At 70.5% G+C, this 55,524-nt stretch carries 59 protein-coding genes and 2 rRNA genes (2 of these 61 only partly in view); 26 read left to right on the top strand and 35 right to left on the bottom strand.

Annotated features, from left to right (window positions below):
- Positions 1-269: the 5' portion of an asparaginase gene (locus RI578_RS21800; protein ID WP_310872624.1), read on the bottom strand. Its footprint begins 748 nt before the window's first position; the window shows 269 of its 1,017 coding nt (coding positions 1-269); its start codon is at positions 267-269; the stop codon falls past the left edge of the window.
- 90 nt (positions 270-359) lie between these two features.
- Positions 360-980: an aerial mycelium formation protein gene (locus tag RI578_RS21795; RefSeq protein ID WP_310872623.1), complete on the bottom strand. Its 621-nt coding sequence runs from the start codon at positions 978-980 to the stop codon at positions 360-362.
- Between the two features lie 184 nt (positions 981-1,164).
- Between RI578_RS21795 and dtd the strand changes: the two genes are divergently transcribed.
- The gene (gene dtd / locus RI578_RS21790; protein WP_310872622.1) at positions 1,165-1,590 is read left to right on the top strand and encodes a D-aminoacyl-tRNA deacylase; all 426 of its coding nucleotides are present in this window, start codon (positions 1,165-1,167) and stop codon (positions 1,588-1,590) included.
- A 31-nt stretch (positions 1,591-1,621) separates the two neighbouring features.
- On the opposite strand, the gene RI578_RS21785 is transcribed toward dtd, so the two are convergent.
- The 5 genes from RI578_RS21785 to RI578_RS21765 form a co-directional block, all read right to left on the bottom strand.
- Positions 1,622-2,587 carry a folate-binding protein gene (locus RI578_RS21785; RefSeq protein WP_310872621.1) on the bottom strand — a complete coding sequence of 322 codons (966 nt, stop codon included), beginning with the start codon at positions 2,585-2,587 and terminating at the stop codon, positions 1,622-1,624.
- Positions 2,588-2,596: 9 nt separating this feature from the next.
- Entirely contained in the window at positions 2,597-3,034 is a 438-nt protein-coding gene (locus tag RI578_RS21780) for a Fur family transcriptional regulator (protein WP_121747840.1), read from the bottom strand.
- 32 nt (positions 3,035-3,066) lie between these two features.
- Complete coding sequence (locus tag RI578_RS21775) at positions 3,067-3,642, bottom strand: FABP family protein (protein WP_310872620.1); 576 nt, start codon at positions 3,640-3,642, stop codon at positions 3,067-3,069.
- Between the two features lie 168 nt (positions 3,643-3,810).
- Positions 3,811-4,023, bottom strand: a complete 213-nt coding sequence (locus tag RI578_RS21770) for a DUF397 domain-containing protein (RefSeq protein WP_310872619.1) — start codon at positions 4,021-4,023, stop codon at positions 3,811-3,813.
- Complete coding sequence (locus RI578_RS21765) at positions 4,005-4,844, bottom strand: helix-turn-helix transcriptional regulator (protein WP_310872618.1); 840 nt, start codon at positions 4,842-4,844, stop codon at positions 4,005-4,007. Before RI578_RS21765 ends, RI578_RS21770 begins: the two co-directional genes overlap by 19 nt.
- A gap of 172 nt (positions 4,845-5,016) precedes the next feature.
- Here RI578_RS21765 and RI578_RS21760 point away from each other — a divergent pair, with 172 nt between their 5' ends.
- Genes RI578_RS21760 through RI578_RS21750 form a run of 3 tightly spaced genes read left to right on the top strand, consistent with a single transcriptional unit; the run spans position 5,017 to position 6,045 of the window.
- Positions 5,017-5,409: a hypothetical protein gene (locus RI578_RS21760; RefSeq protein ID WP_310872617.1), complete on the top strand. Its 393-nt coding sequence runs from the start codon at positions 5,017-5,019 to the stop codon at positions 5,407-5,409.
- On the top strand, positions 5,406-5,654 hold the full coding sequence (locus RI578_RS21755; RefSeq protein WP_310872616.1) for a hypothetical protein: 249 nt from the start codon (positions 5,406-5,408) through the stop codon (positions 5,652-5,654). The genes RI578_RS21760 and RI578_RS21755 overlap by 4 nt, the downstream gene beginning before the upstream one ends.
- Before the next feature lie 28 nt (positions 5,655-5,682).
- On the top strand, positions 5,683-6,045 hold the full coding sequence (locus RI578_RS21750; protein WP_310872615.1) for a DsrE family protein: 363 nt from the start codon (positions 5,683-5,685) through the stop codon (positions 6,043-6,045).
- Between the two features lie 80 nt (positions 6,046-6,125).
- Here the strand turns inward: RI578_RS21750 and RI578_RS21745 are convergent, their stop codons facing one another.
- From RI578_RS21745 to RI578_RS21700, 11 genes are all read right to left on the bottom strand, one after another.
- Complete coding sequence (locus tag RI578_RS21745) at positions 6,126-7,016, bottom strand: hypothetical protein (protein WP_310872614.1); 891 nt, start codon at positions 7,014-7,016, stop codon at positions 6,126-6,128.
- Positions 7,013-7,774 (bottom strand): hypothetical protein, encoded by a 762-nt coding sequence (locus RI578_RS21740; protein ID WP_310872613.1) that lies wholly within the window; start codon positions 7,772-7,774, stop codon positions 7,013-7,015. Before RI578_RS21740 ends, RI578_RS21745 begins: the two co-directional genes overlap by 4 nt.
- The gene (locus RI578_RS21735; protein ID WP_310872612.1) at positions 7,771-8,598 is read right to left on the bottom strand and encodes a hypothetical protein; all 828 of its coding nucleotides are present in this window, start codon (positions 8,596-8,598) and stop codon (positions 7,771-7,773) included. Before RI578_RS21735 ends, RI578_RS21740 begins: the two co-directional genes overlap by 4 nt.
- 153 nt (positions 8,599-8,751) lie before the next feature.
- Positions 8,752-9,018 (bottom strand): DUF3099 domain-containing protein, encoded by a 267-nt coding sequence (locus RI578_RS21730; protein WP_310872611.1) that lies wholly within the window; start codon positions 9,016-9,018, stop codon positions 8,752-8,754.
- Positions 9,019-9,125: 107 nt separating this feature from the next.
- Positions 9,126-9,413 carry a DUF1416 domain-containing protein gene (locus RI578_RS21725; RefSeq protein WP_310872610.1) on the bottom strand — a complete coding sequence of 96 codons (288 nt, stop codon included), beginning with the start codon at positions 9,411-9,413 and terminating at the stop codon, positions 9,126-9,128.
- 31 nt (positions 9,414-9,444) lie between these two features.
- Positions 9,445-10,290 (bottom strand): sulfurtransferase, encoded by an 846-nt coding sequence (locus RI578_RS21720; RefSeq protein ID WP_310872609.1) that lies wholly within the window; start codon positions 10,288-10,290, stop codon positions 9,445-9,447.
- Between the two features lie 129 nt (positions 10,291-10,419).
- Positions 10,420-10,500: a putative leader peptide gene (locus RI578_RS42720; protein WP_350310325.1), complete on the bottom strand. Its 81-nt coding sequence runs from the start codon at positions 10,498-10,500 to the stop codon at positions 10,420-10,422.
- Positions 10,501-10,676: 176 nt separating this feature from the next.
- Complete coding sequence (locus RI578_RS21715; RefSeq protein WP_310872608.1) at positions 10,677-11,414, bottom strand: DUF2993 domain-containing protein; 738 nt, start codon at positions 11,412-11,414, stop codon at positions 10,677-10,679.
- A gap of 135 nt (positions 11,415-11,549) precedes the next feature.
- Entirely contained in the window at positions 11,550-12,878 is a 1,329-nt protein-coding gene (locus RI578_RS21710) for a hypothetical protein (protein ID WP_310872607.1), read from the bottom strand.
- 3 nt (positions 12,879-12,881) lie between these two features.
- Positions 12,882-13,136: a MoaD/ThiS family protein gene (locus RI578_RS21705; protein ID WP_121747765.1), complete on the bottom strand. Its 255-nt coding sequence runs from the start codon at positions 13,134-13,136 to the stop codon at positions 12,882-12,884.
- Positions 13,137-13,198: 62 nt separating this feature from the next.
- The gene (locus tag RI578_RS21700) at positions 13,199-14,062 is read right to left on the bottom strand and encodes an alpha/beta fold hydrolase (RefSeq protein WP_310872606.1); all 864 of its coding nucleotides are present in this window, start codon (positions 14,060-14,062) and stop codon (positions 13,199-13,201) included.
- 235 nt (positions 14,063-14,297) lie between these two features.
- On the opposite strand from RI578_RS21700, the gene RI578_RS21695 reads away from it, so the two are divergent.
- From RI578_RS21695 to RI578_RS21675, 5 genes are all read left to right on the top strand, one after another.
- A complete protein-coding gene (locus tag RI578_RS21695; protein WP_310872605.1) occupies positions 14,298-15,071 on the top strand; it encodes a response regulator transcription factor in 774 nt (257 codons plus the stop codon).
- 42 nt (positions 15,072-15,113) lie between these two features.
- Positions 15,114-16,136 (top strand): LacI family DNA-binding transcriptional regulator, encoded by a 1,023-nt coding sequence (locus tag RI578_RS21690; protein WP_310872604.1) that lies wholly within the window; start codon positions 15,114-15,116, stop codon positions 16,134-16,136.
- Positions 16,137-16,270: 134 nt separating this feature from the next.
- Positions 16,271-17,329, top strand: a complete 1,059-nt coding sequence (locus RI578_RS21685) for a trypsin-like peptidase domain-containing protein (protein WP_310872603.1) — start codon at positions 16,271-16,273, stop codon at positions 17,327-17,329.
- Between the two features lie 115 nt (positions 17,330-17,444).
- Entirely contained in the window at positions 17,445-18,185 is a 741-nt protein-coding gene (locus tag RI578_RS21680; protein WP_310872602.1) for a response regulator transcription factor, read from the top strand.
- Entirely contained in the window at positions 18,182-19,630 is a 1,449-nt protein-coding gene (locus RI578_RS21675) for a HAMP domain-containing sensor histidine kinase (RefSeq protein ID WP_310872601.1), read from the top strand. Before RI578_RS21680 ends, RI578_RS21675 begins: the two co-directional genes overlap by 4 nt.
- Here the strand turns inward: RI578_RS21675 and RI578_RS21670 are convergent.
- From RI578_RS21670 to RI578_RS21660, 3 genes are all read right to left on the bottom strand, one after another.
- Positions 19,621-20,019, bottom strand: a complete 399-nt coding sequence (locus tag RI578_RS21670) for a hypothetical protein (RefSeq protein ID WP_310872600.1) — start codon at positions 20,017-20,019, stop codon at positions 19,621-19,623. The two genes, RI578_RS21675 and RI578_RS21670, sit on opposite strands and share 10 nt — an antisense overlap.
- Positions 20,016-20,303: a hypothetical protein gene (locus tag RI578_RS21665; RefSeq protein ID WP_310872599.1), complete on the bottom strand. Its 288-nt coding sequence runs from the start codon at positions 20,301-20,303 to the stop codon at positions 20,016-20,018. Before RI578_RS21665 ends, RI578_RS21670 begins: the two co-directional genes overlap by 4 nt.
- 201 nt (positions 20,304-20,504) lie before the next feature.
- Positions 20,505-22,343, bottom strand: coding sequence for a bifunctional metallophosphatase/5'-nucleotidase (locus RI578_RS21660; protein ID WP_310872598.1), 1,839 nt, complete (start codon positions 22,341-22,343; stop codon positions 20,505-20,507).
- A 183-nt stretch (positions 22,344-22,526) separates the two neighbouring features.
- Here RI578_RS21660 and mshD point away from each other — a divergent pair, with 183 nt between their 5' ends.
- Positions 22,527-23,456 (top strand): mycothiol synthase, encoded by a 930-nt coding sequence (gene mshD, locus RI578_RS21655; RefSeq protein ID WP_310872597.1) that lies wholly within the window; start codon positions 22,527-22,529, stop codon positions 23,454-23,456.
- Positions 23,457-23,506: 50 nt separating this feature from the next.
- Here the strand turns inward: mshD and RI578_RS21650 are convergent, their stop codons facing one another.
- The 5 genes from RI578_RS21650 to RI578_RS21630 all read right to left on the bottom strand — a co-directional run bounded on the left by RI578_RS21650 (position 23,507) and on the right by RI578_RS21630 (position 28,004).
- A complete protein-coding gene (locus RI578_RS21650; protein ID WP_310872596.1) occupies positions 23,507-24,166 on the bottom strand; it encodes an ABC transporter in 660 nt (219 codons plus the stop codon).
- Complete coding sequence (locus tag RI578_RS21645; RefSeq protein ID WP_310872595.1) at positions 24,154-25,671, bottom strand: ABC transporter permease; 1,518 nt, start codon at positions 25,669-25,671, stop codon at positions 24,154-24,156. Before RI578_RS21645 ends, RI578_RS21650 begins: the two co-directional genes overlap by 13 nt.
- Entirely contained in the window at positions 25,668-26,531 is an 864-nt protein-coding gene (locus RI578_RS21640) for an ABC transporter ATP-binding protein (RefSeq protein WP_310872594.1), read from the bottom strand. The genes RI578_RS21645 and RI578_RS21640 overlap by 4 nt, the downstream gene beginning before the upstream one ends.
- Before the next feature lie 70 nt (positions 26,532-26,601).
- Positions 26,602-27,465, bottom strand: a complete 864-nt coding sequence (locus tag RI578_RS21635; RefSeq protein ID WP_310872593.1) for a zf-HC2 domain-containing protein — start codon at positions 27,463-27,465, stop codon at positions 26,602-26,604.
- Positions 27,462-28,004 carry an RNA polymerase sigma factor gene (locus RI578_RS21630; RefSeq protein ID WP_310872592.1) on the bottom strand — a complete coding sequence of 181 codons (543 nt, stop codon included), beginning with the start codon at positions 28,002-28,004 and terminating at the stop codon, positions 27,462-27,464. The genes RI578_RS21635 and RI578_RS21630 overlap by 4 nt, the downstream gene beginning before the upstream one ends.
- A gap of 497 nt (positions 28,005-28,501) precedes the next feature.
- Here RI578_RS21630 and RI578_RS21625 point away from each other — a divergent pair, with 497 nt between their 5' ends.
- The 7 genes from RI578_RS21625 (at position 28,502) to pstB (ending at position 36,752) form a co-directional block, all read left to right on the top strand.
- Entirely contained in the window at positions 28,502-30,742 is a 2,241-nt protein-coding gene (locus RI578_RS21625) for an RNA degradosome polyphosphate kinase (protein ID WP_310872591.1), read from the top strand.
- Positions 30,723-31,916 carry a CHAD domain-containing protein gene (locus RI578_RS21620; RefSeq protein WP_310872590.1) on the top strand — a complete coding sequence of 398 codons (1,194 nt, stop codon included), beginning with the start codon at positions 30,723-30,725 and terminating at the stop codon, positions 31,914-31,916. The genes RI578_RS21625 and RI578_RS21620 overlap by 20 nt, the downstream gene beginning before the upstream one ends.
- A gap of 16 nt (positions 31,917-31,932) precedes the next feature.
- Positions 31,933-32,370 (top strand): NUDIX hydrolase, encoded by a 438-nt coding sequence (locus RI578_RS21615; RefSeq protein WP_310872589.1) that lies wholly within the window; start codon positions 31,933-31,935, stop codon positions 32,368-32,370.
- A 218-nt stretch (positions 32,371-32,588) separates the two neighbouring features.
- On the top strand, positions 32,589-33,713 hold the full coding sequence (gene pstS / locus RI578_RS21610) for a phosphate ABC transporter substrate-binding protein PstS (RefSeq protein ID WP_310872588.1): 1,125 nt from the start codon (positions 32,589-32,591) through the stop codon (positions 33,711-33,713).
- Positions 33,714-33,843: 130 nt separating this feature from the next.
- The gene (gene pstC, locus RI578_RS21605; RefSeq protein ID WP_310872587.1) at positions 33,844-34,857 is read left to right on the top strand and encodes a phosphate ABC transporter permease subunit PstC; all 1,014 of its coding nucleotides are present in this window, start codon (positions 33,844-33,846) and stop codon (positions 34,855-34,857) included.
- Positions 34,854-35,918, top strand: a complete 1,065-nt coding sequence (gene pstA, locus RI578_RS21600; protein WP_310872586.1) for a phosphate ABC transporter permease PstA — start codon at positions 34,854-34,856, stop codon at positions 35,916-35,918. The genes pstC and pstA overlap by 4 nt, the downstream gene beginning before the upstream one ends.
- A 57-nt stretch (positions 35,919-35,975) precedes the next feature.
- Positions 35,976-36,752, top strand: a complete 777-nt coding sequence (gene pstB / locus RI578_RS21595) for a phosphate ABC transporter ATP-binding protein PstB (protein ID WP_210963639.1) — start codon at positions 35,976-35,978, stop codon at positions 36,750-36,752.
- 205 nt (positions 36,753-36,957) lie between these two features.
- On the opposite strand, the gene pitH is transcribed toward pstB, so the two are convergent.
- Positions 36,958-37,956, bottom strand: a complete 999-nt coding sequence (gene pitH, locus RI578_RS21590) for a low-affinity phosphate transporter PitH (RefSeq protein ID WP_310872585.1) — start codon at positions 37,954-37,956, stop codon at positions 36,958-36,960.
- Positions 37,957-37,963: 7 nt separating this feature from the next.
- Complete coding sequence (locus RI578_RS21585; protein WP_053133402.1) at positions 37,964-38,584, bottom strand: DUF47 domain-containing protein; 621 nt, start codon at positions 38,582-38,584, stop codon at positions 37,964-37,966.
- 248 nt (positions 38,585-38,832) lie between these two features.
- Between RI578_RS21585 and RI578_RS21580 the strand changes: the two genes are divergently transcribed.
- Complete coding sequence (locus RI578_RS21580; RefSeq protein ID WP_310872584.1) at positions 38,833-39,219, top strand: metal-sensitive transcriptional regulator; 387 nt, start codon at positions 38,833-38,835, stop codon at positions 39,217-39,219.
- A gap of 49 nt (positions 39,220-39,268) precedes the next feature.
- On the opposite strand, the gene RI578_RS21575 is transcribed toward RI578_RS21580, so the two are convergent.
- The 4 genes from RI578_RS21575 to RI578_RS21560 form a co-directional block, all read right to left on the bottom strand.
- On the bottom strand, positions 39,269-39,448 hold the full coding sequence (locus RI578_RS21575) for a hypothetical protein (protein WP_310872583.1): 180 nt from the start codon (positions 39,446-39,448) through the stop codon (positions 39,269-39,271).
- Between the two features lie 68 nt (positions 39,449-39,516).
- Positions 39,517-40,425 carry a hypothetical protein gene (locus RI578_RS21570; RefSeq protein ID WP_310875827.1) on the bottom strand — a complete coding sequence of 303 codons (909 nt, stop codon included), beginning with the start codon at positions 40,423-40,425 and terminating at the stop codon, positions 39,517-39,519.
- Between the two features lie 261 nt (positions 40,426-40,686).
- Complete coding sequence (locus RI578_RS21565) at positions 40,687-41,397, bottom strand: phosphatase PAP2 family protein (RefSeq protein ID WP_310872582.1); 711 nt, start codon at positions 41,395-41,397, stop codon at positions 40,687-40,689.
- A gap of 237 nt (positions 41,398-41,634) precedes the next feature.
- On the bottom strand, positions 41,635-42,654 hold the full coding sequence (locus RI578_RS21560) for a bifunctional lytic transglycosylase/C40 family peptidase (RefSeq protein ID WP_310872581.1): 1,020 nt from the start codon (positions 42,652-42,654) through the stop codon (positions 41,635-41,637).
- A gap of 488 nt (positions 42,655-43,142) precedes the next feature.
- Here RI578_RS21560 and RI578_RS21555 point away from each other — a divergent pair, with 488 nt between their 5' ends.
- From RI578_RS21555 to RI578_RS21530, 6 genes are all read left to right on the top strand, one after another.
- Positions 43,143-43,451: a hypothetical protein gene (locus RI578_RS21555; RefSeq protein ID WP_121747793.1), complete on the top strand. Its 309-nt coding sequence runs from the start codon at positions 43,143-43,145 to the stop codon at positions 43,449-43,451.
- 165 nt (positions 43,452-43,616) lie between these two features.
- Entirely contained in the window at positions 43,617-44,429 is an 813-nt protein-coding gene (locus RI578_RS21550; RefSeq protein WP_310872580.1) for a hypothetical protein, read from the top strand.
- A complete protein-coding gene (locus RI578_RS21545) occupies positions 44,419-45,768 on the top strand; it encodes a hypothetical protein (RefSeq protein WP_310872579.1) in 1,350 nt (449 codons plus the stop codon). The genes RI578_RS21550 and RI578_RS21545 overlap by 11 nt, the downstream gene beginning before the upstream one ends.
- Positions 45,765-47,324 (top strand): SCO6880 family protein, encoded by a 1,560-nt coding sequence (locus tag RI578_RS21540; protein WP_310872578.1) that lies wholly within the window; start codon positions 45,765-45,767, stop codon positions 47,322-47,324. Before RI578_RS21545 ends, RI578_RS21540 begins: the two co-directional genes overlap by 4 nt.
- A 12-nt stretch (positions 47,325-47,336) precedes the next feature.
- Complete coding sequence (locus tag RI578_RS21535; RefSeq protein ID WP_121747796.1) at positions 47,337-48,749, top strand: ATP-binding protein; 1,413 nt, start codon at positions 47,337-47,339, stop codon at positions 48,747-48,749.
- 22 nt (positions 48,750-48,771) lie between these two features.
- Positions 48,772-50,271 carry a type IV secretory system conjugative DNA transfer family protein gene (locus RI578_RS21530; RefSeq protein WP_310872577.1) on the top strand — a complete coding sequence of 500 codons (1,500 nt, stop codon included), beginning with the start codon at positions 48,772-48,774 and terminating at the stop codon, positions 50,269-50,271.
- 19 nt (positions 50,272-50,290) lie between these two features.
- On the opposite strand, the gene RI578_RS21525 is transcribed toward RI578_RS21530, so the two are convergent.
- Positions 50,291-50,851 carry a GNAT family N-acetyltransferase gene (locus tag RI578_RS21525; RefSeq protein WP_310872576.1) on the bottom strand — a complete coding sequence of 187 codons (561 nt, stop codon included), beginning with the start codon at positions 50,849-50,851 and terminating at the stop codon, positions 50,291-50,293.
- A gap of 95 nt (positions 50,852-50,946) precedes the next feature.
- Between RI578_RS21525 and RI578_RS21520 the strand changes: the two genes are divergently transcribed.
- Positions 50,947-52,209: a histidine kinase gene (locus RI578_RS21520; RefSeq protein WP_310872575.1), complete on the top strand. Its 1,263-nt coding sequence runs from the start codon at positions 50,947-50,949 to the stop codon at positions 52,207-52,209.
- A complete protein-coding gene (locus RI578_RS21515; RefSeq protein WP_310872574.1) occupies positions 52,206-52,865 on the top strand; it encodes a response regulator transcription factor in 660 nt (219 codons plus the stop codon). The genes RI578_RS21520 and RI578_RS21515 overlap by 4 nt, the downstream gene beginning before the upstream one ends.
- A gap of 60 nt (positions 52,866-52,925) precedes the next feature.
- On the opposite strand, the gene rrf is transcribed toward RI578_RS21515, so the two are convergent.
- Together rrf and RI578_RS21505 are read right to left on the bottom strand one after the other, a co-directional pair.
- Positions 52,926-53,042, bottom strand: a 5S ribosomal RNA gene (gene rrf / locus RI578_RS21510).
- Positions 53,043-53,131: 89 nt separating this feature from the next.
- Positions 53,132-55,524 (bottom strand): 23S ribosomal RNA (locus RI578_RS21505); it runs 728 nt beyond the window's last position.

Genomic DNA, 55,524 nt, shown 5'->3' with positions numbered 1-55,524 from the left:
GCGAGGTCCAGGCCCGCCCGCAGGACGCCCGCCGCCTGCATCGGCTTGTTCGAGGAGCGCGGGAAGACCGGCGCCGTCACCTCCCCCAGCGCCAGCTCCACGGCGCCGTCGGCGCCCAGTACGACCAGGCTGCCCCGGTGCCGCCCCTCGACGAAACCGGACCGGACGACCTCGGCGAGGACGGGCGGTACGACTGGCGAGAGGGCGGACGTGGGCGCGGGCTGGGACGGCTGGGCCGTCGGGGGAGGGAACGGTTGCGACGCGGGCATCGGCGGTGGCCTTCCGGACGGACGGCCCGCCGCGGCGACGGCCCGGGGTCGCCGGGCTCCGGAGGGCGGCTCCGGAAGCCGCCCCTCGTGTCACACGAGCAGGTCGTCGACTTGTGCTTCCCCCTCACGGTACCGGCGTGCGATCTCCGCGCTGCAGTCGTCGGCCGTACGCTGCAGCCGCTGCCGCCGACGGGAGACCTGCTGTTCGTAGCGCACGAGCCGGCCCATTCCGGCGGTCAGCTCGACGTCGGTGCGGGCCGTCAGGTCGGACAGCTCGACCTCGCCGAGCATCTCCGCGGCCAGCCGCCGGCACTCCTCGCTCCGCGGCGTGCCGAGCGTCACATGCCGCGCGGAGGAACGCTGCCGGGCCGGCGCGTCGGTCAGGATCTCCGACAGCCGCTCGACCACGGACCCCTTCGCCGCGGTGGTCACCACGGACGCCGGGCGGCGCCGCGCGAGCTCCGCACGCAGAATGTCGATACGGCCCTGCAGCAGCCGCCGTACGTAGCTCAGGTCGGCCTCCTCGCGCTGCGCGTCCCGGCGCAGCGTGCGCAGCTCCGGCAGGCTCAGCGCGATCAGGTCGTGCCCCGGAGGATCCGCGGGCAGCTCCGGGCTGTCCGTGCGCTGCACGGGCGGCCGGGGCGCCTCCAGGCCACCCGGATATGTCAACGCGACAGTCCCAAGCGGCTGCCCCGTACTCGGTGTGCTCATGTGCCTCTACCGTCCGTCCCCTCGACCGGCCTCTGGAGAGCATCGTGCCACCCCAAGTGGCCGCTATGTGACCGAGTGCCCACGATCGGCCCCGATCGGCCCCAGATGGGGGGTTAGGGAGCGAAAAAAACCCCGGTACGGGCCCGTGTGCCCTCACCCTAGGGGCGCACGGCATCATGACGGGATGCGTGCAGTGGTACAGCGGGTGGACGGCGCGAACGTCGTCGTGAACGGCGAGACCGTGGGAGCGATCGACGGCGAGGGCCTGTGCGTCCTGGTCGGCGTCACCCACGACGACACCGAGGAGAAGGCGGCGCAACTGGCCCGCAAGCTCTGGTCGGTGCGGATCCTGCACGACGAGAAGTCGTGCAGCGACATCGACGCACCGCTGCTGGTGATCAGCCAGTTCACCCTTTACGGCGACGCCCGCAAGGGCCGCCGCCCCACCTGGAACGCCGCCGCGCCCGGCGACGTGGCCGAGCCGCTCGTCGACGAGGTCGTCGCGCGACTGCGCGCACTGGGCGCGACCGTGGCGACGGGCCGCTTCGGCGCACAGATGCGGGTGTCGCTGACGAACGACGGCCCGTTCACGGTGATCGTCGAGGTCTGAGGCCCCGGGCTCCTCCCGGGGCCCCGCGCTCTCAGGGCTCTACGACCGTCTCCTGGGCCGCCGCCGTCTCCTCCGCCATCAGGCGGGCGTCCACCGGCACGTTCCGCTTCACCAGGGCGAGGGCGACCGGGCCCAGCTCGTGGTGGCGTACGGACGTGGTGACGAAGCCGATCTTCCGGCCGTCGGGGCCGTCGTCGGCGAGGCGCACCTCGGCCCCGTTCGGCGGCAGGTGGACCTCGCTGCCGTCCAGGTGCAGGAAGACCAGGCGGCGCGGCGGCTTGCCGAGGTTGTGGACGCGGGCGACGGTCTCCTGGCCCCGGTAGCAGCCCTTCTGCAGGTGGACCGCCGTCCCGATCCAGCCCAGCTCGTGCGGGATGGTCCGGTGGTCGGTCTCGAAGCCGAGGCGGGGACGGTGCTGCTCGACGCGCAGCGCCTCGTGCGCGAGGATCCCGGCCGGCGGACCGGCCCGGTCGGCGAACGCCTCCAGCTCCTCGCGCGGCAGGAAGAGATCACGGCCGTACGGCGTCTGCCGGACGGCGACGCCCTCGGGGACCTCGGTGATCGAGCCGGCCGGCAGGTGCACGACCGCGGTGTCGGCGGTGCGGTCGGCGACCTCGACCCGGTAGAAGAACTTCATCGACTCCAGGTAGGCGATCAGCGCCTCCTGGCTGCCGGGCTCCACGTGGGCCCAGACGGTCGTGCCGTCGTCGACGAGGTACAGGGCGTGTTCGATGTGGCCGTTCGCGGAGAGGATCAGCGCCTCGGTGGCCTCGCCGGCCGGCAGGTCGCTGACGTGCTGGGTGAGCAGCAGGTGCAGCCAGCTCAGCCGGTCGTCACCGGTGACGGCGACGACACCGCGGTGGGAGAGGTCGACGAAGCCGGTGCCGTCGGCGAGGGCACGCTGCTCGCGGAACAGGTCTCCGTAGTGGGCGGCGACGCCTTCGTCCACGCCTTCGGCTGGGACGGCGCCGGGCAGGGACAGCAGGGGGCTCTTCATGGCTCCAGCCTACGACTCGGTAGTTGAACCCTTCAGGGAACAGTCCTTGCACCGGCCGAAGATCGCGAAGTGCTTCAGGTCGGTGTCGAAGCCGAACTGCTCCCGCAGCTTGGCGGTGAACTCGGCGGCCACCGACAGATCGGCCTCGATCACGTTGGTGCAGTCCCGGCAGACCAGGTGGATGTGGTGGTGCCGGTCGGCCAGATGGTAGGTGGGCGCGCCGTGCCCGAGGTGGGCGTGGCTGACCAGCCCCAGCTCCTCCAGAAGCTCCAGCGTGCGGTAGACGGTGGAAATGTTGACCCCCGACGCCGTCTTCCTCACTTCACCGAGGATGTCGTCGGGGGTCGCGTGCTCAAGGGTGTCCACGGCTTCGAGGACCAGCTGCCGCTGCGGGGTCAGCCGGTAGCCGCGCTGCCTGAGATCGCTCTTCCAGTCGGTGCTCACCACACCCACGAGTCTAGGACCTCTTGGGCGGGTGCCTACTTGAAGAAGGCGATCCCGTCGTCGGGCATGTCATCGGGCAGGGCCTTGGCCCAGCGCTCGACGTCCTCCGGGGTGACGACCTTCTTCAGGTGCGCCGACATGTAGGGGCGCAGCTCGACCTCGGGGGTCTGCTTCTCGCCCACCCACATCAGGTCGCTCTTGACGTAGCCGTACAGCCGCTTGCCGCCGGTGTAGGGCCGCGAGGCCGCGGTGCGGGCCACCGCGTCCGTGACCAGGTCGATCTGGGGCTTCTGGTCGGCCAGTTCGCCGTACCAGATCTCGATGACGCCGTCGTCGCGGGTCATCGTGACCTCGACCCTGCGGTTCGCGTCGATGCGCCAGAAGCCGTACTCGGACTCCAGCGGGCTGACCTTGTTCCCGTCCTGGTCGAGGACCCAGGTGTGGGACCGGTACTCCAGGAAGTCCCGGCCGTCGTGGCTGAAGGAGACCTCCTGGCCGAAGTTGCACTTCTCGGCGCCCGGGAAGTCGTGCACGCCCGCGCCCGCCCAGTCGCCCAGCAGGAAGGCGAGGGGGACGAGGTCCTTGTGGAGGTCGGACGGGATCTCGATCATGAGCGGTACTTCCTGGCGTCGGTGATCAGCGCTGGCCCTGGTACAGCTTCTTCACGGTCAGACCGGCGAAGGCGAGGACGCCGACGCAGACCAGGACCAGCAGGGCTTCGAAGAAGATCTCCACGGGGTGCTCCTTGAGCGGGGGGCATAAACAGGGCCGCCCTCAGCTTACGCGGCCCGCCCCGGCTCCTCTCGCCGGACTCCGTCCACGAAGGCGGCCCACGCGGGGGCGGCGAACAGGAGCGCGCCGCGAGCGGGGTCCTTGCTGTCCCGGACGGGGACGAGGGGGAGGCCGGGGGCGACCTCGACGCAGTTGCCGCCGTCCTGGTTGCTGTAGCTGCTCTTGCGCCAGGTGATCGTGCTCAGGTCGATGGCTCGCATGGCGCTTCCTCCAGCATCCGCTCGATGAACTTCCGCGAATCGCCCGGAGACAGGGCCATATCGCGCACCCGATCGTATCGGAGCTGAAGCTGGTCGACCGCCGTTGTTTCCTGGACCAGTTCGCCCGAGTAGCCGGTCTCGACCCAGGCGACGATCCGGCCCGCGCCGTGCAGAAACATGGTGTCGGTGTTGGTCAGCGCGTGCAGCCCCGCCACCCATGGGACCACCTGGACGCTGATGTTGGGGCGTCCCCCCATCGCGACGAGATGGCGCAATTGCGCATGCCATTCAGCGGTGCTGCGCAGCGAACTGTGCAGCACCGTCTCCGAAAGGATGGCGCGGAACGGCGGCCCGCCCTCGGCCAGCAGCGGTTCGCGGCGGCCCATGCGCGCCGCCACCTGCTTCTCCAGCTCCACGCCCGTCAGTCCGCCCTGGCTGAGCAGCTCCGCCGCGTACTCCGGCGTCTGGAGCAGGCCCGGCACGATGCTGGGCGAGTACTGCCACATACTCACCGCCTCGACCTCCAGCACCATGTACCGCCGGTACCGCTCCTTGAACTGCGTCGGGTCGGCCACCGCCAGCTCCCACAGGGTGAGCAGCATGCCGCCCGTGCCGTAGTACTGGTCGAGCGCCTCCACGATCTCCGGGCCGCCCAGGGTGTGGCCGTTCTCCATCTTTCCGAACTGGGAGGCGTCCCACCCCACCATCTCCGCCACCCCCCGCAGGGACACGCCCCGCGCGTGCCGGAGCAGCCGCAGCTCCTCCGCGAACCGCGCCCTCGGTTCCTGACTGCGACCCGTGATCGCCCTCCGCTGCGGCACCGCACCCCTCCCGGCTGTGGAATTTGTGGAATTTGGAGCGCCCGTTGTGGCACTAGCGGCCGTTCCGGGCTCGGCGACCCCCGGCATGGGTCATGCTCGTAACTGCCCACCGCTACGCAGAGTAGGGCAACTGTCGCATTCCGTACAGACGTTGACGTAAGGGAGCGGACCCGTGAGAACAGAACCGGCCACCTTCGAGCCCGGCACCGTGCTCTACGACACCGCTGCCGCCAAGGTCGGTGAGTACCGGGGCCGCAGCGGGGCGCGCGTGATGCTCCGGCCCCTCGGTGGCGGCCGGGAGTGGGAGGCGGAGCCGGCCGCGTTGCGCCCGGCGACCGACCGCGAGCGCCTCGGGGCGAGCCTGCGTGCCGCGAACGAGCGCACGCTCGCCACACCCCCGGCCCCCGGCGACCCGGGCAGGCCGCCCGCGCCGGTCCCCGGCTGCGACGCCTGCGCCTGGCTGACCGGCCGGTGGGAGGCCGCGCGGGCGGCATTCGACCACAGCGCGGTGACGGACGCGAACGTCCTGCTCCGCCAGCATCAGCGCAAGGAGCACGAGGGATGACGTACGACGGCGGACTGCCCTACGAGGAGTGCCGGCGGGCCCAGCGGCTCGCGCCGCGACGGGACGGGGCTGCCCTCTTCCCCGGCTTCGCGATGCCCCCGTTCCACCCGGACCACCCGCCTAAGCCCGCTCCGAAAGCCGCGCGGCCCCGGCCGTACGCCAGGCTGGACGGCGCCACCGTCAGCGGCCTGCTCACCGTCCTGTGCGTCGCGACGCTGCTGGCGACGATCACCTTCGCGGTCTGACGCCGCCCGCGCGGGCTACGCTTCCGGCATGGCGAAGAAGCTCGTGATCAAGGTGACGGCGGGGGCGGACGCACCCGAGCGGTGTTCTCAGGCGTTCACCGTGGCGGCGGTGGCCGTGGCCAGCGGGGTCGACGTGTCGCTGTGGCTGACCGGTGAGTCCGCCTGGTTCGCGGTGCCGGGACGCGCGGCCGAGTTCGAGCTGCCGCACGCCGCGCCGCTGCCCGACCTTCTCGACTCGGTCCTCGCGGGCGGCCGGGTGACCCTGTGCACGCAGTGCGCGGCCCGCCGCGACCTCACGGAGAAGGACCTCATCGAGGGCGTACGGATCGCGGGCGCGCAGGTCTTCGTGCAGGAGGCGCTGGCCGACGACACCCAGGCGCTCGTCTACTGACTCATGCTGAAAAGCATGAACACTAACGGAAAAGTGTCCTCGGGGCGCTCGGATGAGCACCTCGAGGACAGCTGGGGCCGTCAGCGGAGCAGCAGGGACTGCAGAGCCACGGTCTGCTGGAAGGGCACCGCCTCGGCCTCGCCCTTGCGGCTCTGCAGGACGACGGCCAGCACGTCACCGGCGCCGAGGTATGCCTGGCGGACGTGTTCGGTGCCGTAGGGCTCGGGTTCGGTGTACAGGGAGTACGACAGGTCGTCGACCTGTGCCTCCCTCGGGAAACCGTCGTCGGGGACGGTCTCTTCCGCACCGCGCACGGCGTAACCAGGGCCGCTGTACGACGTGAGATGACGGCTGCGCAACTCGTCCACAACGGCCGCGGTATCGAACTGGAGAAGGTAGACACGGGTGTGGGTGCCGTCATCGGTGGTCCAACCGCGAGCGGCGATGTGGCGCAGTCCGTGGTCGACGAGTTTCTGCCGCAGTTCGTCGTGTTCCGCGGTGTCCCGGTACTCCTTCAGGAAGACGTCCGTCGCGAGCCAGCCGTCCGTGCCGTGCAACTCCTTGTCGGCCTTCGCTCCCTCGGGCGCCGGCAGTACGAGGGAGCGCAGATCGGCGTAGTGGGCACCTGCCCTGTTGGCTTCGGCGAACGGTCCGGGGCTGCCGGACGGCAGCGGCGGCCTGGTGAGTGCGGGGTAGGACCATCGCCCGTCCGACTGCGTCGCCAGCCCGGGTACGTCCGTCCGCTCCGTCCGTGTGATGCCGTACGCCGTCGCCGACCCGACGGCGGCGAACACGGCGACGGCCGCGGTCCAGCGCAGCACGGCGCGCAGCGCGCGGCGGTCCTTCGTCACCACCGGGGGCGTCCTAGCCGGATCGGTGTCCCGGAAGGCGGGTGGTGCGTCGGGCATGGGCGGCAGGGCGGGTGGAACCGGACGAGCAGCCTGCTCCGTCTGCTCGGTCTGCTCGGTCACACCGCCTCCCCGGGCTCCGCTATGCGGTCGAGCTGCTCGGTCAGCAGCGCGGCGACACTCTTGGCGCCGAACGGCCGCACCCCCTCGCCCGTGGCGGAGACCAGCACGTCGCCTCGATAGGCGGCGCAGAACATCATGTCGAGTCCTTCGTCCGAGTCAGCGGGCAAGCGGTAGCACCGGGCGTCCTTGTGGCCCTCGATGCGCGGTCCCGCCCGGAAGACGTCCAGGGCTTCGAAGAACGCTTTCTGGTCGGCCGCCCCGGAACGCACGGCCGCCCGGTCCTTCATCCGGGTCAACACCACGGTCAGGGAGAGTGCGCCCATCTGTTCGCCGTCGTGAAAGCCCCCGGTGCTGGCGTAACTGCGCATGGCCACGCCCGTGATGTGCCGGCGTTCGATCTCCTTCTCCACTTCCCTGCGCTGCGATCGGGGCAGGCCGCTCAGCGACTCCTTGCTCAGCGCGGTCGCCTGGGCGCCGCTCAACGCGACGTCCGCCCCGAATTCCCCGAGGTCGGGCCCACGCGTCCAGCCGTCGGGACGGTACGGCACCAGGGCCCGGGCCAGTCCGGTGGCTCCGGCCGACGGCTGCTTGCTGTCCGCCGCGGCCTCGGGGAACGCCCAAACGGGCGCGCCCGCGTCCCGGGCAGCGTCCTTGACCGTGTCGACCGTGTACCCGACGGCACCGACGACCGTCGCGACCAGCAGCCCGCCCGCGACGACACCGGCCCACCGCACGCGACCCGCCCGCTCCTCGCTCACACCCGCTCCATCTGCCGCTCGGCCAGATCCATGATCAGCTTCTTGTTGATCCGCTTCGTGCCGGTCACCCAGACCTCCATCTGGATGTCGCCACGCCAGGCGTGCGCCTCGGCCTTGTACAACGGCGCAGAGCCCTCCTCGGCCTCGGGGCGGTTGTGCACGAACGCCTCGCCGTCACCGGTGCCGGGAATCCCCCACCTGTCGGTGTCCTCCTCCCGAGCCCATCCGGCCCAGTGCCGGCCGTTGTCGCTGGCCTCATCGGCCGACATGACCTCTTCCTGCCGGAACTGGATCAGGCGGATCTCCACGCTGTAGTCGTTCCCGACGTCCCAGCCGGTGACGGCCGCCCGGCGGAACTCGTCAAGGATGTACTGCGAGAACTGCTCGTCCGGCCGCCCGAAGGTTCCGGTGTAGGTCGCGAGGTCCATCCAGCCGTCGACGCTCTCCAGCCACTCGGCCTCCCGCGCCCCCTGCGGCTTCTTCAGCAACAGCTCACGCAGGTCACCGTCGGTCCGTACCCTGCGGTCCTGGTCGGCCGGCAGCGGTTCCGGTGCCTTCCCGGCGCTGCGCGCGAGCGTGGCCTGCGACAGCGGCGGCAGCTTCGTCGGCTCCCGGTCCGCCTGCACGAGCACTCCCGCGCAGGTACCGGCGACCAGGCCCAACACGGCGGCGGCAGTGATGAGCAGGGTCGTACGCCCGCGCCGCCGGCGTCGTCCTGCCCCCTCGACGGTCCCGGACGAACCCGCGCCGCCGATCGGCGGCGTGCGGACCTCCGATGGCGTCGGCACGGCCGGTGCCGCGGGTCTCGCTGGTTCCTCTTCCATGATGTCCCCCCACAGAACGTGAAGTGCGCGTTCCGTATGCGCGCACCCAGGAGACCCACAGCCGACGACCGGGGTTGCGGCGACGTTGATCACGATTCGGCCCCGACGCTGCGCACCCGGTGCTCGCGGCCCGGGCGCGACACGCAGGCGCCGCTACTGGGAGTGCGGGCGTTTCTTTCCGTCCAGCTCGTCCCACCACTCGTCGGACTTCGGGTCGCCGGAGGGGTCGTCCCACCAGCGGTCGTCGGGGCCGCGGCGGTTGGCGACCATCGCGGCGAGCGGGGGGATGACCATGGCGACCACGCACATGCCGACGGCCGCGGGGACCGACCAGAGGCGGACGACGCCCCAGGCCAGGACGAACAGGGCGATGCAGACGCCCATCATCACGAAGTAGCGATGCCGCCGCCGCGCGTACATACCTCCCAGGGTAGGTCCGGACACGCCGAAGGGCCGCACCCCGGGCGTCCAACCCGTGGGGTGCGGCCCTTCGGCCGTCGCTTGCCGCTGCCGCGTGCCGCGTGCCGTCAGACGGCGATCGCGATCTCCGCCAGTCCGCCCTGCTGGGCGACGACCGTGCGGTCGGCGCTGGCGCCCGGGACGAGCGCCCGTACGGTCCAGGTGCCCTCGGCCGCGTAGAAGCGGAACTGGCCCGTCGCGGAGGTCGGGACCTCCGCCGTGAACTCGCCGGTGGCGTCCAGCAGACGGACGTAGCCCGTCACCGGCTCGCCGTCGCGGGTCACGTGACCCTGGATCGTGGTCTCGCCGGGCTTGATCGTCGAGGCGTCGGGGCCGCCGGCCTTCGCTCCGCACATGTCGTACTCCTGAGGGTTGAGAGGGGCGGACTTACTTGTTGGCGCCGAGCTCGATCGGCACGCCGACCAGGGAGCCGTACTCGGTCCAGGAGCCGTCGTAGTTCTTGACGTTCTCCACGCCCAGCAGCTCGTGCAGGACGAACCAGGTCAGGGCCGAGCGCTCACCGATGCGGCAGTAGGCGATGGTGTCCTTGGCCAGGTCGACCTGCTCGTCGGTGTAGAGCTGCTTGAGCTCGTCGTCCGACTTGAAGGTGCCGTCGTCGTTGGCGTTCTTCGACCACGGGATGTTGCGGGCGGACGGGACGTGGCCCGGGCGCTGCGACTGCTCCTGCGGGAGGTGGGCCGGGGCGAGCAGCTTGCCGGAGAACTCGTCGGGCGAGCGGACGTCGACCAGGTTCTGCGCGCCGATCGCCTTGACGACGTCGTCGCGGAAGGCGCGGATCGCGGTGTTCTGCGGCTTGGCCTTGTAGTCGGTGGCCGGGCGCTCGGGCACGTCGGTGCCGTCGACCAGCTCGCGGGCGTCCAGCTCCCACTTCTTGCGGCCGCCGTCGAGGAGCTTGACGTTCTCGTGGCCGTACAGCTTGAAGTACCAGTAGGCGTAGGACGCGAACCAGTTGTTGTTGCCGCCGTAGAGGACCACCAGCGTGTCGTTGGCGATGCCCTTCGCGGAGAGGAGCTTCTCGAAGCCCTCCTGGTCGACGAAGTCGCGGCGGACCGGGTCCTGGAGGTCCTTGGTCCAGTCGATCCGGATCGCGTTCTTGATGTGGTTCTTCTCGTAGGCGGACGTGTCCTCGTCCACCTCGACGATCGCGATGCTCGGGTCGTCCAGGTGGTCCTGGACCCAGTCGGCGTCGACCAGGACGTCGCTGCGGCTCATGATTTCTCCTCCGGGGCAGTTGCGGCGGGGCGTGCGGTGAGAGGGGTGCGCGCGCTCGGGCCGTGCGGCGGCGCGCGGATGCCCTGGGCAGGGCGGGTGAGGGGGACGGACGGCGGCGTCGCCGTACGCTCAGAAGGTGCGACAGAGCATGGCGGCAACGCGGCACAGGTCCACTGCCCGCCGCTTCGTGAGATCCGCCTGTCGCTTCATGGGTACCGATCGTAGGGACGGATACCGGGCCATGTCACCGGTGTGTCGCATCATGAGACGGGATCGTCCGCGATGTGGGATCGATCAGGGGACGGGACGTCGCCGCATGCCCCCCGGGCCGGGGTGCTCGCCGTCGCATCTACGGTACGGACGACGCCGTCTCGCCTGTCGGACGTTTACCCGGCCAGCTCGACGTTCGAACCCTTCACCGTGATCTCGACGCCGTCCTTCGCCGCCTCGACCTTGTCCAGCTCGATGCCGCCCGGCAGTTCGTCGATGGTCTGCTGGAAGTCGGTGATGGCCCGGATGCGGGACTCGGCGAGTTGCTTGCCGCCGATCTCCGGCAGGCCGTCGGCGACGACCTCCACGTCGTTGTCCTTGACCGTGACCGAGCTGAGCACCTCGACCGGCTCGGGCAGCTCGACACCGAGCACCGTGGCCTGGAGCGACACCTTGATCTTGCCGTTGCCGCCGTCGGAGAGGCCGACGACCTTGGCGGTGATGCCGGGCGCGATGTCCGTGGGCTCGGACTTGGTGGCCTTCATCAGCTCGTCGTAGCCGACGGTCGCCGTGCCGGTGGCGGTGGCCGCGGTGGCGGAGCTGTAGTCGCCGGAGAACTCGACGCCCTTCATGTTCGCGCGCAGGTGGTCGATACGGATCTTCTCGCCGCCGTCGCCGGTGGACGCCTCGTAGTCGTCGATGCCGATCTCGACGTCGTCCAGCTCGCCGCCGGCGACCTGGGTGAGGAAGGGGAAGCCGTTGATGGAGACGTCGGGCGTCGAGGGCAGGTTCTCGGTGCTGCGCAGCTTGTCCGCCGCCTCGTCCTCGGCGAAGTTGACCGCCACACGGTCCGCGATCACGAAGAGCCCGCCCAGGATCACGACGACGATCAGCAGTATTCGCAGTGCACGCATGCGGTGTTCCCCAACCCTGGGCGGTCAACGACGGCGGTCCCCGACGACCGGCGGCCGTCCAGCGCGAGGGTAACGCGGCCGGGCGGGGCCGCCGGGGTTTTGTCGATCACCTGTGACAGGGGTGCGGGAGGCGGATCAGGCGAGGGCCCTGCCGAGCACGTACACCGCCGGTGCCGCCGCCGCGAGGGGCAGGGCCACGCCCGCTGTGAAGTGGACGAACCGGGAGGGGTAGTCGTAGGCCGCCACCCGGTGGCCGATCAGCGCGCATACCGCCGCGCCCGCCCCGAGCAGCGCCCCCGACGCCCCGAAGTCCGTCATCGAGCCGACCGCGATCCCCGCGCCGGCCGCCGCGAGCAGCGCGACCACCACGGAGGCCGGCGTCGGCAGCGGCAGGGCACGGGCCACGACGGCCACGGCCACCGCGATCGCGCCGACCGTCACCGCGTCCGCGTCGGCGGCGAGGAATCCGCCCGCGACGATCGCCAGGGCCGCCGCGGCGACGGTCGCGATCAGGCCGTACATCCGCTCGTCGGGGTCGGCGTGCGAACGCAGTTGCAGTACGAGGGAGAGCAGCACCCACACCCCGAGCGTGCCGAGGATCGCCGCCGGGGAGCGGTCCGACACCAGCAGCGCCGCGTCGGCGGCGAGCGCGCCCGCGAAGCCCAGCGCGATGCCCTGCCGGGCGGGCCACATGCCGTTCAGGCGGAACCAGCCCGCCGCGGTGACGGCCTGGAGGGCGACGAGCGGGACGAGCAGGGCGTACGTACCGAGCGCCGCGCCGCCCGCCAGCAGCAGCCCGAGCAGCGCCGTGAGCCCGGCCGGCTGCATCCCCGGGTCGATGATCGGCGAACGCCCCTCGGCGCGGGCGCGCTGCGCGTCGGTGACCCGCGTGTTCCCGGCGAGGGTCGAGGGGCCGTAGCCGGGCGCGTCGGAGGAGGACGCGGCGGCTGTGGGCTCAGCGACGGCGACAGGGGGAGCGGGGGCCGCCGGGGCGGTGGGTTCGTAGGGCTGGGGGTGGGGTTGAGGGTGGGGCTGGGGCTGGGCGGCGTACGCCTGCGGCTGGGACGGGTACGGCTGCGGCTGTGACGGGTACGGCTGCGGGTGCTGCTGCGGCGGCGCGTAGGGACCGGTCGTTCCGTACGGCGTGCCCGCCGGCTCCTGGTATCCGTTCGAGGCCTGCGGCGGCAGGTACGCCGTCTCCTCCGCGGAGACCGGCGGCTGCACCTGGGTCTCCCAGGTCTGCCCCTGCCACTGCTGCGTGTACTGGCCGGCGTTCGGGTCCTCGTAACCCTCGTAACCCTGCCCGCCCTGATACGCCTGCTGCCCCTGCTGTCCCTGGGGCTGCTGGTGCGCGGGCCACGCCTGGGCGTCGTACTCAGACTGCCCCTGCTGCTCCTGCTGCCATCCGTCGTGTCCCTCGTACGGCTGGTTCTGCCCGTACGGCTGATGCGGCTGGTTGGTCATCGCTCACCCTCCCGCGAACGGCGGGAGGACCTCGACCGTGCCGCCGTCGGCCAGCCGTACCGTCTCGTGCCCGCGCCTGCCCACGGGGTCGCCGTCGACGAGGAACGAGCAGCGCAGCAGTACACGCGTGAGTTCGCCGGGGTGCCGCTCGCGCACCGCGCCGAGCGCGTCGGCGAGTGTGGCCGCCTCGTACGGCTCCTCGGCCACTCCTGCCGCGGCCTTCGCGGCGGCCCAGTAGCGCACCGTGACCTTTGCCATCTGGATCCTTCGTCGCCGGTGCCGATCGGCGTCCGTGTCGATCGGCGGTGAACACCGTCAGGCTAGCCCGCCCGGGACACGGCCCAGTCGCCGATCCGGCACAGCAGGGCCTCGTCCGACGCGTGCTCGGCGTGGCCCATGCCGGGCTCCAGCCAGAGTTCGCCGTGGTCACCGGCCGCCTCGGCCAGCATCCGGGGGTGGTCGACGGGAAAATAACCGTCCCGGTCGCCGTGCACGACGAGAAGGGGCGTCGGCGCGATCCGCGGCACCGCCTCCACCGGCGACAGCGGCACGGGGTCCCAGTCCCGGTGATGGATACGGGTGCGCATGCCGTAGCGGCCCACCAGGCGCCCGGCGGGCCGCATCACCAGCCAGTGCAGTCGGCGCATGGGCGCCGTGCCCCGGTAGTACCAGCGGGCGGGGGCGCTCACCGACACGACGGCGTCCGTGCGGGCGTCGCTGTCACCGCCGTCACCCTCGCCGCCGTACAGCGCGGCGTGCCGCAGTACCACCGAGCCGCCCATCGAGAAGCCGACGGTCACCACGCGCGCGTGCCCGAAGCCGCGCGCCCAGGTGACCGCCGCCGCCAGGTCGAGCACCTCGCGGTCACCGACGGTGGAACGTCCGCCGGAGGCACCGTGGCCCCGGAAGGAGAACGTGACCACCGCGCCGTAGCGCCCGAACGCCTCCGCGATCCGCCGTACGTGGGGCCGGTCGGCGTCGCCGGTGAAACCGTGCGCGACGACGAACACCAGGTCGCAGGGGCCGCGACCGCTCACGCCCGGCTCGTACACGGCGTCGATCCGGACCCCGTCGGAGGCGTGCAGGAAGGTGCGTGCGGGCGTGCGGCGCGGCGTGCCCCGGGGCGTCTCGGGATGCGGACGGACGGTGGAACGCGCCACATGACCTGCCGGTCGGTTGCTCATGTCGGCTATTCTGCTGGGCAGAGGACTCGGGCAACGTAGCCCCCGGGTCCTTTTGTGCTTCCGGGAGCGTTGTCGAGCGTTCACCTCCCGGACTCGCAGCGGGCCCCACGGGCACGGGATCCGCACCTGTACGAAGCAGTGCCGTAAACGTCCTCGCAGGGACCGAGGAGGAACCAGACGTTATGGGCGAGCGAACCGTGCACGACCGTAAGACGACCCAGGCAGGTGGGGCGCGATGAGTTCTCTGCTGCTCCTGACCAACGCCCTCCAGCCGTCGACGGAGGTGCTCCCCGCCCTCGGCCTGCTGCTGCACAACGTCCGTGTCGCGCCGGCGGAGGGCCCCGCCCTCGTCGACACCCCCGGCGCCGACGTCATCCTCGTCGACGGGCGCCGTGATCTCCCGCAGGTCCGCAGCCTGTGCCAGCTGCTGCGTTCCACCGGGCTCAGCTGTCCACTCGTCCTCGTCGTCACCGAGGGCGGCCTCGCCGCCGTCACCGCCGACTGGGGCATCGACGACGTACTGCTGGACACCGCCGGCCCGGCGGAGGTCGAGGCCCGGCTGCGGCTGGCCATGGGCCGCCAGCAGATCGTCGGCGACGACTCCCCCATGGAGATCCGCAACGGCGACCTCTCCGTGGACGAGGCGACGTACTCCGCCAAGCTCAAGGGCCGGATCCTGGACCTCACCTTCAAGGAGTTCGAGCTGCTCAAGTACCTCGCCCAGCACCCGGGCCGGGTCTTCACCCGCGCCCAGCTGCTGCAGGAGGTCTGGGGCTACGACTACTTCGGCGGCACCCGCACGGTCGACGTGCACGTACGGCGGCTGCGTGCCAAGCTCGGCCCCGAGCACGAGTCACTGATCGGCACCGTCCGCAACGTCGGCTACCGCTTCGTCACCCCGGAGAAGCCCGAGAAGGGGGAGCGCGCGGAGGACGCCAGGGCGAAGGCCGGGACCCGGCCGGAGGCGCCGGCGGACACCGCGGTGGAAGCGACGTCAACCAAGGTGTGATACGCCCTGCCCAGGGCGGATCCATCCGCGTAGACTCCGCGCGTGGCCAAGGTGACTCGGGATGATGTGGCGCGACTGGCGGGGACTTCCACCGCCGTCGTCAGCTATGTCATCAACAACGGACCCCGGCCGGTCGCCCCGGCCACGCGCGAGCGTGTCCTCGCCGCGATCAAGGAACTGGGGTACCGGCCGGACCGGGTCGCCCAGGCGATGGCGTCGCGGCGCACGGACCTCATAGGACTGATCGTGCCGGACGCGCGCCAGCCCTTCTTCGCGGAGATGGCGCACGCGGTCGAGTGGGCCGCCGCCGAGCGCGGGAAGATGGTGCTCGTCGGCAACTCCGACTACGTCGGCGAGCGCGAGGTCCACTACCTGCGCGCCTTCCTCGGCATGCGCGTCTCCGGCCTGATCCTGGTCAGCCACGCCCTGAACGACATGGCAGCCGCCGAGATCGACGCCTGGGACGCCCGGGTCGTCCTGCTGCACGAGCGCCCCGAGGCCATCGACGACGTCGCCGTCGTCACCGACGACCTGGGCGGCGCCCAGCTCGCCGTACGCCACCTGCTGGAACACGGGTACGAGTACGTCGCCTGCATGGGTGGCACCGCCGAGACCCCGTCCGTCGGCGACCCGGTCTCCGACCACGTCGAGGGCTGGAAGCGCGCGATGAAGGAGGCCGGGCTCTCCACCGAGGGCCGCCTCTTCGAGGCGCCGTACAACCGCTACGACGCGTACCGCGTGGGGCTGGAGCTCCTCTCCGGGCCGCAGCGCCCGCCCGCGATCTTCTGCTCCACCGACGACCAGGCGATCGGCCTGCTGCGCGCGGCCCGTGAGCTGCGCATCGACGTGCCCGGCCGGCTGGCGGTGGCCGGCTTCGACGACATCAAGGAGGCGGACCTCGCGGACCCGCCGCTGACGACGGTCGCCTCGGACCGGTCGGCGATGGCGCGGGAGGCCGTGGACCTGGTCCTGGACGACGGTCTGCGGGTGGCGGGCTCACGGCGCGAGCGGCTGAAGGTCTTCCCGTCGCGCCTGGTGGTCCGGCAGTCCTGCGGCTGCGAGTAAGCAGCTTCGACGCACGGCCTTTTGGCTTTTATGACGCACGGCCTTTTGGCTTTTATATCGGGCATACGAGGTTCTGCCGGGCTTCTCAGGCAGCACTCAGGCCGCTCTCATACGGGGGCGGGAAGCTCATGAACATGACCGAGAGCCTCCGCCGCAACGGCGAGTACGAGCACGCGCAAGAGAACCCGTACGAGAATCCGTACCAGGGTGCCCAGCAGCACGCCTCCTCTCCCGTCAACCCCGAGTGGCCGCCCCCGCCGGCACAGCCGCCCGCCGCCTCCTTCCAGGACGGACAGCCCGAGCAGCCGCACAAGAAGCGCGCGTCCCGTCGACGCGGCCCCGTCGCCCTGCTCACGGCCGTGGCGATCGTCGCGGCGGCCGTCGGCGGCGGCACCGCGTACGGCATCCAGGAGCTGACCGGCAGCGGCACCGCCGCCTCCAGCGCCACCAGCACCAACGTGGTGCCCACCGGCCAGAAGGGCACGGTCGCCGGGGTCGCCGAGGCGGTCAGCCCGAGCATCGTCGAGATCAACGCCACCTCGAACGCCGGTTCCTCCACCGGTTCCGGTGTGATCATCACCGGCGACGGCGAGATCATCACCAACAACCACGTCGTCTCCGGCGCCTCCTCCATCAAGGTCACGACCAGCGACGGCAAGCAGTACACCGCCCGGGTCGTCGGCACCGACAGCAGCAAGGACCTGGCGCTGATAAAGCTGGAGAACGCCTCCGGCCTGAAGGCCGCCACCCTCGGCGACTCCGACGCCCTGAAGGTCGGCCAGCAGGTCGTGGCGATCGGCTCCCCCGAGGGTCTGACCGGCACCGTGACCAGCGGCATCGTCTCGGCGCTCGACCGTGACGTGACCGTGGCGACCGACGAGGGCCAGCAGCAGCAACAGCAGCAGCGGCAGGGCGGCGGCTGGCCGTTCGAGTTCGGTGGTCAGGAGTTCAACGGCGACACCGGCTCGTCCACGACGACGTACCAGGCGATCCAGACCGACGCGTCCCTCAACCCGGGCAACTCCGGCGGCGCGCTGATCGACATGAACGGCAACATCATCGGCATCAACTCCGCGATGTACTCGTCGGCCGAGTCCTCCGCCAGTGCGGGCAGCGTCGGCCTCGGCTTCGCCATCCCGGTCAACACGGTGAAGGCCGACCTGCCCAAGCTGCGGGCGGGGGCCGACGGCTGAGCGGTCGGTCCGGGGCCGATGCGAACATGCGACGCTGAAGACGTTGGCAGCCGTCACCCGACACCGCATCACACCTCATCACACCGCCTCCGAGAATGCCGAGGAATCCGAGCCCATGAGCCCCGCAGAAGGCGACCGCGACCGTGACACCCAGCGCATCCTGATCGTCGACGACGAGCCCGCGGTCCGCGAAGCCCTCCAGCGCAGCCTCGCCTTCGAGGGGTACGACACCGAGGTCGCCGTCGACGGCGCCGACGCCCTGGAGAAGGCGGCGGCGTACCGGCCCGACCTGGTCGTCCTCGACATCCAGATGCCCCGCATGGACGGCCTGACCGCCGCCAGGCGCATCCGCGGCGCGGGCGATGTCACCCCCATCCTGATGCTGACGGCCCGCGACACGGTCGGCGACCGGGTGACCGGCCTGGACGCCGGCGCCGACGACTACCTGGTCAAGCCCTTCGAACTGGACGAACTCTTCGCCCGCATCCGCGCGCTGCTGCGCCGCAGCTCCTACGCGGCGGCCGTGGAGGCCGGCGCCGACAACGACGACACCCTCACCTTCGCCGACCTGGCCATGGACCTGGCGACGCGGGAGGTCGCGCGGGCCGGGCGGCCGGTGGAACTGACCCGCACCGAGTTCACCCTCCTCGAGATGTTCATGGCACACCCGCGCCAGGTCCTCACCCGGGAGCAGATCCTCAAGGCGGTCTGGGGCTTCGACTTCGAGCCGTCGTCCAACTCCCTCGACGTGTACGTCATGTACCTGCGCCGCAAGACCGAGGCGGCCGGCGAACCACGCCTCGTCCACACGGTCCGCGGCGTGGGCTACGTGCTTCGGCAGGGCGGCGCGGAGTGAGAAGGCTGATCCGCCGTTTCCGGGCGCTCCCGCTCCGCTCGCGCCTGGCTCTGCTGGTTGCCGCGTCGGTGGCGTTCGCCGTGACGGCGGCGGCGGTGGCGTGCTGGTTCGTGGTGAAGAGCGTGCTGGTCAGCTCGCTGGACGAGGCGCTGAAGGCGAACCGCATGGACGGGCGGCAGGTGAGCCAGTACGTCAACCTGCAAACCGGCCTGTGCGCCCACGACCCCGTCACCCACGAGCAGAACCCCTTCGGCTCGTCCGTGCAGCTCGTGGACCGCAAGGGCGGCAGCTGCCTCATCATCGGTACGGAGGAGGTCCCGCTCACCGACGCCGACCACGCCGTGGCCGAGGGCACGTCCTCCGACGCGCTGCACGACGCCACGGGGTCCGACGGCACCCAGTACCGCGTCTTCACCTACACCGTGCCCAATCTGCAGGGCGTCGCCGTCTCCGCCGCGCGGCCGCTGGGCGAGGTGAACAGTTCCCTCAGCAACCTCGCGCTGGTGCTCGTCTTCGTCGCGGGCGCGGGGGTCGTCGGCGCCGGTGCCGCCGGTCTCTGGGTGGCCCGCACCGGCCTGCGCCCCGTCGACGAACTCACCCGGGCCGTGGAACACGTGGCCCGCACCGAGGACCTCACCGTCCGCATCCCCGTCGAGGACGACAGCGAGGACGAGATCGCCCGCCTCTCGCGCTCCTTCAACAGCATGACGTCCTCCCTGGCCAGCTCCCGCGACCTGCAACAGCAGCTCATCGCCGACGCCGGCCACGAACTCCGCACCCCCCTCACCTCCCTGCGCACCAACATCGAACTCCTCACCCGCAGCGAGGAGACCGGCCGCCCCATCCCCGAGGCTGACCGCAAGGCGCTCCTCGCCTCGGTCAAGGCCCAGATGACAGAACTGGCCGCCCTGATCGGCGACCTCCAGGAACTCTCCCGCCCCGACACCGGCCAGCACGAGGGCCGCACCCGCATCCTCGCCTGGCACGACGTGGTCGAGTCGGCCCTGCGCCGCGCCCGCCTGCGCGGCCCCGAGCTGACCATCACGGCCGACGTCCAGCCCTGGTACGTACGGGCGGAACCGGCCGCGCTGGAACGCGCGGTGGTCAACATCCTCGACAACGCGGTGAAGTTCAGCCCGGACTCCGGCACCGTCGACGTACGCCTCGCCGACGGCGTCCTCACCGTCCGCGACCACGGCCCCGGCATCCCCGCCGAAGAACTCCCCCACGTCTTCGACCGCTTCTGGCGCTCACCGAGCGCACGCGCCCTGCCCGGCTCGGGCCTCGGCCTGTCGATCGTGGCCCGCACGGTGCAGCAGGCGGGGGGCGCCGTGAGCCTGACTCCGGCCGAGACCGGTGGCGGCGGAACAGTGGCGACCGTACGGCTGCCGGGGGCGCCGGTGCCACCGCCGGAGACGGGGGCGGCCGACGGGGGTCAGTGGTAGCCGAGCATGCCGGGGGCATCGATGTCGACAGTGAGGAAGCCCGGTGGGTAGAGAGCCTCCTCCCCGGTCAGGATGATTGACATACCCCCCGAATCCAGGTGCGGCGTCGCCACGTAGAGCGCGTGACACGTGTCCGCACCACCCCAGCCGTCCCGCACCATCCCGCCGACAGTAATGGCCGCGACCTGACCGAGCGGATCGACGTGCAGGCCCGGAAGCGCCATCAGCGCGCCTCCGACGTTCGCCTCGCTCTCCTCGGCCTTCATGAGGCACAGCGCCGGGAGGTGCAGCCAGTCACCCGGCGTGTGCGCGACGTTGTCGGCGAGGCGATGGAGGGCTTCGTGGCCATGGGCGAGTGCCAGGGCCGCACCCGCGTCGAGAATGATCACGCGGCGCGCTCTCCGAGGGCCCGGGTCTTGTCCGCCGCCATCGCGTAGATGTTGGCCAGCACGTTCGGTCCGTTCTCGAGCTCCTCGTCGCTGAGTGTGCAGCCCAGCCGTTCACGCAGCACCGCGCGCGTGGCCGCCACCCGCTCCGCGATCTGTTCCGCCGTCGGCTGCTCCGAGGCCAGCTGCTCGACGAGCTGGCCGAGGGTCATGCCTCGCTCCTTGGCAACCTGCGCGAGGTGGTCACGGGCCTGGCGTGACACCTGAATGGTCGTGTTCTCTGCCATGACCCCACCATAGTCGCGCCACAGCCAGGAGGCCGCCGTCCGTTCCTTCCTTCACCCGAAGGTGCCTATGCCCCTCACCCCGCTTGACTCCGCCGTGGCAGTCGATTGCGGTGACACTTACAGGCCAACTGTTCGCGCCGGGCCCATATGAGCGCGGCGCGAACATCACATGCCGATGTGTACTCGCTTCGGCAGGGTCGGCTACCGCACGACCGTGATGCGGTCGGCCGCCGGCGGGGTGATCGGGGCGGTCGCCGACGAGTTGGCCGTCAGGTACTGCTCCAGCGCCGTCAGGTCGTCCGCGCCGACGAGTTCGTTCGCGCCCTCGCCCAGCGTGGGGAAGCCGTCGCCGCCGCCCGCGAGGAAGCTGTTGGACGCGACGCGGTAGGTGGCGTTCTCGTCGATCGGCGAGCCGTTGAGGCGGATGGAGTCCGTGACGACCCGGTCCGCGCCGGTCCTGGTCAGGTCCAGGGTGTAGGTGAGGCCGGACGAGATCTGGAGGATCTTCGGGGCCGCCTCGTTCGGGCCGCTCACCTGCTCCTTGAGGACCTGGACGAGCTGGGCGCCCGTGTAGTCCTTGAGGTTCACGGTGTTGGCGAAGGGCTGGACGGTGAAGCCCTCGGCGTACGTGACGACGCCGTCGCCCTCGCCGCCCGTGGCGGTGTAGGTGAGGGGTGCGCGGATGCCGCCGGGGTTCATCAGGGCCAGGTCGGTCTCCGGGTCCTGGGTCCTGCCGTAGGCCAACTGCGCGTCGGCGATCAGGTCGCCGAGCGGGGACTCGTTGCCGTCCCGGTTGATGTCGCCGGAAATGTAGCCGATGGGGCGGTTGCCGATCGGGGCGGCGAGGGTGCTCCACTTGTCGATCAGGCGGGTCATGTCCGGCGCCTTCGGGACGTCCCGCGTGACCACGTGGTTCGCGGACTTCACGGCCGTACGGGCGATGTCACCCGTCGCGCGGTCGTAGGTCAGCGTCGTGTCCGTGTACAGGCGGCCGAAGGACGCGGCCGACGTGACCATGCGGGGCTTGCCCGCCGGGTCGGGGATCGTGCAGACGTACGCCGCGTGGGTGTGGCCGGTGACCAGCGCGTCCACCTTGGGCGTGACGTTCTTCGCGATGTCGGCGATCGGGCCGGATATGCCGTCGCCGGCGCCCGGGGAGTCGCAGTCGTAGTTGTAGGAGGACGAGGCCGGGAAGCCGCCCTCGTGGACCAGGGCGACGATCGACTTCACGCCCTGGCGCTGGAGCACCTTGGCGTACTTGTTGATCGTCTCGACCTCGTCCTTGAAGGAGAGGCCCTTGACGCCCTCCGCCGAGACGATGTCCGGGGTGCCCTCCAGGGTCACGCCGATGAAGCCGACCTTGACGCCCTTCTGCTTCCACACCCAGTAGGGCTTCAGGATGGGCTTCTTCGTCTTCTCGTCCAGGACGTTGGCCGCCAGGTACGGGAAGTCGGCGCCCTTGAACTCCTTGTCCGTGTAGCAGCCCTCGGTGGGGTGGCAGCCGCCGTTCTGGAGGCGGGCCAGCTCCTTGGCGCCCTCGTCGAACTCGTGGTTGCCGACGCTCGTCACGTCCAGGTCGAGCTTGTTCAGCGCCTCGACGGTCGGCTCGTCGTGGAAGAGGCCGGAGAGGAGGGGGGACGCGCCGACCATGTCGCCGCCTGCGGCGGTGATGGAGTAGCGGTTGCCCTCGCGGGCCTCGCGGAGGTGCGTGGCGAGGTACTCGATACCGCCCGCGTCGACCGTCTTCGTGGTGCCGTCCGGCTGGAGCTCCGTGACGCGGCCGGAGGAGCCGGCCGGGGGCTCCAGGTTGCCGTGCAGGTCGTTGAAGGAGAGGAGCTGGACGTCCTGGTAGCGGCCGTGACCATGGCCATGTCCGTGGCCGCGACCGTCGTTGCCGCGGTGGGTCCCGCCCGCGTTCGCCGACGCCGGAAGCGCCGCGGCGGCGAGCGCGCCGGCGGTGACGACCGTGGCGGCCGCGGCCAGGAGACGCTGCGTACGGCGCCCGCGGCGCGGTTGGTGCGACTGTGCTGTGACTGGCATGCGCCCCCCTGTGGGTGTGCGTGAGCGCGAGCCGCTGAGGAGACGGCTCGTCGGCGCAGCAGCCTAGAGTCAACGCGCGTAGCGCGACAGGGGGTGACGGGTTACATCCTGGTGTACCTCCTCCGCCGGCCAACTGCCCCGACTGCCACCGGTTTGCCGCACCCGCCCCTTACCCTCGTACGCATGACCAGCGACGACACCGTGCAGCCCGGCCGCCCCCGCTCGATCGAGACGCTCGCCGAACTCGCCCCGGAGCAGACCGAAGCCGTCCTCGCCCTGCTCTCCGAGGCCGCCCGCAACGACGGACAGCAGGCCGTGTCCGAACAGGGCCGGCTGCAACTGCGCGGCCCCGCGCGGGAGGGCATCGCGCACCTGCTGCTCACCGTGAACGGCGGCGAACTCGTCGGCTACGCGCAGCTGGAGGGCACCGACCCGATCGAGCCCCCGGCCGCCGAACTGGTCGTCCACCCCTCGCACCGGGGGCAGGGGCACGGGCGGGCGCTGGGTTCCGCGCTGCTCGCCGCCTCCGGCAAGCGGCTGCGGATCTGGGCGCACGGCGGCCACTCCGCCGCGCGGCATCTCGCGCAGGTGCTCGGGCTGACCCTGTTCCGCGAACTGCGTCAGATGCGGCGCCCGTTGGCCGACCTGGAGCTGCCGGACCCGCGTCTCCCCGAGGGCGTGACCGTACGGACCTTCGTGCCGGGGCAGGACGACGCCGCCTGGCTCGCGGTCAACGCCGCCGCCTTCGCCCACCACCCCGAGCAGGGCTCCCTCACCCAGCGGGACCTCGACGACCGCAAGGCCGAGGCGTGGTTCGACCCGGCGGGGTTCTTCCTGGCCGAGCGGGGCGGCGAGCTGATCGGCTTCCACTGGACCAAGGTGCACGCCGAGGAGCGGCTCGGTGAGGTGTACGTCCTCGGCATCCGTCCCGACACCCAGGGCGGCGGCCTCGGCAAGGCCCTCACCACGATCGGCCTGCGGCACCTGGCGGACCAGGGACTGCCCACGGCGATGCTGTACGTCGACGCCGACAACAAGGCGGCGGTGTCCGTCTACGAGCGCCTGGGCTTCGTCACCCACGAGACGGACCTGATGTACCGCACGGAGACGTGAGACGGCCCGATCCCGAGCCGGCCCGCCGAAGCGCCCGCTGAACCGGCCCGCTAAGCCGGTCCGCCAACCCCGCGCGACCGTCTCCCCCACCGCCCCAGCGGCTCCGGCCCGCACACCCCCCACACCACGGCCGCCGCCGCCAGCAGCGCCGCCCACCGGTCGTGCGCCGTCGGCCACCGCGGGTCTTCGGGCGGCACGAACAACGCCCAGCTCTCCGGCGCCAGCAGCGGCGCGAGGACCGCCGCGAGCAGCAGGGCCGCCGCGACGGACGGCCCCGGACGCGCCTCGTCCGTCAGCCGTACCGCCGTCGCGGCACCGGCGAGCGCCAGTACGCCCAGTAACGCCGCCTCCACGGTGATGTCACCGGCCGGGGGCCGGGACGCCGAGGGGGCGAGCAGCAGTACGGCCGTCCACCACAGCGCGGCGAGCGGTGCGACCATGGCCACCCGGAGCGCCTGCCGCAGCGGGCGCCGGGTCGGGACGGGTGCGGTGAGGTTCCGGGCCGGGTCGTCCAGCAGGAAGGCCAGGCCGAGGGCGCCGATCAGGGCGACGCCCCGCAGGAGGGTGAGCGTCTCCCAGGAGGTCGGTTCCGCGCCGGCGGCGTCCGGGGTCGCGGCGAGCAGCAACCCGAGAGTGCCGGCCGCCGCGAGGCCACGCCACGGCAAGGTGCGCCACACCGGGCCGACGAGGGCCGGTGTCACTCCTCGCACGAGTCCGCCTTCTCCGGCCCGGCCACACCCAGCAGTTCGGCGGCCCGGGCCGTCGTGACGCCCGGCGAGGTCAGCTCGTCCCAGTGCGCCTTCACCTGCTCGCCGACACCGGCGGGCGGGTTCTCCAGCAGGCGTCGTACGACGTCCGTCTGTCCCTCCGTCATGGACAGCGGGTCGGTGGGCGACAGGACGACCGCGGAGCCCCGCACGCTGTCGTCGACGCGGACCCGGCGCAGGGCGTTCACCGGGTCGTCCTGCCAGCTCAGGGACAGCCACATGAGGGTGACCATCCGTCCGTCGCAGATCTCGCTGCCCGCCTCCTCGGTGCCCGCGACGAGGACGGCGGCGACGGCGCTGGAGAACTCGGGGACCCGGTTGCCGCCCCAGGAGGTGCCCACGGTCACCTGGTGGGCGTCGGTCAGCGCGGGGATCGCGGCGTCGCCCTCCATCCCGTACCGGGCGTCGATCCGCTGCCGTACGACGAGTCGCCGGTCGTGCGCGGAGCCGCCCGTGAGGGACTGGACCCGGTCCACGACCCCGGCCCAGGTGCCGGTGCGGGGCTCCCACTCGGGGAAGGCGCAGTACGTCGACCGGCCGTGCTCGACGCAGGTCAGGTCGGGGCGTACCGAGGCGCGTTCGCGGGCCGCGGTCAGTTCCGGCGACGGCGACGCGCCCCCGGCCTGCATGACGCCGCCCGTCACCGCCAGTGCGAGGGTCAGGACGACACCCGCCCGGACGGCCAGGTTCCGCGCGCCGGCGACGAGCACCGCGAGGAAGGCCGCGCACAGGGCCGCGCCCGCCAGGTAGAGGGCGTGCCAGGCGGCGGGCCGTCCCAGCAGGTCGGAGGGCAGGGTGTTGGGGCTGACGTCGGCGACGACCGGCGCCAGCCAGGACAGCCCGCTCGCGCCACCCGGCGCCGTACCGAGAACGAGCGTGAACAGCAGCAGGACCAGCACCAGCGGCGCGGCGGGCGCGGACCGGATCACCCGGGCCAGCAGCACCCCGAAGGTCCCGAACAGCAGCACCGTCAGCGGCCCGACGAGCAGCTCGGCCGGCGAACCGTGCCCGACCGCGCCCGGCTTGAACGCCTCCCAGGCGAACTGACCGGCCACGCACACCGCGGTGAGCAGGGCGGCCGGTACGACGGACAGCGCGTGGGCCGCCGTACGGCGCCAGGGCGTCATCACCAGCACCGCGAAGTGGTTCTCGGTGCCGTGCCGTCCGGAGCGCAGAACGGCGAGGTTGGCGGACAGCAGAACGGCGAGGCCGACGAGCATCGGCATGCTCTGGGTGGCGCGGTCGATGTCCTGCAACGCCGGATAGCCGTCCCAGGAGCTGCGCGTACGCCAGACGATCCACGCGACGTACGCCACGAAGGCGATGACGACGGGGACGCTCAGCAGCAACCGGCGCGCCTCGAACCGGGCCAGGGCGAGCACGGCCCGCGCGCCGCCGCGCGGCCCGGCCTCCACGGCGGGCGGGGTCACGGTGAGTACGGCGCTCATGCGGACACCTCCGCGTCGGCGCCGTCGAGGGCGAGCAGGTAGCCGTCCTCCAGGGTGGGGTCGACCAACTCCGCTCCGGCGGGCGGATCACCCACGTTCCGGAACGATCCGGTCCCGGTACGCCACCCGGCCTTCGCGCCCGCGTCCCGCTCCGTGCTGCTCCACACCCGCCCGGCGGCCCGCGCGGTCAGCTCGGCCGGGGTCCCGTCGAACTTCACGGCGCCGGCGGCCATGACGACCACCCGGTGGCAGAGCATCGCCACGTCCTCGGTCTGGTGGGTGGACAGCAGCACGGTCCGCCCCTCCCCCGCCCCGGCGACCAGCTCCCGGAACCGCATCCGCTGTTCCGGATCCAGCCCGACGGTCGGCTCGTCGAGCACCAGGAACCCGGGGTCCCCCACCAACGCGGCCGCGAGCGCCACCCGCTGCCGCATTCCCCCGGACAGCTTCTTGATCCTCCGCCCGCGCACGTCCGCCAGATCGACCTCCTCCAGCACCCGCCGCACCTCACGGTGCCGGGCGCCACGGTCCGTCAGTTCCTTCAGGATCGCGACGTAGTCGACGAACTCGAAGGCGGTGAAGTCCGGGTGGAAGCCGGGTGTCTGCGGCAGATACCCGAGCCGCCGCCGCACCTCCTGCCGTCCGCTCGCGGTCCCGGGGTCGTGCCCGAGCACGGTGAAGGCCCCCCGGTCGGCGGGCACGGCGGTGGCGAGCACGCGCAGCAACGTGGTCTTCCCGGCGCCGTTGGGCCCGAGCAGCCCGGTGACGCCCGGGGTCAGCCGCAGCGACACGTCGTCGAGGGCGCGGGTGCGGCCGTAGTGCAGGCTGAGCCCGGAGGCGGAAACGGTGGGGTGGTTCATACGGCACTCCCGTACAAGGAAAGGACAAGGCAGAAGGCAGGACTCAGGCGGCACCCCGCGGGAACGGGGCTCACGCGGCGCCCCGCGGAAAGACGTCGAACCGGTCGCGGAACAGGAACAGCAGCCCGGCACCCAGCACGGCCACGACCCCGGACACGCCCTGCCCGGCCGCCGTGAACGGCGCCAGCGGACCGTCCTCGGCCGCGCGCGCCGCGTCCGCGGCGAGCAGCACGGCCACCCACGTCCCCGCGACCACGGACGGCGCGAGAACCGGGCCCAGCCGGGGCGTCAGCGCCAGCCCGGTCGCGGTGAGGGCGAGGCCGGGCAGCAGCCAGGCCAGGGCGCGCAGCCCGTACCCCGGCAGGGCGAACGTCGCCAGCCCGTTCACCCCGAGCGCGACGGCCAGCACGGCGACCGTACGGATCATCAGCAGCCGGAAGCCGTGCATCGGCGAGACGACCGTCATCTCGTGCGTCGGATCCAGCGCGGGCCCGTAGGCGAGCGCCACACCGGCCAGCGGCAGCAGCGGAGCGACGGCGAGGAAGAGCGCGGGCTTGTCGGCGGCGCCGGCCATGAGGGCGACGGCGAAGGTCATCAGCAGCACGGCGACGACCGCGCCGAGCCAGGACCGGCGCAGTACGGGGGTGGCCGCGAGCAGCCGCGCGGTGCCGTCACCGACGCCGCACCGCACCAGCAGCCCTTCGAACCAGCCCGGCCGGGGCGCGTCCAGCTCGGCGTCGAGCCGCTCCCACCCCGCCTCCAGAGCGGCGGCGTCACTCACCTCGGCGAGAACGCCGCGGCAGTGCGCGCAGGCGGTCAGGTGGGCGTCGGCGGACCACAGCGCGGGCGCCGCCAGTCCGCCCCGGGCGTAGGCCCGCAGGTCGTCCTCGTCCACGTGCCAGGTCCCTCGGCGACGGCTGTCCTCGTCACTCATGCCAGCGCCTCCCGCAGCTGCCGGCGGGCGCGCATCGCCCGCGTCTTGACCGTGCCCGGCGGGATGCCGAGCAGGACGGCCGCCTCACGGGTGGTCAGCCCGTCGATGACGGTGGCCTGGAGCACCGCGCGCAGCTCCGGCGAGAGCCGTACGAGGGCGCCCGCGAGGTCGCCGTGCTCGACACCGGCGAGCACCCGCTCCTCGGCGGAGGCCTCGTCGCGGTGCCGCAACCGGGCCAGCGCGTGCCGCAGCCGCCCCCGCGCCCCGTCGCCGCGCAGCACGTCGACCAGCCGCCGCGACCCGATCCGCCACAGCCAACCCGCCACGTCGCCCTCCTCCCGGTAGCGCGCACTGCCGCGCCACACCGCCAGGAAGGTCTCCTGCACGACATCGTCGACGACACCGGCGTCGGCGCAGCGGCCGCGCAGGCGCGCGGCCAGCCAGGGGGCGTACCTGCGGTACAGCTCCTCGAAGGCACGCCGGTCGGCATCGGCGGCGACGGCCCGCAGCAGCTCCCCGTCGCTTCTCGTTTCGCTCACGTCTCCTCATCGCACGAGCCCGGCCAATCGGTTCACACGATCGCAGGCGGAAATCCGGGCGGGGAACGCGGGCACGTCGTCCTGTGGCCCGGCGCCCGGTGTCTGCCACCCGGCGCCCGATGCCTGTCACCCGGCGCCCGGCCCGGGCGTGGGGCGCGGGGCGCGGGGCGCGGGCGCAGGGCGCAGGGCGCGGGCGCAGGGCGCAGGGCGCGGGCGCAGGGCGCAGGGCGCAGGGCGCGGGCCAACCGGCGCTGGCCGCCGCGGGCCCGCCCCATCACCCGACGCGAGCACGACCGCAGGCCGAATCCGCCCGAGCCGCCGCAGGCACCCGCACCACCGCCGGAGGCCCGCCGCTATCCCACACGTCATGTCCTCGTAACCATCGATTCAGACAGCCTTGCGACGCTCACCGAATGAAGCCGACCGCGCCACCAGGAGCAGAGCATTCCGCGCCTTCCGACGCGCCTGTCCTGCGCGCGGCGCGGAAGAATGGGTTCATGAGGCAGCCGAACAGCCAGGCAGAGGTCCAGCACACGCAGCCCTCCGTGGGTTCCATCGCCGCACACCGCCCGCACACCGTGGCCGCCACGGTCTCCGACCTGGAGCCCGACATCGACGCGGACCTCGACGGGTACGAGGAGTCGGAGGAGTCCCAGGCCGGCGGCGCCCAGCTCCCGCAGGGCCGCTTCCTGGACCGCGAACGCAGCTGGCTCGCGTTCAACGAACGCGTGCTCGAACTGGCCGAGGACCCGGGCACGCCCCTCCTGGAGCGCGCCAACTTCCTCGCGATCTTCGCCAGCAACCTGGACGAGTTCTTCATGGTCCGCGTCGCCGGCCTCAAGCGCCGCATCGCGACCGGCGTCGCCACCCGTTCCGCCTCCGGTCTCCAGCCCCGCGAGGTCCTGGAGATGATCTGGGCCCGCTCCCGCGAACTCATGGCCCGGCACGCCGCCTGCTTCCACGAGGACGTCGCCCCGGCACTCGCCGAGGAGGGCATCCACCTGGTCCGCTGGAACGAACTCGCGGAGAAGGAGCAGGCCCGCCTCTTCACCCTCTTCCGGCACCAGATCTTCCCGGTCCTCACCCCCCTCGCGGTCGACCCGGCCCACCCCTTCCCGTACATCTCGGGCCTCTCCCTCAACCTCGCGGTCGTCGTCCGCAACCCGGTGACCGGCCACCGCCACTTCGCGCGGGTCAAGGTCCCCCCGCTGCTCTCCCGCTTCCTGGAGGCGTCCCCGGGCCGCTACGTCCCCATCGAGGACGTCATCGCCGCCCACCTCGAAGAGCTGTTCCCCGGCATGGAGGTCCTGGAGCACCACGCCTTCCGCCTCACCCGCAACGAGGACCTGGAGGTGGAGGAGGACGACGCGGAGAACCTCCTCCAGGCCCTCGAGAAGGAGCTCATGCGGCGCCGCTTCGGCCCGCCCGTACGCCTGGAGGTCGAGGAGTCCGTCGACCGCGAGGTCCTGGACCTCCTCGTCCGCGAGCTGAAGATCGGCGAGGCGGAGGTCTACCCGCTCCCCGGCCCCCTCGACCTCACGGGCCTCTTCCGCATCGCCGGCATCGACCGGCCCGAGCTGAAGTATCCGAAGTTCGTCGCCGGCACCCACCGCGACCTGGCCGAGGTCGAGTCCGCGTCCGCGCCGGACGTCTTCGCCGCCCTCCGCAGCCGCGACGTGCTGCTCCACCACCCGTACGACTCCTTCTCCACCTCCGTCCAGGCCTTCCTGGAGCAGGCGGCGGCCGACCCGGACGTCCTCGCGATCAAGCAGACGCTGTACCGGACGTCCGGCGACTCCCCGATAGTCGACGCGCTCATCGACGCGGCCGAGTCCGGCAAGCAGGTCCTCGTCCTGGTCGAGATCAAGGCCCGCTTCGACGAGCACGCGAACATCAAGTGGGCCCGCAAGCTGGAGGAGGCCGGCTGCCACGTCGTCTACGGACTGGTCGGCCTGAAGACCCACTGCAAGCTGTCGCTCGTCGTCCGCCAGGAGGGCGAGACGCTACGCCGCTACAGCCACGTCGGCACCGGCAACTACCACCCGAAGACGGCCCGCCTCTACGAGGACCTCGGCCTGCTCACCGCGGACCCGCAGGTCGGCGCGGACCTCTCCGACCTGTTCAACCGCCTCTCCGGCTACTCCCGGCGCGAGACGTACCGCCGCCTCCTCGTCGCGCCCAAGTCGCTGCGCGACGGCCTGGTCTCCCGCATACACAAGGAGATACAGCACCACCGCGCCGGCCGTCCCGCCTACATCCGCATCAAGGTCAACTCGATGGTCGACGAGGCCGTGATCGACGCGTGCTACCGCGCGTCCCAGGCGGGCGTCCCCGTCGACGTGTGGGTGCGCGGCATCTGCGCGCTGCGCCCGGACGTGACGGGCCTGTCGGAGAACATCCGGGTCCGTTCGGTTCTCGGCCGCTTCCTCGAACACTCGCGCGTCTTCGCGTTCGGCAACGGCGGTGAGCCCGAGGTCTGGTTCGGCAGCGCCGACATGATGCACCGCAACCTCGACCGCCGCATAGAGGCCCTGGTCCGGGTCACCGACCCGGCCCACCGGGCGGCCCTCAACCGGATGCTGGAGACCGGCATGTCCGACGGCACCGCCTCCTGGCACCTCGGCTCGGACGGTGAGTGGACCCGGCACGCGACCGACGCGGACGGCTCGCCCCTGCGCAACGTCCAGGAGATGCTCATAGACGCCCGGAGGCGCCGGCGTGGCACAGCGACACCTTGACCCGACGGACCCCGCCGCCACGGCCACGGCCGCCGCCGGCCCGCCGGAACCCGCGGACCCGGACGCCCTCGCGGGCTACCTGCGTGCCCAGGCCACGGAGTTCCTCCGCGCCCTGCGCCAGCACCGGGAATCGGGCACGGGCACACACGGCGGGAACGGCGCGCACGGCGCGCGCCGCTCGGACAGGGCGACCCCGGACGCGGCCCCCGTGGACGCGGCCCGCGCCCTGCGCCGCGCCGCCCGCCGTCTCAGCGGCACCCTGCACACCTTCCAGCCCCTGCTGGACGCCGACTGGGCGGAGGGTATGCGCCCCGAGCTGGCCTGGCTGTCCGGCACGCTGGCGATGGAGCACGCGTACGCGTCCCGCCTGGAACGCCTGCTCCAGGCCCTGCACCGGCTGTCCGGCTCGTCGGCGCTCCCGGCCCAGCAGACGGCCGGCCGGGCCACCGCCGCCGTGTCCGCCACCGTGCCCGCCGCCCACCCGGCGCCCCCGGAGCGCGGCAGCCTCACCGTGGGCGCGGCCAAGGCGGGCGCGCTGCTCGACCGCCAGCTGACCCTGGCCCGCACCCGGGCGCACTCCACCGCCCTCCAGGCCCTGGGCAGCAGCCGCTTCCACGCCGTCGCCGACAAGGTCGCCTTACTGGCGAGCGAGGTCCCGCTGAGGACCACCGGGCCCGCCACGTCCGGGACCCGGACCACCGCCCCGAACAACGCCGCGTCCCCCACCGACCTCCGTCCCTTGGCCGCCGCCGCGGAGAACCGCCTCACCGACGCGGTGGCCGCACTGCCGCTCGTCACCGCGGGGAGCCCGTACAACGCGGAGGCGCTGATCCACGGCCTCTCCCCGGACCCTGTCGCCCACCCCCAGGACGCCCCGTGGCACCAGGTCCGGCTGCTGCTGCGCCTGCACCGGTACGCGCTCGAAGTACTGGCCGGCGAGGACGCCGAGGGCTCCGGTGACGTACGCCTCCTGGCCGCCGGCGAGGCCCTGAACCGCCACCGCGACGCCGCGGAGGCGGCCGCGGCCGCGGCCCAGGCCGCCCGTACGCCACGCATCGCACCCGCGACGGCGTACGCGCTCGGCGTGCTCCACGCCGACCAGCGGCATGAGGTGGAGGCGGCGAGGTACGCGTTCCAGCACAGCTGGCGCAAGGAACCCATCAGGCTGCCGTAGGACAGGAGGCGCGCGCGTGAGTCCCGCAGGCGACACGACCGTCCACGCGGCCGGCTGCGTGCTGTGGCGGCGCTCCCCGGCCGTCGGCGAGCTGGAGCTCTGCCTCGTCCACCGCCCGAAGTACGACGACTGGTCGCACCCGAAGGGCAAGCTCAAGCCCGGCGAGGACCCGCTCGCGGGCGCCCTGCGCGAGGTCGCGGAGGAGACGGGGTACGCCGCCGCACCGGGCGCCGAGCTGCCCACCGTCCGCTACCTCGCGGCCGGCCGCCCCAAGGAAGTCCGGTACTGGACGGCCGCGGCGACCACCGGCGTTTTCGCCCCGTCCGACGAGGTCGACCGCATCCTGTGGCTGGAGCCCGCGGCAGCCCGCGCCCGCCTCACTCAGCCGCACGACCGGACCCTCGTCGACGCTCTGCTCGCGACGCATCCGCTCGGAACCACTCCGTGTCCTTGACGTAAGCGTTCCGTGACCTCACCGCACCGTCCACAGGGGTTCACCCCCCGTTCATTTATGCCCTTCGGCGGCTTCACCTGTTCTGCCTAATTTCGGCCTTACAGATACGGGGCGCTTCCCGAAAACGCGTCCGTATCGCCCCAGTCTTGATCGTCTTCAACGCCACTCCTCGCACGCCGCCGGATTCAGGACGGCGGCTCCTGGAAGGAACTCCCTCAGTGAAGCTTCAGCGCATGAACCGGCGGGCCCTCGCTCTCGGTGCTCTCGCCGTCTCCGGCGCCCTGGCCCTCACGGCGTGCGGCTCCGACGACACCGGCGGCGGCAGCGGCGGGGACGCCAGCGCCACCGCCAACAGCAACATCAAGTGCGACGACGCCAAGGGCCAGCTCCAGGCCTCCGGCTCCTCCGCCCAGAAGAACGCGATCGACGCGTGGGTCAAGCAGTACGTTTCGGCCTGCCGGGATGTACAGATCAACTACAACCCGACCGGCTCCGGCGCGGGCATCACCGCGTTCCTCCAGGGCCAGACCGCCTTCGCCGGCTCGGACTCCGCACTGAAGCCCGAGGAGATCGAGCAGTCCAAGAAGGTCTGCAAGGACGGCCAGGCCATCGACCTGCCGATGGTCGGCGGCCCGATCGCCGTGGGCTTCAACGTCCCCGGCGTCGACTCGCTCGTCCTGGACGCCCCGACGCTCGCCAAGATCTTCGACAGCAAGATCAGCAACTGGAACGACCCGGCGATCGCCAAGCTCAACCCCGAGGCCAAGCTGCCCGACCTCAAGATCCAGGCCTTCCACCGCTCGGACGAGTCCGGCACCACGGACAACTTCACCAAGTACCTGAAGGACGCCGCGCCGAAGGACTGGAAGTACGAGGGCGGCAAGTCCTGGGAGGCCAAGGGCGGCCAGTCCGCCAGCGGCTCCTCCGGCCTCGCCCAGCAGGTGAAGCAGGTCTCGGGCTCCATCTCGTACTTCGAGCTGTCGTACGCCAAGGACGGCATGAAGACCGTCGACATCAAGACCGAGGCCGCCGAGCCGGTCAAGGCCACCGTCGAGAACGCCACCGCGGCCATCGGCGCCGCCAAGGTCGTCGGCACCGGCAAGGACCTCGCGCTGGAGCTGGACTACACGCCCACCGCCGACGGCGCCTACCCGCTCGTCCTGGTGACGTACGAGGTCGTCTGCGACAAGGGCAACAAGGCCGAGAGCCTGCCCGCCACCAAGTCCTTCCTGAACTACATGGCCTCGGAGGACGGCCAGGGCCTGCTGAAGGAAGCCGGCTACGCCCCGATGCCCACCGAGATCATCACCAAGGTCCGCGAGACCGTCTCGGGCCTGAGCTGACCCGAGTGCGGTCCGGCCTCCGAGCGGGGGCCGGGCCGCACCGTCCGGTGCACCGCCGCCAGGAGCCCCCGAGACGGACGGCTCCGCCCGAGCCGCCGCGTACGACGGCTCCGCAGACCGGAGAAACCCGATGGACATAACCACTGATCCCCAGAAGCCCGCACCAGCCCCCGTACCGCACCAGCCCCCCGGGAAGGACGCCAAGCGCGCCGCACGCGGCGCCACCCGCCCCGGCGACCGGATCTTCCTCGGGCTCTCCCGCGGTTCCGGCATCTTCGTGCTGGTCCTCATGGCCGCCATCGCGGCCTTCCTGACCTACCGCGCCTCGATCGCGCTCAGCAAGAACGAGGCCAACTTCTTCACCACCCTCGAGTGGAACCCCACCGGCATGCCGCCGGAGTTCGGCATCGCGGTCCTGGCCTTCGGCACCGTCGTGTCGTCGGTCATCGCCATGGCCGTCGCGGTCCCCATCGCGGTCGGCATCGCCCTGTTCATCACGCACTACGCGCCCCGCAAGCTGGGCGGCCTGATCGGGTACGTGATCGACCTGCTCGCCGCCGTGCCCTCGATCGTCTACGGCCTGTGGGGCGCGCTCGTCCTCGTGCCGCACATGGAGGGGCTCTTCGGCTGGCTGGACGAGTACCTCGGCTGGACCGGCGTCTTCGAGTGGAACCAGGGCGCGCCGCGTTCGCTGTTCACCGTGGGCATCCTGCTCGCGATCATGATCCTGCCGATCATCACCAACGTCAGCCGTGAGGTCTTCCGGCAGGTCCCGCGCATGCACGAGGAGGCCGCACTGGCCCTCGGCGCCACGCGCTGGGAGGTCATCCGCATGTCGGTGCTGCCCTTCGGCCGCTCCGGCGTCATCTCCGCCTCGATGCTCGGGCTCGGCCGCGCGCTCGGCGAGACGATGGCCGTGGCGATGGTGCTCTCCTCGAGCTTCGAGATCAACCTCAGCCTGCTCGACACGGGCGGCGGCACCTTCGCCCAGAACATCGCCAGCAAGTTCAACGAGGCGACCGTGATGGGCCGTGACGCGCTGATCGCCTCCGGTCTCGTCCTCTTCGTCATCACCCTGCTGGTCAACGGCGCGGCCCGGATGATCATCGGACGCCGCAAGGAGTACTCGGGGGCCAACGCATGAGCCACGCAACCCTTACCCCCAAGAGCCGCAGCTCCCTGCGCGGCGCCACGCTGCCCAAGTGGTTCCTGTGGGCGGTCGCCGCCGGCTCGATCGCGGCCGGCCTGGGCATCAGCGCCGCGGCCGGGCTGAACAGCAGCATCCAGTGGGCCCTGATCGCCGCGGTCCTCTTCGTCCTCGGCACGTACGCCATCTCGGCGCGCGTCGAGGGCGGGCGCCAGGCCAAGGACCGGGTGGCGACCAGCATGGTGTGGGTCGCGTTCATCGTGGCCGTGATCCCGCTGGCCTCCCTGGTCTGGGCGACCGTCAAGCGCGGTGTGAAGGTCCTCGACGGTTACTTCCTCACCCACTCGATGGGCGTGGTCGCCGACGCCGAGGTGGGTGGCGGCATCTACCACGCCATCCTCGGCACCCTGGAGCAGGTCGGCATCGCCACCCTGATCTCCGTGCCGATCGGTGTGCTGACCGCGATCTACCTGGTCGAGTACGGGAGCGGCAAGCTCGCCAAGGCCGTCACCTTCTTCGTCGACGTCATGACGGGTATCCCGTCGATCGTCGCCGGTCTGTTCATCCTCAGTACGTGGATCCTGATGCTGGACATGGGCCCGTCCGGCTTCGCCGGCTCGCTCGCCCTGTCGATCCTGATGATCCCGGTGGTCGTCCGCTCCACCGAGGAGATGCTCAAGCTCGTCCCGAACGAGCTGCGCGAGGCGTCCCTGGCGCTCGGCGTGCCGAAGTGGCGCACGATCCTGAAGGTGGTCCTGCCGACGTCGGTCGGCGGCATCACCACCGGCGTCATGCTGGCGGTCGCCCGCATCACCGGTGAGACGGCCCCCGTGCTGCTGCTGGTCTGGGGAACGGACTTCATCAACGCGAACCCGTTCCAGGACCCGCAGGAATCGCTGCCGATGTACATCTATCTGCAGTTCGCCAACAGCGGCGGCTACGGCGCGGCCTACGACCGTGCCTGGGCGGCGGCCCTGACGCTCATCGCCTTCATCATGATCCTCAACCTCGCGGCCCGCGGCATCGCCCGCTGGAAGGCCCCGAAGACGGGTCGCTGACGCGGCCAGAGCAACAACAGTCAGCGCCCCGGACACGCGAAAGAAGAAGTGATACCCATGGCCAAGCGCATAGATGTCAGCGGCCTCAACGCCTACTACAGCTCCTTCCTGGCCATCGAGGACATCTCGATGACCGTCGAGCCCCGCTCGGTGACGGCCTTCATCGGCCCCTCCGGCTGCGGCAAGTCCACGTTCCTGCGCACGCTCAACCGCATGCACGAGGTCACGCCGGGCGGCCGGGTCGAGGGCAAGGTCATGCTCGACGACGAGAACCTCTACGGCACGGGCATCGACCCGGTGGCCGTACGCCGCGAGGTCGGCATGGTCTTCCAGCGGCCGAACCCGTTCCCGACCATGTCGGTGTACGACAACGTCGCGGCGGGTCTGCGCCTGAACGGCAAGTACAAGAAGTCGGAACTGGACGACGTCGTCGAGAAGTCCCTGCGCGGCGCGAACCTCTGGAACGAGGTCAAGGACCGCCTGAACAAGCCGGGCTCCGGCCTCTCCGGCGGTCAGCAGCAGCGCCTGTGCATCGCCCGCGCCATCGCGGTCGAGCCGAACGTGCTGCTCATGGACGAGCCCTGCTCCGCCCTGGACCCGATCTCCACCCTCGCCATCGAGGACCTGATCGGCGAGCTGAAGGAGCGCTTCACGATCGTCATCGTGACGCACAACATGCAGCAGGCGGCGCGTGTCTCGGACCGTACGGCGTTCTTCAACCTGGCGGCGGTCGGGCAGCCCGGCAAGCTGATCGAGATCGACGAGACGGAGCGCATCTTCTCCAACCCGTCGGTCCAGGCCACGGAGGACTACATCTCGGGCCGCTTCGGCTAGGCCCGACCCGAGCCCCTCGCGGTGCTGCATGGCGGTGCCACCGCGAGGCGCACAAGGGCCCGCCCCCCGATCCGGGGGGCGGGCCCATCGCCATGCCGCCGCCGCTGCGGGCAGTCGTGCCGTTGGGGCGGCACGGGTGGGCGCAGCGGCACCCCGTCACGCCGGGCAGCGCACCCACCCCCGGCCCGCACCCACGCCGGGGCCGCTACAGGAACGCCAGATTCACAACCCAGAACGAACACGCGGCAACCACCGCAGCCGCCGGCATCGTGATGAACCACCCCATGATGATGTTCTTGGCGACGCCCCACCGCACGGCGTTCACCCGCTTCGTGGCCCCCACACCCATGATCGCCGAAGTGATCACATGGGTCGTCGAGATCGGCGCGTGGAACAGGAACGCCGACCCGAACATGATCGACGCCCCCGTCGTCTCCGCGGCGAACCCCTGCGGCGGATCCAGCTCGATGATCTTCCGCCCCAGCGTCCGCATGATCCGCCAGCCACCCGCGTACGTCCCCGCGGACAGCATCAGCGCACAGGCGATCTTCACCCACACCGGGATGGGATCGCCGTAGTCCTCGACATCGGCGATGACCAGCGCCATCACCACGATGCCCATCGTCTTCTGCGCGTCCTGCAGACCGTGCCCCAGCGCCATACCCGCCGCGGACACCGTCTGCGCGATACGGAAGCCCCGCTTCGCCTTGTGCGGATTGGCCCGCCGGAAGATCCACATGATGGCGGTCATCACCAGGTAACCGGCGAGCAGTCCGACCACCGGCGACACGAACATGGGGATGACGATCTTGTCGAGGACCCCGTGCCAGTACACGGTCGTACTGCCGGCCAGCGCCGCCCCGACCATGCCGCCGAACAACGCGTGGGAGGACGAGGACGGCAGACCGAAGTACCAGGTGATGAGGTTCCAGACGATGGCGCCGACGAGCGCCGCGAACAGGATCCCCATCCCCTTCGAGCCTTCAGGGGTCTCGATGACCCCCTCACTGACGGTCTTGGCGACCCCGGATCCCATGAACGCACCGGCGAGGTTCATGACGGCGGCCATCGCGAGCGCCGCCCGGGGCGTCAGCGCGCGCGTCGACACGGACGTCGCGATCGCGTTCGCCGAGTCGTGGAAGCCGTTGGTGTACGTGAAGAAGAGCGCGACCCCGATGGTCACGACCAGAGCGAAGGTGTCCATGAAGAGGTCAGGACTCCTTGACCGCGATGGTCTCCACCGTGTTCGCCACGTGCTCGAAGGCGTCGGCCGCCTCTTCCAGAACGTCCACGATCTGCTTCAGCTTCAGCACCTCGATGGCCTCGTACTTGCCGTTGAAGAGGTGGGCGAGCAGCTTGCGGTGGACCTGGTCGGCCTGGTTCTCCAGCCGGTTGACCTCGATCCAGTACTCGGTGAGGTTGTCCATGGTGCGCAGGTTCGGCATCGCCTCGGCCGTCAGCTCGGCGGCCCGCGCCAGCACCTCGATCTGCTGGTCGACGCCCTTGGGCAGTTCCTCGACGTTGTAGAGGACGACCAGGTCGACGGCCTCCTCCATGAAGTCCATGATGTCGTCGAGGGACGATGCGAGGTTGTAGATGTCCTCGCGGTCGAAGGGCGTGATGAACGAGGAGTTCAGCTGGTGGAAGATCGCGTGGGTCGCGTCGTCACCTGCGTGTTCGGCGGCCCGCATACGCTCTGCGATCTCGGCCCGGGCGGATGCGTCCGCCCCGAGCAGTTCCATCAGGAGCTTGGAGCCCGTGACGATGTTGTCCGCGGAGGCGGCGAACATGTCGTAGAAGCTCGTCTCCCTGGGGGTCAGACGAAAGCGCACGTGGGGTCCTCGGGGTGCATCGGTTTCGGTCAGGCTGATGCTAGGCGCATCATCCGGCCACGGCTAACGGGCCGTCCCCCAGTGTCGCCCATCAGGCAGAGTGATGAGCAGGGGGGCGACGCCAGGGGCTCTGTCAAGGGCCCCCTACCCCGCAAAGTTCGTTACCATATACCCGCCAGGGGTATATGTCCGCTATCTGCCCGAACTCTGCCCACTCTGCCCACTCTGCCCCACAACAGGAGGACGCGATGACGACCACCGAGGCCGGCGCAGGTGCGCCCTCCCCCGCCGTGGACGCGGTGGAGACGGACGGGACGGACGGGACGGACATCGTGACCGACCACGACCGCGGTGTGCACGGCTACCACAAACAGAAGGACGAGCACCTCAAGCGCCTGCGCCGCATCGAGGGCCAGATCCGCGGCCTGCAACGGATGGTCGACGAGGACGTCTACTGCATCGACATACTCACCCAGGTCTCCGCCTCGACGAAGGCCCTGCAGTCCTTCGCGCTGCAGCTCCTGGAGGAGCACCTGCGCCACTGCGTCGCCGATGCGGCCGTCAAGGGCGGCGCCGAGATCGACGCGAAGGTGGAGGAGGCGACGAAGGCGATCGGCCGCCTCCTGCGCACCTGACCCCGGAGCCGGCAGGACCGCCCGCCCGCCCGCGCGCCCGGCCGGCTTCCTACTGGTCGGCCCCGGCCCCTCGCTCCTCGGCCACCCGCAGCACCTCGTCGATGCTCTCCAGGCTGAGCCGCTCCCGGGCCGCCGACGCCGCGATGATCAGTTCGCCGCACAGCTCGATCTCGGCGAGGGCCACGTGGTCCTGAACCGTCGTACCGCCGACCGGAGCCACGCGCGTCACCTCGTCTCTGCCGTCACCGACTTCCTAGAGTAGGGAGCGGCCTACACACCGCGCATGGCACGGAAGGGCTAGTTCTTGCCGCCCGACCCCTCGCCCGACGCCTCCCCCGGCTCCTCCGGCTCCCCCGGCTCTGCGGCGATCTTGCCGGCGTAGATGTCCCGGTCCTCCGGCAACCGTACGCGGACGGCGGCGCCGAAATCGTAGAGCAGCGTCGTCGAGGCGACGGCCACGGTGCCCTCGTCCCGCCCGTTGGTGAAGCTGAAGCGGTGCCGGACCTTGCGGATACGGCCCTCGTCGTCGAGGTAGGCGTCGAACGGCACCTCGGCGGTGGCGAACCCCTTCGCCGCCGCGGCCAGCGCCTGCCTGTTCCCGTCCGACGCGCCACGCGCCGCCCGAGCGAGGTCGGCGGTCCCCCGGTAGTGCCGCACCGCGGTCCCCGCGACCTCCGTCCGCCCCACGTACGTCGCCGTCCGGGTCCCGCGCAGCACCTCGGCGGCGGCGAAGGGGTCGGTCGCGCCGCCGGTCACCAGGTTTCCGTCGGACAGCGACGCGGTCTCCACCCGCACCCACTTGTCGTCGGGCACGCCGGCCCCGCGGTTCTTCATGAAAAGGGCACCCGGTGCGAGCAGTTCGGTGATCGGCCGATGCTCACTGGACCCCGCCGGGTCCTGCGGCAGCCGGACCTTCAGCCGCCCGAGCCGCCCCTCGAAGTCGTACACGCCCTCGCCCCGGATGGTCACCCGCGTCCCGCCGCTGGCCATCTCCATCGCGGTGCGCGCCTTGGCGCTCCCGGCGGCCACCAGCCGGTCGGCGGCCCGGTGCAGCACGGCGACCGGATCGCCGCCGCCCGTCCCCTGAGCGGCGGCCCCCTGCCCGGAGCACCCGCTCCCGGCCAGACACGCGCAGATCACGCCCCCGGTGAGGACGAGCCCCCCGCCCACCCTCCTACTTCGCCGCTCCCTCTCCCACCCGACCATCGCCACCTACCCAGCCGTCACACGTGTTCCGGACCCCCTGCCGTCCCGGTTAACGAGGGGCAGGCGACCCCGGTAACGTTGTGGGCGTGGCGCAGCAGGAAGGTCTCGAAGCTCCCCAGGAAGTCCCGGAACACCTCACGAGGACGGTCGAACAGGGCCCGTTCTGCCTGGCCCGCTGCACCTGCGGCTGGCGAGGCCCGGCCCGCAGAGCGAGAAGCCAGGCCCGTACGGACGCGAAGACCCACGCACCGACCTGACGTCTCAGGCGGCGAGGTCCCGCTCTCCCGCCTCCGCACTCTCCTTGCGCGCCCCCGGGATCACGGCGTCGCGCCCGGCGGCGTCCCCTCGCCCCCGCGCGCTGACCAGCCACCCCACCCGGGGTGACCGCTCGACGGCCCGGGTCAACGGCGTCAGCAGGGCCATGGCGACCGGCGACAGCAGCAGCGCGACCGCCGTACCGAGGGCGAAGCCGCCCACGACGTCCGTCGGGTAGTGCACGCCCATGTAGACCCGGATGAACCCGCCGAACACCGCGAGCACGATGGCGAGGAGCCCGAACTTCCGGTTGGCGACGAACAGGGCGACGGCCAGGGCCATGCACAGCGTGGCGTGATCGCTCACGAAGGAGAAGTCGTCCTTCCCCGCGACGAGCACTTCCAGCCCGTCATGGGACTTGAACGGCCGCGGCCGTTCGACGAAACCCCTTATCGGCACGTTGACCAGTACCGCGACACCGGCCGCGAGCGGCGCCCACACGAGTGCCGCCACGTTCGAGGCCGCGTCCTCGCCGCCCCGCCGCCGCACGGACCACCAGCACCACAGCACCAGCAGCACGATCGCGAACAGCAGTCCGTACTCACCCACGAACTCCATGACCCGGTCGAACCAGTGCGGTGCATCCTTGGCCAGGCCGTTGATGTCGTAGAGCAGCTCGACGTCGGGGTTCGACCCGGATTCGGCGAGTCCAGCCATGGTGCTGCGGCCCCTTCGTCATGTCCTCCGGCGCACCGAGCGCACGCCTCTTCTGCCACCCCCGTGGTCGTAGATCCGCCGGTTCCTTCTCGGCCCGCACACCTACACGTCAACAGGAACGCACGGCCCCCGTTGATACGTTCCACGCTCCACCGAATGATCACGCAGACGTTATCGAAGAGAAACACGTCGCCGCAGCTCAGGGCATGGATTCACGCTGCGTCCAAACCATGGCATTCACACCGTCGTGGGCAGCGCTTTCGCGCCATCCTCGGTCACCCGGGTGGCCCCGAAGTAATCAGGGGTGTCGATCGGGTCGAACCGGATCACAGCACCCGTCCGCGGCGCGTCGATCATGTATCCGCCGCCGACATAAATCCCCACATGCCGGATGGCCCGGGAGTTGGTGAGATCGTCCGAGAAGAACACCAGGTCGCCGGGCATCAACTCGTCCCGCGACGGATGCGGCCCCGCGTTGTACTGGTCGTTCGCGACCCGCGGCAGCTTGATCCCCACACTCTCGTACGCCGCCTTGGTCAGCCCCGAACAGTCGAACCGCCCACCCTGCTCAGGCGTCCCGTTCCCGCCCCACAGATAGAGCGTCCCGAGCTTCTTCTGCGCGTAGGCGATGGCCCCGGCGGCCTGCTCGGACGGATCGACCCGCGTCTCGGGGGCCGCGAAGCTCTTCTCCAGGGTCGTGATCACCTTGACGTAGTTCTGGGTCTCCTTGTAGGGCGGCACACCCTGGTACTTGATGACCGCGTAAGCCCCCGCGTTGTAGGAGGCCAGCATGTTCTCGGTCGGATCGCCGGGCACGTCCTTCACGTACGACGCGAGGGAGCAGTCGTAAGACGCCGCCGACGGGATGGCGTCCTTCGGGTCCCACACGTCCCGGTCGCCGTCCCCGTCCCCGTCGATCCCGTGGGTGGCCCACGTCCCGGGGATGAACTGCGCTATGCCCTGCGCCGCCGCGTGGCTCTGCGCCCTCGGGTTGAAGCCGCTCTCCTGGTAGAGCTGGGCGGCGAGCAGCGCGGGGTTGATGGCGGGGCAGAGATTGCCCCACTTCTGCACGAGCGGCTGGTACGCCGCGGGCACCGACCCCTTGGCGAGCTTCTTGGCTCCGCCGCCGGCGCCGCCCGCCAGGTTGCCGGCGACGAGGTAGACGCCCACGACGAGCAGCATCACGAAGCCCATCCCGCCCGCGACCGCGACACCGGCGCCGACCCACATCTTGCGCATGGCCCAACTCTCCCCCATGTCGGAGCCGTTCAATAACACTTTCCGGCCATGTCGACGCACAAGCACCCCGGCCGGCGCAGACCCAGGTCACCTTCACTCACGGGGACGACCCCGACTGCGCCGTCCGCGTCCACGGCACCGGCGGCCCCGGGCCGCCGTCACGACGGATCGTCAGAAGTGGGAAGCCTTCCCGCTCGACGTGCGGACGGGCGAGTCCGATCACTTCGCAGAAGGGCCCAACGACGCAACCACACGACAGGTTGCGCCCCAGCCTCATTGCCCGGCGTAACCGGACGTGATACACAGAGTGACCATACGACCTTTGCATACCGGTCCGCGCAACCCTGTTAGGGCCCGGCGCGGACCGGTGGCAAGCTATTCGTACGAAACCCGCCAATCAATGACGCCAAGTCGACATACGACGGCGCCATTGTCGGCGACAATGAGGCCTGACCTCTGCACGTCCGCAGAGGGTGCGGAACTACCCAACAGGGGCGGTGACTTACATGCTCTTTGCGGCCGACGAGGGAGACATCAACACCATCATCGGGGGGATCGCTCCGGACTGGGGCCCCTTCGGCAGCCTGGGCAACGAGGCCAAGATCATGATCGAGGTGGTGATGGCCGTCGCGATTCTGCTCTGCCTCGGCATCGCCATCTGGGGCGCCGCCAAGCAGCGCATCGGTGCCACCGCGCTCCGCGACACCTTCAGCGCGGAGCAGGGCAAGGGCCTCATCGTCGCGGGCCTGACGGGCGTGTTCATCATCGGCTCGCTCGGCACGCTCTTCACCATCGTGTACGGAATGGCCGTGTAGCCCGGCGCGCATCCGTTCCACCCCTCCACCCCACCCGCCCGTCGTGCCAACCGGCTGAGGTTGCGTTTCCCTGATGTCGAGTCACCACACCGCGCCCGCGCGGGAACCAGCACGGCTACCGTCGTACTTCTACGGCAGGCACGACGTCGAGGGGGCGTACGCGGCATGAGTCTCGGAGACGACCACCAGTCCTCCGGCGGTTACGGCGGCACGGGTCAGACACGGACACGGCTGCCCGACGGGGACGGCGACGGCTACGGCGGCCCCCGTCGCGGCGGCCGCTCGTCGTCCCGGAGCCTGGTCACCGTGGTCGGCGTCGTCGTCCTCCTCATCGCCGCGATCGCCTTCGCGAACCGTGGAGGAGACGATTCCGCATCCCCGGACGACACGGCCGCGGACAAGCCGAAGGCCTCGTCGACAGCGCCGTCCGGTACGCAGCCGGTGCAGGCGGGCTTCGCCCGGGACGAGCAGGGGGCACAGAGCGCGGCGGCGAACTATGCGGTGGCTCTGGGCTCGGCCGACATGTTCGACAAGGCCAAACGTGACTCGATCCTCCAGGCCATCATCGTTCCCTCCAGAGTGACGGACTTCGAGGCCACTCTGGACAAGGCATACAGCCCGGGCTTCAACAAGAACGTCGGACTGAACGAGGACGGCTCCACGCCGAAGGGCTACACCTTCGTGTCCCGTACGAGCCCGATCGGCACCAAGGTCACCGAGAACTCGGCCGACAAAGCGACCGTCGAAGTCTGGTGCAGCGGTCTCCTCGGGCTCGCGGGGCAGAACTCCACAGCCCCGGTCACGAACAGTTGGTTCACGATCACCATGAAGCTTGAGTGGGTCAATGGTGACTGGAAGATCGTGACGCACTCTCAGAAGGACGGCCCGGCGCCGATTCCCGGCGACGACAAGGCTTCCAGCGCGGACGAGATGGCGAAGGCCGTCCAGGAGTACGGAGGGTTCACGTATGCCCGCTAGCCGCCGCGTACTCGAGCTGACCGGCGTCGTCATGACCGTCCAGACGGCAGCGGTCCTCTTCGCCACCCGCGCCTTCGCCGCCCCCACTCCGTCGCCCACCCCGAGCGATGACCCCTGCGACCTGATCCACGGCCCCGCCAAGGACTACTGCGAACGAGGCGAAGGCGGCGGCTCCACCGGAGGTGGCGGTGGCGGGACCCTCGACTCCCCCACCTCCGCCCTCGACCCCCTCTCCTCCCTCGCCAAGGGCTGTGCCGACGCCGCCTCCTGGACCATCGACAAGCTCAGCGCCGCCGTCCAGGACACGGCGAACGTCGACTTCACGAACCCGACGTTCCTCCAGCAGTACGCCGTCGTCTTCGCGGCGTCGACGATCCTCACGCTGCTCCTGTGGCTCCTCGCGGTGGCGAAGCGTGCCGTGCGCGGCGTCCCCCTCACCACCGCGCTGTCCGAGGCCATCGGGTTCCTCTGGCTCACCGTCCTGGCGTCGGCCTTCACGCCGCTGATCCTGTACACGGTCGTATCGGCGACCGACGGCGTCACCGACGTACTCGCCAAGGCGACCGGCGAGCAGACGGACACCTTCTTCGGCACGTTCTCCGCCGCCCTGGAGAAGGGCGAGGACATCGGCGGCGGACCGATCATGCTGATCGTCGTCTCCCTGGTGTCGATCCTCGCCGCCGGCGTCCTCTGGCTGGAACTCGTCATCCGCGCCGCCCTGCTCTACGTCGGCGCCCTGCTCGGCACCGTCGTCTACGCCGGCCTGGTCGACAAGAACCTGTGGGGCCACGTCCGCCGCTGGGCCGGGATCATGATCGCGGTCATTCTCGTGAAGCCCGTCATCGTGATCGTGCTCGGGCTCGCCGGGGCGCTCTCCGCCGACGACGGGCCGGACGCCTTCTCGGCCGTCGTCTCCGGCCTCGCCATCATCCTGCTCGCCATCTTCGCGTCCGCGATGATCTACCGCTTCGTCCCCGGCTTCGGCGACGAGATCGCGAACGGCCGCAACAACCGCATCATGCAGGGCGCCGAAGGCAAGGCCGCAGCCGTGATCAGCTCCCCGGCGAACCTGGTCGCCCAGGGCATCAGGACCCACAGCACCCGCCACAACGGCGACAGCGGAGGCGGCGGTGGCGGCCAGTCCAGCTCCTCCTCCGCGTCCCGTCCCTCGAACCCCGCCTCCGGCGGAGTCGCCGCGCACAGCTCGCGCCCCTCGAACGGCGGCGGCGGAAATGTCCCCTCCGCCGCACCCGCACCACGCTCCGGCAGCCCGGTGAACACGCCCCACGCAAGCAACACCCGTAACAGCAAAAACAGCACAGGAGGTGACGGGCGTTGACGACCGAGTCCCACGTGTCCCATCCGGTCACGCCCCGCCGTACGTATCTGATCGGCCGCGCCCGGCCGAACGCGATCGTCGGCCGCAACCGCGAGACCGGTGAGATCGCGCTGATCGTCGTGGGCGCGTTCCTCGGCATGATGTGCGGGCTCCTCGTCCCCGTCCTGACCCTGCGCATCGTGCTGCTCGTCGGCTTCCCGATGCTCGCGCTGGCGGCCGTCTACGTGCCGTACAAGCACCGCACGTTCTACAAGTGGTTCGAGATCAACCGCAGCTACAAGCGGACGCTGCGCCGCGGCACCACCTACCGCTCCGGCGCCATCGAGGCCGGCACCCGGCTCGACGGACGGGAGATCGAGGTCGGCCCGCCGCCCGGCATCGGCCGCATCACCTGGCTGGCGGCGCCCTTCGGGCCGGACGAGATCGCCGTACTGCTGCACGCCGACCGCAAGATGGTGACGGCCGCGATCGAGATCGAGGGCCCCGGCGTCGGCCTGCGCGACTCCGAGGACCAGGAGGCCCTCGTCGACCGCTTCGGCACCCTGCTCAAGCACGTGGCCAACGGCGACGGCTTCGTCACCCGCATCCAGATGCTCGCCCGCACCCTCCCGGCCGACCCCGACGCGCATGCCAAGGACGTCGCCCAGCGCGGCGACGACAAGGCGCTGCCGTGGCTGCAGCAGTCGTACGACCAGCTCCAGTCCATGGTGTCCACCAGCAGCGAGCAGCACCGCGCCTACCTCATCGCCTGCATGCACTACAACCGCGAACTGGCCGCCGAGGCCCACGCGATGGCCCGTGCCGCCCGCCCGCAGAACGGGCGCAAGCTGGACCGGGACGCGGGACTGGCGGTCGTCATGGCGCGCGAGCTGACCGACATCTGCTCGCGCCTCCAGGAAGCCGACATCCGCGTACGCCAGCCGCTGGGGCAGGGCCGGCTCGCCTCCCTGATCCACGCCATGTACGACCCGGACCACCCCATCGACCACATCCAGGCGATGACCAAGCGCAACGCCTGGCCGGCCGAGCTGGACGCCATGGAGCCCACCTACCTCCAGGCCAAGACCCGCGAGTCCTCCACCCGCGCCCCCTGGTGCCACGCCACCGCCTGGGTCAAGGAGTGGCCGATGACCCCGGTCGGCGTGAACTTCCTCGCGCCGCTCCTCGTCCACACCCCGGACGTCATCCGCACCGTCGCCGTGACGATGGACCTCGAACCCACCGAGGTCGCCATCGAACGCATGCTGACGGAGAAGACGAACGACGAGGCCGAGGCCTCCCGCGCCGCCAAGATGAACCGCACCGTCGACCCGCGCGACATCGCCGCCCACGGCCGCCTGGACCAGCGGGGCGAGGACCTCGCCAGCGGCGCGGCCGGCGTCAACCTGGTCGGCTACATCACGGTCTCCTCCCGCTCCCCCGAGGCACTGGCCCGTGACAAGCGGACGATAAGGGCCTCGGCCGGAAAGTCGTACCTGAAACTGGAGTGGTGCGACCGTGAGCACCATCGCGCCTTCGTGAACACACTTCCGTTCGCCACCGGCATCCGAAGGTAGGGGCTGAGCCTGATGCGGGACCCGCTGACCGTCCTCACCGAAGCCTTCACGTCCTTCCTCTTCGGGAAGGTGGAGACGACCCGCCTCCCCGTCCGCACCTCCACGGGCCAGGCGCAGGCCGTCTACCTGCCGACCGCGGCGCCCGGCCTCGGCGACTCCGGCGTGATCATCGGCCGCGAGGTCTACTCCGGCAAGGGCTACATCTACGACCCCTTCCAGCTGTACGGCCAGCAGCTCCCCGCCCCGCACTGGCTGGTGCTCGGGGAGTCCGGCAACGGCAAGTCGGCGCTGGAGAAGACGTACGTCCTGCGCCAACTCCGCTTCCGCGACCGCCAGGTCGTCGTCCTGGACGCCCAGGGCGAGGACGGGGCCGGTGAATGGAACCTCATCGCGCAGCAGCTGGGTATAACTCCGATCCGGCTGGACCCGATGGCGGCACTCGACCAGGGCATCCGGCTCAACCCCCTCGATCCGGCGATCACCACGACCGGACAGCTGGCCCTGCTCCGCACGATCATCGAGGTCGCGATGGGGCACGGCCTGGACGAGCGCTCCGGCTTCGCGCTCAAGGTCGCGCACGCCTACGTCAACGAGACCATCGTCCAGCGCCAGCCGGTCCTCACCGACATCGTCGAGCAGCTCCGCCACCCCGAGCCGGAGTCCGCCGAGGCGATGAACGTCGCCATAGACGACGTACGGGCCTGGGGCCTGGACGTGGCACTCGTCCTCGACCGTCTCGTCGACGGTGACCTGCGCGGCATGTTCGACGGCCCGACGACGGTCGGCATCGACCTCGACGCGCCCCTCATCGTCTTCGACCTCTCCCACATCGACCGCAACTCCATCGCCATGCCGATCCTCATGGCCATCGTGGGCGTCTGGCTGGAGCACACCTGGATCCGTCCCGACCGGAAGAAGCGCATCTTCCTGGTCGAGGAGGCCTGGCACATCATCAACAGCCCCTTCGTGGCACAGCTGTTCCAGCGGCTGCTGAAGTTCGGGCGACGGCTGGGCCTGTCGTTCGTGGCGGTGGTGCACCACCTGTCGGACGTCGTCGACGGGGCGGCGGCCAGAGAGGCGGCGGCCATCCTGAAAATGGCCTCCACCCGGACCATCTACGCCCAGAAGGCCGACGAGGCGCGGGCCACGGGGCGCGTACTGGGCCTGCCCCGCTGGGCCGTGGAGATCATCCCCTCCCTCACCCCCGGCATCGCGGTGTGGGACGTCAACGGCAACGTCCAGGTGGTCAAGCACCTGATCACCGAGACCGAACGCCCCCTGGTCTTCACCGACCGCGCGATGACCGAGTCGTCCGCCGACTTCAACGACGACGCCCTGCGCGCCGCCGAACTGGAGGCGGAGGAAAGGGCGGCGGCCTTCATGGAACAGCACATCGGCGACTCGTCCGAATCGACGGTGGCGTAGGAAGACGGGAGGGACCGGACGCATGAGACCGGACGGACCGGACGACCACCGCGGCCGGCGGCCGGCCCAGCAGGGCGGCATCCCCGACGGCCTGCTCCTCGGCATACTCGCCTTCCTCCTCGGCATGACCCTGCTGGTGTGGACGGCGACCGGCCTGTCCGCGCTCTTCGCCCACGGCTCCTGGCCCTCCGGCGTCACCTTCACCGGCACCCCCCTGGCCATGCGCCACCTGATCTCCGAGCCCCACGACATCCCCGGCGCCTGGCCGGACACCCCCGAGACGGCGCTCTCCGGGTACGGGCTGTTCTGGGGGCTGTTCATCGGCCAGATGATGGTGCTGGTCGTCCTGACGGTGTTCGTGATGGGAACGGTCGCCCGCTGGCGCGCGGTACGGCAGCAGGGGCGACGCGTGAAGGCGACGGCGGCGCCCGTGCCGGAGCCGGAGCCGACGCGGGAGCAAGTGGAGCGAGTGCCGGACCCGGAGCCGGTGCACGAGGTACCGGTCCCCAGGGCGCCGGAGCAGACGGTCGCGGAGGCCGAGCCCCTCACTGCTGTGGCCGACGGCAAACGCGTGGGTGGGTGGGAAACGAACCGCGTCGAGGGCGCGGTGCACTACGGCCCGCCGGACACCCGCCGCTCGGCCGCCACCGAGACCCTGCGGGACGCGGAGGGCCCCGCCCTGGTCATCACCTCGAACCCGGCCCTCTGGGCGGACACCAAGGACGCCCGGGCGAAACTCGGCCCCGCCCACCTCTACGACCCGAACCACCTCTGCGACACCCCGGACCGACTCCACTGGTCCCCCACCGCCGGCTGCGAGGACAGGCAGACGGCCACCACCAGAGCGGCCGCCCTCCTCACCCCGGTCCGCCCCACCGCCCGGCTCGACCAGGCGGTCGGTGACACCGCGGAACTCCTGCTGCGCAGCTACCTGCACGCCGCCGCCGTCGACGGCCGCACCGTCCGCCACGTCCACCGCTGGTCCCAGGGCCTCCAGGTCCAGGACGCCGTACGCATCCTCCGTACCAACCCCAAAGCGGCGCCCGGCTCCGCGGGCGAACTCGAAGGTGCCCTCACCGGCTACCCCGAACGCCGGGACATGGCCCAGCAACTGACCACCCGTGCGCTGGCCACCCTCTCGACGGTCAACATCCGCGAGGCGTGCACTCCCAACCGAAATGATGCCCTCGCCTTGGATTCCTTCATCCACGAACAGGGAACCCTTTACGTGGTGGGTGAATCCATCGAAGACCCCCGGACGAGCCCGGGCGCGATGCCGCTGCTGACGGCGCTCGTCTCAAGCGTGGTCGAGCGCGGCCGGCGCATGGCCGAACGGTCATCCTCCGGTCGCCTCGACCCACCACTGACGCTCGTCCTGGACGACGTCGCGGCCGTGGCGCCCCTTCCCCAGCTCCCCGAGCTGCTGGCCACCGGCGCGGACCGGGGCATGCCGACCCTGGCCCTGCTCCGGTCCCGCGAACAGGGCCGGGCCCGCTGGCCCCACGACGAGCTTCCGGTGTAGCGGCGCCCCCGGCATCGCCTCAGCGCTCGAGCACGAACTCCAGCTCGTAGTCACCGGGCCCGCCCACCAGCGGGACCGTCCGCCCGCTCGGCGCGAACCCCGCCTTCCGGTAGGCGCCCTGCGCCCGCTCGTTGTCCGGATGCACGATGAGCCGCACCCGCTCCAGGCCGCTCGCCCACGCCCACTCCAGCCCGGCGTCGAACAGCGCCTTGGTCAGCCCGCTGCCCCGCCACTCGGGCCGCACGAAGACACCGACCACGTGCCCCTGCCGCCGATCCACGGAGAACCCGGCCCAGTCCGTCGTCCCGGCCTCCTCCACCAGCACGGTCAACGTGCCTAGCCACATCCCCCCGGGCACCTCCGCGACGATCTGCCGCGCCCCGGACGCGCCCTCCGCGGCTCCGGCCGCCCGCTCCTGCCAGAAGGAGACCGGCCGGGCAGCGGCGACGTCGTACGTCTCCAGGTAGGCGAGGTGCGCGAGCGGATCCCGCAGCGCGCGCAGCCGCAGCTCCTTCAGGGCGGGCCATTCGTCGGCGCGTATGGAGCGGATCACGTAGTCACCGGGGGCCGTGGCACTCATGCGGGCCACCGTAATACCCGGGTACTACGCCCCTCACCTGATATACGGCCTCCGGGCGGACGCCCCCTCGCGCGCCGGGCCGCGATCATGGTCGGATGGACCCCGTGAAGCCCGTGCCGGAAGACCGAGCGGCCGAACCCCTCACCGAGTACGTCCAGCGCGTCAGCCGGCGGGTCCGCGCCTTCGACCGTCGCCGTCCCCTCGTGTGGGACCTGCACCTCACCGGTCTCTGGGTGCTGGCCGCCCTGATCGACGCCTCCGGCGGCTGGCGCAACGTCGCCCACGATCCCGACGTTCCCATCGGCCTCGTCCTCGCGCTCAGCCTCGCCCTCTCGGTCCCCCTCCTGTGGCGCCGCAGCCACCCCCAGGCCGCCCTGCTCGTCACGCTGCCCGCGGCCCTGGTGAACGCCTGGTCGGGCGCCGCCCTCCAAGCGGCCCTGCTCCAACTGCTCCTCGTCCACCACATCGCCCTGCGCCTGCCGCTGCGCAACCTCTGGTGGGCGGTGCTCGTGGTGATCGCCCCGACCTGTGTCACGGTCGCCCGCTACGGGGACAGCGCCGGCTCCTGGAACCAGCAGGTCGGCTCGCAGATCCTCTCCGTCGGCGTGGCAACCCTCATCGGCATCACCGTCCGCACCCGGCGGGACTACACCGAGGCCCTGGAGGACCGCGCCCGCCGCCTGGAAACAGAACGCGACCAGCAGGGCCGCCTCGCCGCCGCCGCCGAACGCGCCCGCATAGCCCGGGAGATGCACGACATCATCGGCCACAACCTCTCCGTCATCACCGGCCTCGCCGACGGCGGTCGCTACGCCGCCGCCAGATCGCCCGAACGCGCCGCCCAGGCCCTCGACGCCATCGCCACCACCAGCCGCCAGGCCCTGGGCGAGCTACGCCGCCTCCTCGACGTCCTCCGCGAAGAGGAGCAGCACGGCACCCAGGCTGCCGAGCTGGCCCCGCAGCCCTCCCTCACCGACCTCGACCAGCTCCTCGACGGCGTCCGCAGGGCCGGTCTCCCCGTCCGCACGACCGTCCAGGGCCGGGCCACTCTCCCCGAGGGCCGCCAGCTCACGGTCTACCGCGTCATCCAGGAAGCCCTCACCAACACCCTCAAGCACGCCGGCCCCGACGCCACCGCACACATCGACCTCTCCTACGAGACCGGCGGCGCCGTCGCCCTCACCGTCACCGACACCGGCCGCGGCGGACCGGCCCCCGCCCCCTCCGACGGCCGCGGCCTGCCCGGCATGCGCGAGCGAACGTCCCTGTACGGCGGCACACTTGAGGCCGGCCCGCGGCCACGCCCCGAGCGGGGCTGGCGCGTCCACCTGCACCTACCGGAGGAATCCCCGCAGTGACCACCGTCCTCATCGCCGACGACCAGCCGCTCCAGCGCTTCGGCTTCCGGATGCTCCTGGAGAGCCAGGACGACATGACGGTCGTGGGCGAGGCGGCCAACGGCGCCGAAGCCGCCCGTATGACGGCCGAACTCCGCCCCGATGTGGTCCTCATGGACGTCCGCATGCCCGGCGTGGACGGTATCGAGGCGACCCGCCGCATCGTCGCGGGCGGCGGCCGCACCCGGGTCCTGATCCTCACGACCTTCGACCTCGACGAGTACGCCTACTCCGGGCTGCGCGCCGGCGCCTCCGGTTTCCTCGTCAAGGATGCCCAGCCGGAGGAGCTGCTCTCCGGCATCCGTGCCGTGGCCACGGGCGACGCGGTGGTGGCCCCCAGCCTGACTCGTCGTCTGCTCGACGCGTACGTCCACCATCTGCCGGCCGCCACCGCCCCGGACGCCTCTCCCGATCCGCGCCTGACCGCTCTCACCGACCGCGAGACCGAGATCCTGCGGGTGATAGGTCAGGGCTGGACCAACACGGAGATAGCGGAGCGTCTCCACCTCGCCGAGTCCACGGTCAAGACCCATGTGGGCCGCATCCTGTCCAAGACCGGCTCGCGCGACCGTGTCCAGGCGGTCATCCTGGCGTACGACACGAAATTGGTGGGGTGAACGGCGGTAAACGCAGAAAACCCCGCACCGTTCCCGGTACGGGGTTTCCTCGCAATGATTGTTCGGCGGCGTCCTACTCTCCCACAGGGTCCCCCCTGCAGTACCATCGGCGCTGTAAGGCTTAGCTTCCGGGTTCGAAATGTAACCGGGCGTTTCCCCTACGCTATGACCACCGAAACACTATGAAACAGACAACCAGCACACCCCCGTGGCACAGGGGCGGGTTGTTCGTGGTTTCAGAACCAACACAGTGGACGCGAGCAACTGAGGACAAGCCCTCGGCCTATTAGTACCGGTCACCTCCACACCTTGCGGTGCTTCCAGATCCGGCCTATCAACCCAGTCGTCTACTGGGAGCCTTAACCCCTCAAGGGGGTGGGAGTCCTCATCTCGAAGCAGGCTTCCCGCTTAGATGCTTTCAGCGGTTATCCCTCCCGAACGTAGCCAACCAGCCATGCCCTTGGCAGGACAACTGGCACACCAGAGGTTCGTCCGTCCCGGTCCTCTCGTACTAGGGACAGCCCTTCTCAAGACTCCTACGCGCACAGCGGATAGGGACCGAACTGTCTCACGACGTTCTAAACCCAGCTCGCGTACCGCTTTAATGGGCGAACAGCCCAACCCTTGGGACCGACTCCAGCCCCAGGATGCGACGAGCCGACATCGAGGTGCCAAACCATCCCGTCGATATGGACTCTTGGGGAAGATCAGCCTGTTATCCCCGGGGTACCTTTTATCCGTTGAGCGACGGCGCTTCCACAAGCCACCGCCGGATCACTAGTCCCGACTTTCGTCCCTGCTCGACCCGTCGGTCTCACAGTCAAGCTCCCTTGTGCACTTACACTCAACACCTGATTGCCAACCAGGCTGAGGGAACCTTTGGGCGCCTCCGTTACTCTTTAGGAGGCAACCGCCCCAGTTAAACTACCCATCAGACACTGTCCCTGATCCGGATCACGGACCCAGGTTAGACATCCAGCACGACCAGACTGGTATTTCAACGACGACTCCCCCTGAACTGGCGTCCAGAGTTCACAGTCTCCCAGCTATCCTACACAAGCCGAACCGAACACCAATATCAAACTGTAGTAAAGGTCCCGGGGTCTTTCCGTCCTGCTGCGCGAAACGAGCATCTTTACTCGTAGTGCAATTTCACCGGGCCTATGGTTGAGACAGTCGAGAAGTCGTTACGCCATTCGTGCAGGTCGGAACTTACCCGACAAGGAATTTCGCTACCTTAGGATGGTTATAGTTACCACCGCCGTTTACTGGCGCTTAAGTTCTCAGCTTCGCCCCACCGAAATGGAGCTAACCGGTCCCCTTAACGTTCCAGCACCGGGCAGGCGTCAGTCCGTATACATCGCCTTACGGCTTCGCACGGACCTGTGTTTTTAGTAAACAGTCGCTTCTCGCTGGTCTCTGCGGCCACCCCCAGCTCAGACAGTAAATGTCATCACCAGGAATGGCCCCCCTTCTCCCGAAGTTACGGGGGCATTTTGCCGAGTTCCTTAACCATAGTTCACCCGAACGCCTCGGTATTCTCTACCTGACCACCTGAGTCGGTTTAGGGTACGGGCCGCCATGAAACTCGCTAGAGGCTTTTCTCGACAGCATAGGATCATCCACTTCACCACAATCGGCTCGGCATCAGGTCTCAGCCACAAGTGCGACGGATTTACCTATCGCACGGCCTACACCCTTACCCCGGGACAACCACCGCCCGGGATGGACTACCTTCCTGCGTCACCCCATCACTCACCTACTAACCGCTTGGTCCGGCGGCTCCACCACTTTCCTTTCCCCGAAGGGTCCGGAACGGCTTCACGGCCTTAGCATCACGATGCTCGATGTTTGACGCTTCACAGCGGGTACCGGAATATCAACCGGTTATCCATCGACTACGCCTGTCGGCCTCGCCTTAGGTCCCGACTTACCCTGGGCAGATCAGCTTGACCCAGGAACCCTTAGTCAATCGGCGCAAACGTTTCTCACGTTTGTATCGCTACTCATGCCTGCATTCTCACTCGTGAACCGTCCACAACTCGCTTCCGCGGCTGCTTCACCCGGCACACGACGCTCCCCTACCCATCACAGCCGGCGTTGGCCGTATTGCTGCAATGACACGACTTCGGCGGTACGCTTGAGCCCCGCTACATTGTCGGCGCGGAATCACTAGACCAGTGAGCTATTACGCACTCTTTCAAGGGTGGCTGCTTCTAAGCCAACCTCCTGGTTGTCTGTGCGACTCCACATCCTTTCCCACTTAGCGTACGCTTAGGGGCCTTAGTCGATGCTCTGGGCTGTTTCCCTCTCGACCATGGAGCTTATCCCCCACAGTCTCACTGCCGCGCTCTCACTTACCGGCATTCGGAGTTTGGCTAAGGTCAGTAACCCGGTAGGGCCCATCGCCTATCCAGTGCTCTACCTCCGGCAAGAAACACACGACGCTGCACCTAAATGCATTTCGGGGAGAACCAGCTATCACGGAGTTTGATTGGCCTTTCACCCCTAACCACAGGTCATCCCCCAGGTTTTCAACCCTGGTGGGTTCGGTCCTCCACGAAGTCTTACCTCCGCTTCAACCTGCCCATGGCTAGATCACTCCGCTTCGGGTCTTGAGCGTGCTACTAAAATCGCCCTGTTCGGACTCGCTTTCGCT

The organism is Streptomyces sp. BB1-1-1 (assembly GCF_031597775.1).
Taxonomy (GTDB): Bacteria; Actinomycetota; Actinomycetes; order Streptomycetales; family Streptomycetaceae; genus Streptomyces; species Streptomyces thinghirensis.
This window is presented reverse-complemented; position numbering and strand designations above follow the sequence as displayed.

Coding starts and splice junctions, on each gene's coding strand:
- RI578_RS21560 (WP_310872581.1), bottom strand. CDS start 42,654: ATGGGGGAGAGTTGGGCCATGCGCAAGATGTGGGTCGGCGCCGGTGTC.
- pstA (WP_310872586.1), top strand. CDS start 34,854: ATGAGCCACGCAACCCTTACCCCCAAGAGCCGCAGCTCCCTGCGCGGC.
- RI578_RS21770 (WP_310872619.1), bottom strand. CDS start 4,023: ATGCGAGCCATCGACCTGAGCACGATCACCTGGCGCAAGAGCAGCTAC.
- pstB (WP_210963639.1), top strand. CDS start 35,976: ATGGCCAAGCGCATAGATGTCAGCGGCCTCAACGCCTACTACAGCTCC.
- RI578_RS21565 (WP_310872582.1), bottom strand. CDS start 41,397: ATGGCTGGACTCGCCGAATCCGGGTCGAACCCCGACGTCGAGCTGCTC.
- RI578_RS21660 (WP_310872598.1), bottom strand. CDS start 22,343: ATGCCAGTCACAGCACAGTCGCACCAACCGCGCCGCGGGCGCCGTACG.
- pstC (WP_310872587.1), top strand. CDS start 33,844: ATGGACATAACCACTGATCCCCAGAAGCCCGCACCAGCCCCCGTACCG.
- pitH (WP_310872585.1), bottom strand. CDS start 37,956: ATGGACACCTTCGCTCTGGTCGTGACCATCGGGGTCGCGCTCTTCTTC.
- RI578_RS21710 (WP_310872607.1), bottom strand. CDS start 12,878: ATGACCAACCAGCCGCATCAGCCGTACGGGCAGAACCAGCCGTACGAG.
- RI578_RS21570 (WP_310875827.1), bottom strand. CDS start 40,425: ATGGTCGGGTGGGAGAGGGAGCGGCGAAGTAGGAGGGTGGGCGGGGGG.
- RI578_RS21730 (WP_310872611.1), bottom strand. CDS start 9,018: ATGTACGCGCGGCGGCGGCATCGCTACTTCGTGATGATGGGCGTCTGC.
- RI578_RS21695 (WP_310872605.1), top strand. CDS start 14,298: ATGAGTTCTCTGCTGCTCCTGACCAACGCCCTCCAGCCGTCGACGGAG.
- RI578_RS42720 (WP_350310325.1), bottom strand. CDS start 10,500: ATGAAGCGACAGGCGGATCTCACGAAGCGGCGGGCAGTGGACCTGTGC.
- RI578_RS21795 (WP_310872623.1), bottom strand. CDS start 980: ATGAGCACACCGAGTACGGGGCAGCCGCTTGGGACTGTCGCGTTGACA.
- RI578_RS21640 (WP_310872594.1), bottom strand. CDS start 26,531: ATGAACCACCCCACCGTTTCCGCCTCCGGGCTCAGCCTGCACTACGGC.
- mshD (WP_310872597.1), top strand. CDS start 22,527: ATGACCAGCGACGACACCGTGCAGCCCGGCCGCCCCCGCTCGATCGAG.
- dtd (WP_310872622.1), top strand. CDS start 1,165: ATGCGTGCAGTGGTACAGCGGGTGGACGGCGCGAACGTCGTCGTGAAC.
- RI578_RS21535 (WP_121747796.1), top strand. CDS start 47,337: ATGCGGGACCCGCTGACCGTCCTCACCGAAGCCTTCACGTCCTTCCTC.
- RI578_RS21725 (WP_310872610.1), bottom strand. CDS start 9,413: ATGTGCGGAGCGAAGGCCGGCGGCCCCGACGCCTCGACGATCAAGCCC.
- RI578_RS21735 (WP_310872612.1), bottom strand. CDS start 8,598: ATGGAAGAGGAACCAGCGAGACCCGCGGCACCGGCCGTGCCGACGCCA.
- RI578_RS21520 (WP_310872575.1), top strand. CDS start 50,947: ATGGACCCCGTGAAGCCCGTGCCGGAAGACCGAGCGGCCGAACCCCTC.
- RI578_RS21680 (WP_310872602.1), top strand. CDS start 17,445: ATGAGCCCCGCAGAAGGCGACCGCGACCGTGACACCCAGCGCATCCTG.
- RI578_RS21550 (WP_310872580.1), top strand. CDS start 43,617: ATGAGTCTCGGAGACGACCACCAGTCCTCCGGCGGTTACGGCGGCACG.
- RI578_RS21525 (WP_310872576.1), bottom strand. CDS start 50,851: ATGAGTGCCACGGCCCCCGGTGACTACGTGATCCGCTCCATACGCGCC.
- RI578_RS21545 (WP_310872579.1), top strand. CDS start 44,419: ATGCCCGCTAGCCGCCGCGTACTCGAGCTGACCGGCGTCGTCATGACC.
- RI578_RS21720 (WP_310872609.1), bottom strand. CDS start 10,290: ATGAGCCGCAGCGACGTCCTGGTCGACGCCGACTGGGTCCAGGACCAC.
- RI578_RS21580 (WP_310872584.1), top strand. CDS start 38,833: ATGACGACCACCGAGGCCGGCGCAGGTGCGCCCTCCCCCGCCGTGGAC.
- RI578_RS21755 (WP_310872616.1), top strand. CDS start 5,406: ATGACGTACGACGGCGGACTGCCCTACGAGGAGTGCCGGCGGGCCCAG.
- RI578_RS21785 (WP_310872621.1), bottom strand. CDS start 2,587: ATGAAGAGCCCCCTGCTGTCCCTGCCCGGCGCCGTCCCAGCCGAAGGC.
- RI578_RS21530 (WP_310872577.1), top strand. CDS start 48,772: ATGAGACCGGACGGACCGGACGACCACCGCGGCCGGCGGCCGGCCCAG.
- RI578_RS21555 (WP_121747793.1), top strand. CDS start 43,143: ATGCTCTTTGCGGCCGACGAGGGAGACATCAACACCATCATCGGGGGG.
- RI578_RS21685 (WP_310872603.1), top strand. CDS start 16,271: ATGACCGAGAGCCTCCGCCGCAACGGCGAGTACGAGCACGCGCAAGAG.
- RI578_RS21665 (WP_310872599.1), bottom strand. CDS start 20,303: ATGGCAGAGAACACGACCATTCAGGTGTCACGCCAGGCCCGTGACCAC.
- RI578_RS21700 (WP_310872606.1), bottom strand. CDS start 14,062: ATGAGCAACCGACCGGCAGGTCATGTGGCGCGTTCCACCGTCCGTCCG.
- RI578_RS21625 (WP_310872591.1), top strand. CDS start 28,502: ATGAGGCAGCCGAACAGCCAGGCAGAGGTCCAGCACACGCAGCCCTCC.
- RI578_RS21775 (WP_310872620.1), bottom strand. CDS start 3,642: ATGATCGAGATCCCGTCCGACCTCCACAAGGACCTCGTCCCCCTCGCC.
- RI578_RS21645 (WP_310872595.1), bottom strand. CDS start 25,671: ATGAGCGCCGTACTCACCGTGACCCCGCCCGCCGTGGAGGCCGGGCCG.
- RI578_RS21715 (WP_310872608.1), bottom strand. CDS start 11,414: ATGCGTGCACTGCGAATACTGCTGATCGTCGTCGTGATCCTGGGCGGG.
- RI578_RS21750 (WP_310872615.1), top strand. CDS start 5,683: ATGGCGAAGAAGCTCGTGATCAAGGTGACGGCGGGGGCGGACGCACCC.
- RI578_RS21635 (WP_310872593.1), bottom strand. CDS start 27,465: ATGAGTGACGAGGACAGCCGTCGCCGAGGGACCTGGCACGTGGACGAG.
- RI578_RS21705 (WP_121747765.1), bottom strand. CDS start 13,136: ATGGCAAAGGTCACGGTGCGCTACTGGGCCGCCGCGAAGGCCGCGGCA.